The sequence below is a fragment of the Arthrobacter nitrophenolicus genome (assembly GCF_000332815.1).
GTDB classification, from domain to species: Bacteria; Actinomycetota; Actinomycetes; order Actinomycetales; family Micrococcaceae; genus Arthrobacter; species Arthrobacter nitrophenolicus.
This window is the reverse complement of the sequence record NZ_AOFD01000018.1, coordinates 1-57,671: the sequence shown is the minus strand read 5'-3', so window position 1 is coordinate 57,671 and position 57,671 is coordinate 1. Positions and strand designations below refer to the sequence as shown.

Annotated in this window: 42 protein-coding genes and 12 pseudogenes (1 of these 54 running past the window's edge); 14 read left to right on the top strand and 40 right to left on the bottom strand. The window is 67.1% G+C overall.

Annotation, left to right across the window (positions count from 1 at the left end):
- A protein-coding gene (locus G205_RS08655; protein WP_009357662.1) for a glucose-6-phosphate dehydrogenase assembly protein OpcA crosses the window boundary here: on the top strand, window positions 1-508 show its 3' portion. The gene continues 434 nt to the left of window position 1, outside the view; 508 of the gene's 942 nt are visible here — the last part of the coding sequence; its start codon lies off the left edge, out of view; the stop codon is at window positions 506-508.
- On the top strand, window positions 498-1,316 hold the full coding sequence (pgl, locus tag G205_RS08650) for a 6-phosphogluconolactonase (RefSeq protein WP_009357661.1): 819 nt from the start codon (window positions 498-500) through the stop codon (window positions 1,314-1,316). The genes G205_RS08655 and pgl overlap by 11 nt, the downstream gene beginning before the upstream one ends.
- Here pgl and G205_RS08645 read toward each other — a convergent pair.
- From G205_RS08645 to G205_RS08560, 17 genes and pseudogenes are all read right to left on the bottom strand, one after another.
- Window positions 1,269-1,664 carry an RNA polymerase-binding protein RbpA gene (locus tag G205_RS08645; protein ID WP_009357660.1) on the bottom strand — a complete coding sequence of 132 codons (396 nt, stop codon included), beginning with the start codon at window positions 1,662-1,664 and terminating at the stop codon, window positions 1,269-1,271. The genes pgl and G205_RS08645 overlap by 48 nt on opposite strands.
- Before the next feature lie 124 nt (window positions 1,665-1,788).
- The gene (gene secG / locus G205_RS08640) at window positions 1,789-2,043 is read right to left on the bottom strand and encodes a preprotein translocase subunit SecG (RefSeq protein WP_009357659.1); all 255 of its coding nucleotides are present in this window, start codon (window positions 2,041-2,043) and stop codon (window positions 1,789-1,791) included.
- 50 nt (window positions 2,044-2,093) lie between these two features.
- Window positions 2,094-2,907: pseudogene (gene tpiA, locus G205_RS21045) on the bottom strand (triose-phosphate isomerase).
- Between the two features lie 89 nt (window positions 2,908-2,996).
- Window positions 2,997-4,220, bottom strand: a pseudogene (locus G205_RS08625) (phosphoglycerate kinase).
- 10 nt (window positions 4,221-4,230) lie between these two features.
- Complete coding sequence (gene gap / locus G205_RS08620; RefSeq protein ID WP_009357656.1) at window positions 4,231-5,241, bottom strand: type I glyceraldehyde-3-phosphate dehydrogenase; 1,011 nt, start codon at window positions 5,239-5,241, stop codon at window positions 4,231-4,233.
- A 260-nt stretch (window positions 5,242-5,501) separates the two neighbouring features.
- A complete protein-coding gene (locus G205_RS08615; protein WP_009357655.1) occupies window positions 5,502-6,128 on the bottom strand; it encodes a superoxide dismutase in 627 nt (208 codons plus the stop codon).
- A 99-nt stretch (window positions 6,129-6,227) separates the two neighbouring features.
- Complete coding sequence (gene whiA, locus G205_RS08610; protein WP_009357654.1) at window positions 6,228-7,208, bottom strand: DNA-binding protein WhiA; 981 nt, start codon at window positions 7,206-7,208, stop codon at window positions 6,228-6,230.
- Between the two features lie 9 nt (window positions 7,209-7,217).
- Window positions 7,218-8,237, bottom strand: a complete 1,020-nt coding sequence (locus tag G205_RS08605; RefSeq protein WP_009357653.1) for a gluconeogenesis factor YvcK family protein — start codon at window positions 8,235-8,237, stop codon at window positions 7,218-7,220.
- Window positions 8,237-9,033 (bottom strand): annotated as a pseudogene (rapZ, locus tag G205_RS08600) (RNase adapter RapZ). Before rapZ ends, G205_RS08605 begins: the two are co-directional and overlap by 1 nt.
- 195 nt (window positions 9,034-9,228) lie before the next feature.
- Window positions 9,229-11,289, bottom strand: coding sequence for an excinuclease ABC subunit UvrC (gene uvrC, locus G205_RS08595; protein WP_009357652.1), 2,061 nt, complete (start codon window positions 11,287-11,289; stop codon window positions 9,229-9,231).
- 71 nt (window positions 11,290-11,360) lie between these two features.
- Complete coding sequence (locus G205_RS08590; protein ID WP_009357651.1) at window positions 11,361-12,029, bottom strand: lysophospholipid acyltransferase family protein; 669 nt, start codon at window positions 12,027-12,029, stop codon at window positions 11,361-11,363.
- Window positions 12,016-12,732: an HAD hydrolase-like protein gene (locus G205_RS08585; protein WP_035752539.1), complete on the bottom strand. Its 717-nt coding sequence runs from the start codon at window positions 12,730-12,732 to the stop codon at window positions 12,016-12,018. The genes G205_RS08590 and G205_RS08585 overlap by 14 nt, the downstream gene beginning before the upstream one ends.
- A 69-nt stretch (window positions 12,733-12,801) precedes the next feature.
- Window positions 12,802-15,726: an excinuclease ABC subunit UvrA gene (gene uvrA, locus G205_RS08580; protein WP_009357649.1), complete on the bottom strand. Its 2,925-nt coding sequence runs from the start codon at window positions 15,724-15,726 to the stop codon at window positions 12,802-12,804.
- A 49-nt stretch (window positions 15,727-15,775) separates the two neighbouring features.
- Window positions 15,776-16,156: a GntR family transcriptional regulator gene (locus G205_RS08575; RefSeq protein ID WP_009357648.1), complete on the bottom strand. Its 381-nt coding sequence runs from the start codon at window positions 16,154-16,156 to the stop codon at window positions 15,776-15,778.
- Window positions 16,153-17,872 (bottom strand): annotated as a pseudogene (locus G205_RS08570) (ABC transporter ATP-binding protein). Before G205_RS08570 ends, G205_RS08575 begins: the two are co-directional and overlap by 4 nt.
- 89 nt (window positions 17,873-17,961) lie before the next feature.
- Entirely contained in the window at window positions 17,962-19,719 is a 1,758-nt protein-coding gene (locus tag G205_RS08565) for an ABC transporter ATP-binding protein (RefSeq protein WP_009357646.1), read from the bottom strand.
- A 157-nt stretch (window positions 19,720-19,876) separates the two neighbouring features.
- Window positions 19,877-20,653, bottom strand: coding sequence for a trans-aconitate 2-methyltransferase (locus tag G205_RS08560; protein WP_009357645.1), 777 nt, complete (start codon window positions 20,651-20,653; stop codon window positions 19,877-19,879).
- A gap of 97 nt (window positions 20,654-20,750) precedes the next feature.
- Here G205_RS08560 and G205_RS08555 point away from each other — a divergent pair, with 97 nt between their 5' ends.
- The 3 genes and pseudogenes from G205_RS08555 to G205_RS08545 all read left to right on the top strand — a co-directional run bounded on the left by G205_RS08555 (window position 20,751) and on the right by G205_RS08545 (window position 25,163).
- Window positions 20,751-23,291 (top strand): DEAD/DEAH box helicase, encoded by a 2,541-nt coding sequence (locus G205_RS08555; RefSeq protein ID WP_009357644.1) that lies wholly within the window; start codon window positions 20,751-20,753, stop codon window positions 23,289-23,291.
- 51 nt (window positions 23,292-23,342) lie between these two features.
- Complete coding sequence (locus G205_RS08550) at window positions 23,343-23,858, top strand: GNAT family N-acetyltransferase (RefSeq protein ID WP_035752535.1); 516 nt, start codon at window positions 23,343-23,345, stop codon at window positions 23,856-23,858.
- A pseudogene (locus G205_RS08545) lies at window positions 23,851-25,163 on the top strand (alpha/beta fold hydrolase). The gene G205_RS08550 and the pseudogene G205_RS08545 overlap by 8 nt, the downstream one beginning before the upstream one ends.
- Here the strand turns inward: G205_RS08545 and G205_RS08540 are convergent.
- The 4 genes from G205_RS08540 to coaE all read right to left on the bottom strand — a co-directional run bounded on the left by G205_RS08540 (window position 25,149) and on the right by coaE (window position 31,276).
- Window positions 25,149-26,513: an MFS transporter gene (locus G205_RS08540; RefSeq protein ID WP_009357642.1), complete on the bottom strand. Its 1,365-nt coding sequence runs from the start codon at window positions 26,511-26,513 to the stop codon at window positions 25,149-25,151. The pseudogene G205_RS08545 and the gene G205_RS08540 overlap by 15 nt on opposite strands.
- A gap of 107 nt (window positions 26,514-26,620) precedes the next feature.
- Window positions 26,621-27,649 (bottom strand): TerC family protein, encoded by a 1,029-nt coding sequence (locus tag G205_RS08535; RefSeq protein ID WP_035752533.1) that lies wholly within the window; start codon window positions 27,647-27,649, stop codon window positions 26,621-26,623.
- Window positions 27,650-27,868: 219 nt separating this feature from the next.
- A complete protein-coding gene (uvrB, locus tag G205_RS08530; RefSeq protein ID WP_009357639.1) occupies window positions 27,869-29,968 on the bottom strand; it encodes an excinuclease ABC subunit UvrB in 2,100 nt (699 codons plus the stop codon).
- A gap of 78 nt (window positions 29,969-30,046) precedes the next feature.
- Window positions 30,047-31,276: a dephospho-CoA kinase gene (gene coaE / locus G205_RS08525; RefSeq protein ID WP_035752550.1), complete on the bottom strand. Its 1,230-nt coding sequence runs from the start codon at window positions 31,274-31,276 to the stop codon at window positions 30,047-30,049.
- A gap of 80 nt (window positions 31,277-31,356) precedes the next feature.
- Between coaE and G205_RS08520 the strand changes: the two are divergent.
- Together G205_RS08520 and G205_RS08515 are read left to right on the top strand one after the other, a co-directional pair.
- Window positions 31,357-32,063: pseudogene (locus G205_RS08520) on the top strand (IMPACT family protein).
- Entirely contained in the window at window positions 32,047-32,580 is a 534-nt protein-coding gene (locus tag G205_RS08515; RefSeq protein WP_009357637.1) for a GNAT family N-acetyltransferase, read from the top strand. The pseudogene G205_RS08520 and the gene G205_RS08515 overlap by 17 nt, the downstream one beginning before the upstream one ends.
- Before the next feature lie 66 nt (window positions 32,581-32,646).
- Here G205_RS08515 and rpsA read toward each other — a convergent pair whose 3' ends face one another.
- The 4 genes and pseudogenes from rpsA to polA all read right to left on the bottom strand — a co-directional run bounded on the left by rpsA (window position 32,647) and on the right by polA (window position 38,974).
- Complete coding sequence (gene rpsA, locus G205_RS08510; protein ID WP_009357636.1) at window positions 32,647-34,122, bottom strand: 30S ribosomal protein S1; 1,476 nt, start codon at window positions 34,120-34,122, stop codon at window positions 32,647-32,649.
- A gap of 208 nt (window positions 34,123-34,330) precedes the next feature.
- Window positions 34,331-35,628 (bottom strand): annotated as a pseudogene (locus G205_RS08505) (GNAT family N-acetyltransferase).
- 60 nt (window positions 35,629-35,688) lie between these two features.
- Entirely contained in the window at window positions 35,689-36,300 is a 612-nt protein-coding gene (locus tag G205_RS08500) for a GyrI-like domain-containing protein (RefSeq protein ID WP_009357634.1), read from the bottom strand.
- A 31-nt stretch (window positions 36,301-36,331) separates the two neighbouring features.
- Window positions 36,332-38,974, bottom strand: a complete 2,643-nt coding sequence (polA, locus tag G205_RS08495) for a DNA polymerase I (protein ID WP_035752548.1) — start codon at window positions 38,972-38,974, stop codon at window positions 36,332-36,334.
- Window positions 38,975-39,194: 220 nt separating this feature from the next.
- On the opposite strand from polA, the pseudogene G205_RS08490 reads away from it, so the two are divergent.
- Window positions 39,195-39,667 (top strand): annotated as a pseudogene (locus G205_RS08490) (hotdog fold thioesterase).
- A 34-nt stretch (window positions 39,668-39,701) separates the two neighbouring features.
- Here the strand turns inward: G205_RS08490 and G205_RS08485 are convergent.
- From G205_RS08485 to G205_RS08460, 6 genes and pseudogenes are all read right to left on the bottom strand, one after another.
- Window positions 39,702-40,253: a dihydrofolate reductase family protein gene (locus G205_RS08485; protein ID WP_009357631.1), complete on the bottom strand. Its 552-nt coding sequence runs from the start codon at window positions 40,251-40,253 to the stop codon at window positions 39,702-39,704.
- A gap of 57 nt (window positions 40,254-40,310) precedes the next feature.
- Window positions 40,311-40,532, bottom strand: coding sequence for a hypothetical protein (locus tag G205_RS08480; protein ID WP_009357630.1), 222 nt, complete (start codon window positions 40,530-40,532; stop codon window positions 40,311-40,313).
- Window positions 40,529-41,790 (bottom strand): annotated as a pseudogene (locus G205_RS08475) (inorganic phosphate transporter). The gene G205_RS08480 and the pseudogene G205_RS08475 overlap by 4 nt, the downstream one beginning before the upstream one ends.
- Window positions 41,791-41,945: 155 nt before the next feature.
- The gene (locus G205_RS08470) at window positions 41,946-42,452 is read right to left on the bottom strand and encodes an HAD domain-containing protein (protein WP_009357629.1); all 507 of its coding nucleotides are present in this window, start codon (window positions 42,450-42,452) and stop codon (window positions 41,946-41,948) included.
- A gap of 13 nt (window positions 42,453-42,465) precedes the next feature.
- Window positions 42,466-43,151 (bottom strand): annotated as a pseudogene (locus G205_RS08465) (hypothetical protein).
- 98 nt (window positions 43,152-43,249) lie between these two features.
- Window positions 43,250-43,684 (bottom strand): VOC family protein, encoded by a 435-nt coding sequence (locus G205_RS08460; protein ID WP_009357628.1) that lies wholly within the window; start codon window positions 43,682-43,684, stop codon window positions 43,250-43,252.
- Window positions 43,685-43,812: 128 nt separating this feature from the next.
- On the opposite strand from G205_RS08460, the gene G205_RS08455 reads away from it, so the two are divergent.
- From G205_RS08455 to G205_RS08445, 3 genes are all read left to right on the top strand, one after another.
- Complete coding sequence (locus tag G205_RS08455; RefSeq protein WP_009357627.1) at window positions 43,813-44,433, top strand: L-threonylcarbamoyladenylate synthase; 621 nt, start codon at window positions 43,813-43,815, stop codon at window positions 44,431-44,433.
- A 167-nt stretch (window positions 44,434-44,600) separates the two neighbouring features.
- The gene (locus G205_RS08450) at window positions 44,601-45,083 is read left to right on the top strand and encodes a hypothetical protein (RefSeq protein WP_009357626.1); all 483 of its coding nucleotides are present in this window, start codon (window positions 44,601-44,603) and stop codon (window positions 45,081-45,083) included.
- A gap of 268 nt (window positions 45,084-45,351) precedes the next feature.
- Window positions 45,352-46,569, top strand: a complete 1,218-nt coding sequence (locus G205_RS08445; RefSeq protein WP_009357625.1) for an HNH endonuclease — start codon at window positions 45,352-45,354, stop codon at window positions 46,567-46,569.
- Between the two features lie 175 nt (window positions 46,570-46,744).
- On the opposite strand, the pseudogene ligD reads toward G205_RS08445, so the two are convergent.
- Window positions 46,745-47,765 (bottom strand): annotated as a pseudogene (ligD, locus tag G205_RS08440) (non-homologous end-joining DNA ligase).
- 70 nt (window positions 47,766-47,835) lie between these two features.
- Between ligD and G205_RS08435 the strand changes: the two are divergent.
- Window positions 47,836-48,534 carry an alpha/beta hydrolase family protein gene (locus tag G205_RS08435; RefSeq protein ID WP_009357624.1) on the top strand — a complete coding sequence of 233 codons (699 nt, stop codon included), beginning with the start codon at window positions 47,836-47,838 and terminating at the stop codon, window positions 48,532-48,534.
- On the opposite strand, the gene G205_RS22080 is transcribed toward G205_RS08435, so the two are convergent.
- The 6 genes from G205_RS22080 to G205_RS08410 all read right to left on the bottom strand — a co-directional run bounded on the left by G205_RS22080 (window position 48,531) and on the right by G205_RS08410 (window position 54,196).
- Entirely contained in the window at window positions 48,531-48,683 is a 153-nt protein-coding gene (locus G205_RS22080) for a hypothetical protein (protein ID WP_009357623.1), read from the bottom strand. The two genes, G205_RS08435 and G205_RS22080, sit on opposite strands and share 4 nt — an antisense overlap.
- Window positions 48,684-48,837: 154 nt before the next feature.
- Window positions 48,838-51,453, bottom strand: a complete 2,616-nt coding sequence (hrpB, locus tag G205_RS08430) for an ATP-dependent helicase HrpB (protein ID WP_009357622.1) — start codon at window positions 51,451-51,453, stop codon at window positions 48,838-48,840.
- Window positions 51,454-51,482: 29 nt separating this feature from the next.
- The gene (locus G205_RS08425) at window positions 51,483-52,001 is read right to left on the bottom strand and encodes a hypothetical protein (protein ID WP_009357621.1); all 519 of its coding nucleotides are present in this window, start codon (window positions 51,999-52,001) and stop codon (window positions 51,483-51,485) included.
- A gap of 106 nt (window positions 52,002-52,107) precedes the next feature.
- A complete protein-coding gene (locus G205_RS08420) occupies window positions 52,108-52,455 on the bottom strand; it encodes a hypothetical protein (protein ID WP_009357620.1) in 348 nt (115 codons plus the stop codon).
- Window positions 52,456-52,572: 117 nt separating this feature from the next.
- Window positions 52,573-53,088, bottom strand: coding sequence for a flavin reductase family protein (locus G205_RS08415; protein ID WP_009357619.1), 516 nt, complete (start codon window positions 53,086-53,088; stop codon window positions 52,573-52,575).
- Window positions 53,089-53,257: 169 nt separating this feature from the next.
- A complete protein-coding gene (locus G205_RS08410; RefSeq protein ID WP_009357618.1) occupies window positions 53,258-54,196 on the bottom strand; it encodes a 5'-3' exonuclease in 939 nt (312 codons plus the stop codon).
- A gap of 120 nt (window positions 54,197-54,316) precedes the next feature.
- Here G205_RS08410 and G205_RS08405 point away from each other — a divergent pair, with 120 nt between their 5' ends.
- The gene (locus G205_RS08405) at window positions 54,317-55,630 is read left to right on the top strand and encodes an aspartate aminotransferase family protein (RefSeq protein ID WP_009357617.1); all 1,314 of its coding nucleotides are present in this window, start codon (window positions 54,317-54,319) and stop codon (window positions 55,628-55,630) included.
- 3 nt (window positions 55,631-55,633) lie between these two features.
- On the opposite strand, the pseudogene G205_RS08400 reads toward G205_RS08405, so the two are convergent.
- Together G205_RS08400 and G205_RS08395 are read right to left on the bottom strand one after the other, a co-directional pair.
- Window positions 55,634-56,007 (bottom strand): annotated as a pseudogene (locus G205_RS08400) (cupin domain-containing protein).
- A gap of 275 nt (window positions 56,008-56,282) precedes the next feature.
- Window positions 56,283-56,918 carry a dihydrofolate reductase family protein gene (locus G205_RS08395; RefSeq protein WP_009357616.1) on the bottom strand — a complete coding sequence of 212 codons (636 nt, stop codon included), beginning with the start codon at window positions 56,916-56,918 and terminating at the stop codon, window positions 56,283-56,285.
- Window positions 56,919-57,034: 116 nt separating this feature from the next.
- Between G205_RS08395 and G205_RS08390 the strand changes: the two genes are divergently transcribed.
- Window positions 57,035-57,671, top strand: a 637-nt coding sequence (locus G205_RS08390) for a glycogen debranching N-terminal domain-containing protein (RefSeq protein ID WP_009357615.1), incomplete at its 3' end; no start/stop codon positions are given.

Here is a 57,671-nt window from a genome sequence, read left to right as displayed (position 1 = left end):
CTCGGCGAACGAGCCCGACCCCCAGGCCGCGCTGGAGAACATCCGTTCCACCTACAAGGCAGGCGACACCGACCTCGCCTGGACCCGCCTGACCAACTGGCGGATCCAGCTCGCCGCGGCGCTGGACGAGGTGGACACCTCCCCGGTGACCGCGGTCGCCGTCGAGGGTGCCTCGGATTCACCCAGCACCATCCTGCTGGCCGCCTGGCTCACCCTCACCCTGGATGCCCCGGTCACCATCGTGGCCGACCCCGCGGGAACCGGGATCCGCCGGGTGCGCCTCAGCCGCCCCGGCGGCGATGTGCAGCTGTTCCGCCCCGGGCTTTCGGTCGCCGAGCTCACCCAGCCAGGCCAGCCCGCCCAACGGATCTCCCTGCCACGCCGCAGCCTCCGCGACTGCCTCGCCGAAGAACTCCGCCGGCTCGACCCCGACGAAGTGTTTGGCGAAGTGATTACTATTGGACTGCCACGTACCAATCTAAGGAGCGTCCGTCCCAGTGAGCGTTGAGCCCAGAGTAAGCGTCCATCCTGATTCATCCGTCCTGATGGCGGCCATTGCGGCCCGGCTCATCACCAAGCTCGTGGATGTGCAGGACAAACACGGTGAGGCCACCGTGGTGCTCACCGGAGGCACGGTGGGCATCGGCACGCTGAAGGCTGTAGCTGACTCTCCGGCGGCGCCCGCCGTCGACTGGTCCAGGGTGAACTTCTGGTGGGGCGACGAACGTTTCGTCGGTTCAGCGGATCCCGACCGGAACACGAAGCAGGCGTTTGACGCCCTGCTCTCGCGTATCCCGGTCGACCCGCAGCGCGTCCACCAGCCCGGTTCCTCCGACGACTTCGAGACACCCGAGGAGGCCGCAGAGGACTACGCACGGCGGCTGCGGGAGGCTGCGGCAGCCGAACATGCGGCTGACATGTCCGATGACCGGCCCGAACACCCGGCGGCGCTGCCCCGGCTCGACGTGGTGCTGCTCGGCGTGGGGCCTGACGCCCATGTAGCTTCGCTCTTCCCCGAGCAGGCAGGGATCCGGGAAAAGCAACGGACGGTTGTCGGAGTCCGCAACTCCCCCAAACCGCCGCCCCTGCGCGTGTCACTGACACTGCCGGCCATTAACACGGCAGCGGAGGTGTGGATGGTGGTCGCAGGCGAGGACAAGGCGGGTGCGGTCGGCCTGGCCCTCGCCGGGGCCAACCCCGTGCAGGTTCCCGCCGCAGGGCCGCGGGGAAGGTCCCGGACCCTCTGGCTTATCGACGAGAACGCCGCGTCACGTGTCCCGCAGCAGCTCGTCCGAAAGGATGCCGCGGGCGCGTAGCTTTTCCAGCGCTCCCGCCAGGACGTCTTCGGCGTCCTGGCCGGAGCGTCTTTCTTTAACGTACTCAAGATGGCTCTTGTAGCCATCGTCCAGCGCATCGGCCGCTGCCTCCGCATGGCCGTCCCGGGTGGCGGGCGCCCCGCACCTCCGGCAGTCCCACACCACCGGGATCTGGTCTTCCGGCAGCTTAAGGAAGACGGGCTGCGTTTCGTGGCCCTTGGCGCACCAGTAGGACACTTTGATCCGCGGCAGGGGGGCGCCGTGGTCCTCGCCGGACTGGAGGCTGGAACCGGATCCTGCGGTGACGCCTGCACGGGTACCGCGGAAGCCTGATGCTGGATGGACCACCGGAACTCCTGCCTCGAAATGCCTGGCTTAAACAAAACTGTGGCTGTCGGGAACCGACAGCCACAGTTTAGTAGGCAGATCCGCCGGACGGGAGTGCCCGCCGGTGCGCCTCAGCCGAAGAGAATCAGGAGTCGCCGCCGCTGAACCGCATGATCAGGCCTAGGGCGATGATGACGATGCCCCAGGTGACGCCCAGGATCACGGTGAACCTGTTCAGGTTCCGCTCGGCCACGCCGGAGGAGCTCAGGCCCGAACTCATTCCGCCGCCGAACATGTCCGACAGACCGCCGCCCCGTCCCTTGTGGAGAAGGATGAGCAGCGTCAGCAGGAGGCTGGTGATGCCCAGGAGGATCTGCAGGATGACATGAAGAACGTCCACGACGGCCTTTCAGGAAGTTGGGATTGCGGGAGCGTGCGCTGCGGGACGGACTAGTCCGCCACCAGGTGACTCTCGAACCTGACAATATTAGCAAACTCGGCAGGATCGAGGCTTGCGCCACCCACCAGCAGGCCGTCGACGTCGCGCTCCTTCAGGATGGCGGCGGCGTTGTTGGCCTTGACCGATCCGCCGTAGAGCAGGCGGGTCTTGGCAGCGACATCGGCATCGAACAGCGAGGCCAGCTCGGCGCGGATGGCGGCGCACATCTCCTGTGCGTCCTCCGGTCCGGCAACTTCACCGGTGCCAATGGCCCAGACGGCTCGTAGGCAACGACGAGCTCTGCTGCCTGCTCGCTGGTCAGGCCCGCGACGCCGGCGCGCAGCTGCTCCAGCGTGTGGTTCACGTGCGTGCCGGCCTGGCGGACCTCCAGGCCCTCCCCGACGCACAGGACGGGCGTGACGCCATGCTTGAAGGCGGCTTTGACCTTGGCGTTGAGGACGTCGTCGGATTCGTTGTGGATGGTACGCCGTTCGCTGTGGCCCACCAGCACGTACTTGCACCCGAGCTTGTTGAGGAACTGGCCGGAGATGTCCCCGGTGTAGGCGCCGGAATCGAACTGCGACAGGTCCTGGCCCCCGTAGGCGATGTCCAGGTCGTCGCCCTGGACCAGCGTCTGAACACCGCGGAGGTCGGTGAACGGCGGGAAGACAGCTACCTCGACGCGGCTGTAGTCGTGCTTGGCATCTGAAAGGTCCAGGCCAGCTTCTGCAGGAGGGTAATGCCCTGCACGTGGTCCATGTTCATTTTCCAGTTGCCCGCGATGAAGGGCTTGCGGTCGAAAGCGCCGTTCGTAGACGAAGTCACGTAATCTCCAAAAAGTCTTGATAAGTGATCGGCCGGCAGGCTGCCGCGCGGGCAACCTGCCGGCCTGAGGACTGGAAGGTGGGTACTGCCTAGCGGTCCAGGACGCTGAGGCCGGGAAGTTCCTTGCCTTCGAGGTACTCCAGCTGGCGCCGCCGCCGGTTGAGATGTGGCCGAACTGGTCATCTGCGAACCCGAGGGTGCGGACGGCAGCCGCGGAGTCGCCGCCGCCCACCACCGTGAACGCTTCGGTTTCGGTGAGGGCCTGGGCAATGGCGCGGGTTCCGGCGGAGAACGCTTCGAATTCGAAGACCCCCATCGGGCCGTTCCAGAAGACCGTCTTGGCTCCCTTGATCCGGCTGGCGAAGGCAGCGGCCGAGTCCGGGCCGATGTCCAGGCCAATGCCCTGGGCGCCGAAGCTGCTGTCCTCGATGGCGTCCGCGGCGACGGTCTCATGCGCAGCGTCAGCCGCGAACTTCTCCGCCACCACGACGTCGGTGGGCACCACGAATTCAGTTCCGGCGTCCGAGGCGCGCTTCAGGTAGTCCTGGACCACGGGAATCTGGTCCTCCTCGAGCAGGCTGGAAGCCACCTTGTGACCCGCCGCTGCGAGGAACGTGAACAGCATGCCGCCGCCCACCAGGATAGTGTCAGCCTTGCCGATCAGGTTGTCGATGACCGCAAGCTTGTCCGAGACCTTGGATCCGCCGAGCACCACAACGTAGGGACGCTGGGTGTCGGCCGTGAGCTTGCGCAGGACCTCCACCTCGGTGTGCACCAGGTCGCCCAGGTAGGACGGAAGCCGGGTGGCGACGTCGTAGACGCTGGCGTGCTTGCGGTGCACGGCGCCGAATGCGTCATCCACGTAGGCGCCGTTGTCACCGGTCAGGGCCACCAGCTCGTCAGCGAAGGCGCCGCGCTCGGCGTCGTCCTTGCTGGTTTCGCGGGCGTCGAACCGGACGTTCTCCAGGACCAGGGCTTCGCCGTCCTGCAGCGACGCCGCGGCTTCCTTGGCGGAACTGCCGACGGTGTCCCCTGCCAGGGTGACCTTGAAGCCGGCAAGTTCGGCCAGGCGGTCCACTGCGGGGCGGAGGGAGTACTTATCCTCGGGGGCGCTTGGGGCGGCCAAGGTGGGCTGTTACCAGCACGCGGGCACCGGCGTCCGTGAGCTTTGACAGCACTGGAAGTGAGGCCTTGATGCGGCCGTCGTCAGTGACTGTAGAGCCGTCGAGCGGCACATTCAGGTCACTACGAACCAGAATGTACCGCCCGCGGACACCTTCAGCGAGAAGTTCGTTGAGGGTGTGTGATGTCATGTGTCTAACCCTAGCCCAGCTTGGACGCGACAAGCTCCGTAAGGTCGACGAGGCGGTTCGAGTAGCCCCATTCGTTGTCATACCAGGAAACAACCTTGACCTGGTTGCCGATGACCTTGGTCAGTCCGGCGTCGAAGATGGACGATGCGGGGTCTCCGACGATGTCGGAGGACACGATGGGCTCCTCCGTGTAGGTCAGGAAGCCCTGCAGTTCCTCGGACTCCGCAGCGCGCTTGAGGGCGGCGTTGACTTCCTCCACGGTGGTCTCGCGGGAGACGGTGACGGTGAGGTCGGTGGCGGAACCGGTGGGCACGGGAACGCGGATGGCGTAGCCGTCCAGCTTGCCCTTCAGCTCCGGGAGGACCAGGCCGATGGCCTTGGCGGCACCGGTGGATGTGGGCACCATGTTGATGGCGGCGGCGCGGGCGCGGCGCAGGTCCTTGTGCGGGCCGTCCTGCAGGTTCTGGTCGGCGGTGTAGGCGTGGACCGTGGTCATGAGGCCACGCTCGATGCCGAATTCATCGTTGACCACCTTGGCCAGCGGGCCCAGGCAGTTGGTGGTGCAGGATGCGTTGGAAATGATGTTGTGGGTGGCGTTGTCGTACAGGTTGTGGTTGACACCCATGACGATGGTGATGTCCTCGTCCGAAGCCGGAGCGGAGATCAGGACCTTCTTGGCGCCGGCGTCGATGTGCTTCTGCGCGTCGGCGGCCTTGGTGAAGAATCCGGTGGACTCGATGACGATGTCCACGCCCAGCTCGCCCCAGGGAAGCTTGGCGGGATCGCGCTCTGCGAGGACCTTGACGACGTTGCCGTTGACGACGATGTTGCCGTCCTTGACCTCGATGGTTTCCTTCAGGCGGCCGCCCACGGAATCGTACTTGAACAGGTGCGCCAGGGCCTCGGGGCTGGTGAGGTCGTTGACGGCTACGATCTCGAGGTCCGCGCCCTGTGCAAGTGCTGCGCGGAAGTAGTTGCGGCCGATGCGGCCAAAGCCGTTAATACCAATACGGGTCGTCACTTTTTCAGTCTCCTTGGTGCTTTTAGAAGCACTACTAGTTGAGCGGGCGTTCAAGCCAACTAACAGATCCCGCACGCCATTGGGCAGAGATGATTTACATACGGAGGGCGACCAGCCTCATTGCTGAAGCTAACCGCCTTCCGTGACCTATCTTACGTTTAACTGGGTCCGCCCCCGCAAGTGCGGGGGCGGACGGTCCACATCGCGGCCCATTTAAGTCCGAATGTGAAGTTTGTAACAAGCGCGTGTAGCGCAGGTCACTACGGGAGGGTGATGAGTCCCGTGGCGTTCGTGCGTGCTGCTTCGAAGCGCTTGGCGACGTCGGCCCAGTTCACGATGTTCCAGAACGCCTTGACGTAGTCGGCCTTGACGTTGACGTAGTCCAGGTAGAAGGCGTGCTCCCACATGTCGAGCATCAGCAGCGGGGTGGTGCCCAGTGCCGTGTTGCCCTGCTGGTCGTAGAGCTGCTCGATGACCAGGTTGCCACCGATGGGCTCGTAGGCCAGGAAGCCCCAGCCCGAACCCTGCAGGCCGAGTGCGGCTGCGGAGAACTGGGCGCGGAAGGCGTCGAAGGAGCCGAAGGCGTCGTCGATGGCGGCAGCCAGCTCACCCTCGGGCTTGTCGCCGCCGTCCGGGGACAGGTTGTTCCAGAAGACGGAGTGGTTGATGTGCCCGCCGGTGTGGAACGCGAGGTCCTTGGAGAGCCTGTTGATGTTGGCGAAGTCGCCCTTCTCGCGGGCTTCGGCCAGCTGGGCCAGGGCGTTGTTGGCGCCAGCAACGTAGGCGGCGTGGTGCTTGCTGTGGTGCAGCTCCATGATCCGCGCGGAGATGTGCGGTTCAAGGGCGGCGTAGTCGTAGCTGAGTTCCGGCAATACGTACTCGGTCACAAAATCCTCCAATATCGTGGACGCTCGGTCCGGTTGGTAACTCTCGGATTGTGCATCCGGGCGGCTGGCGCCCGGAATCTTTTTGATTCTATGGGTCGGTCACTCGTCCAGCATTTCGGGCGTCACATTGGCGTCCGTACCGGGAATGCCGAGGTCAGCGGCGCGCTTGTCCGCCATGGCCAGGAGGCGGCGGATGCGTCCGGCGATCGCGTCCTTGGTCATGACCGGGTCGGCCAGGCGGCCCAGTTCATCCAGGCTGGCCTGTTTGTGGGCCACGCGCAGCTCACCGGCGTACTTCAGGTGCTCGGGGACGTCGTCGCCCAGGATCTCGAGGGCACGCTCCACACGGGCACCGGCGGCCACCGCAGCCTGGGCCGAGCGGCGCAGGTTGGCGTCGTCGAAGTTGGCAAGGCGGTTGGCGGTGGCGCGGACTTCCTTGCGCATGCGCCGCTCCTCCCAGACCATCAGCGCATCGTGGGCACCCATCCGGGTGAGGAGCGCGGCGATGGTATCGCCGTCGCGGATGACCACGCGGTCCACGCCGCGGACTTCCCGCGCCTTGGCCTGGATGTCCAGCCGGCGCGCAGCCCCCACCAGTGCCAGGGCGGATTCCGGGCCGGGGCAGGTGACCTCCAGCGAGGAGGACCGGCCGGGCTCGGTGAGCGAGCCGTGGGCAAGGAACGCGCCCCGCCACACCGCTTCGGCATCCGCGGCGGACCCGTTGACGACGGCGGAGGGCAGCCCGCGCACAGGCCGGCCGCGGCCGTCCAGGAGGCCGGTCTGCCGGGCCAGCGCTTCGCCGTCGCGCACCACGCGGACCACGTAGCGGCTGGCGCGGCGCAGTCCCCCGGCGGATACGACGATGATTTCGCTCTGGTGCCCGTAGACCTCGGCGATAGCGGCGCGCAGGCGCCGGGCCGTGGATGCCAGGTCCACTTCGGCTTCGATGACGATCCGGCCGGAGATGATGTGCAGCCCGCCGGCAAAGCGGAGCATTGCTGAGACTTCGGCCTTGCGCACCGATGACTTTTTGATGTCCAGACGGGACAGTTCTTCCTTGACCGATGCTGTCAGTGCCATGGCACCTTCCTAACTGTTCCCAAAAATGTCCTGGTACGCCGTCGCCAGACGCAGGGGATCGTGGACGGGCCGGCGTCCCGACGCCCCTACTTTACCCAAGACAACCTCGGCCCCGATCATCGCGGCGGCCTGCTCGAATTCCTGCCGGTCCGGCACCGACGCGGGATCGGCCAGGACAACGTCCACTGTGAACTCCGGGGCGTAGCGCCGCAGCACGTCGAGATGGTCTGCGGCCGTCATGCCCGACGTCTCCTTGGTGTCCGTGGCGAGGTTCATGGTGAGGCAGCGTTTGGCCGGGGTGCTGCAGAGCGCCTGGCGCATTTCCGGCAGCAGCAGGTGCGGCAGCACTGAGGTGTACCAGGAGCCCGGGCCCAGGATGACCCAGTCGGCCAGTTCGATCGCCGTGAGCGCTTCGGTGCAGGCAGGGGCAGCCTCAGGCAGGAGCCGGACGTGTTCCAGCGAGCCCGCCACGGCGCAGCGCGCCTGCCCGCGGATGGTCTGCAGGGCGGAGGCGCCGTCCGGCGCGGTGACCCGGACGTCCCCTTCGATGGTCAGTGGCTCGGTGGACATGGGAAGGACCTGGCCGCGTGCGCCCAGCAGCGCACCGGCCCACTTCAGCCCGGCCACCGTGTCCCCCAGCAGTTCCCACAGGGTGACGATCAGCAGGTTCCCCATGGCGTGCTCGTCCAGCGAACCGCCCGGGCCCTTGCCGGGGCGGAAGCGGTGCTGCATCACGTCGCGCCAGGTCCGGCCCCAGTCCGTGTCGTCGCAGAGCGCGGACAGGGCCATCCGCAGGTCCCCGGGCGGGAGGACGCCGTACTCTTCGCGCAGGCGCCCGGATGATCCGCCGTCGTCCGCCACCGTCACGACGGCGGTCAGTTCGGACGTGAGGAGGCGCAGCGCCGAAAGGGAGGCGGAGAGGCCGTGGCCGCCGCCGAGCGCGACAACGTTGGGACCTTTGTCGTGCTGGCTGGCTCCGGTTCCGGACGCAGGCGGAACCAGCGGCAGCGCGCCGGTGAACAGCGCCATTATTCGCGGCCCAGATCCCGGTGCGTGGTGGTCACGGTGACCCGGGGGTATTGGGCGAGTTTCTTGGACAGTTCGACGGCGACCGCAACCGAGCGGTGTTTCCCGCCGGTGCAGCCCACGGCAATGGTGGCGTAGTGCTTGTTTTCGCGGCGGTATCCGTCCAGGACGGGCTCCAGGGCCATAACGTACCGGTCGACGAAGTTCTTGACGCCTTCCGCCTCCAGCACATAGTCGCTGACGTCCTTGTCCAGCCGGTGTGCGGGCGCAGCTGCGGAACCCAGTGCGGGTTGGGGATGAACCGGACGTCTGCCACGTAGTTGGCGTCGACGGGCAGGCCGTACTTGAAGCCGAAGCTCATGATGTTCAGCCGGAGCGCCACCGGGCCGGTTTCGCTGAAGAGTTCCGTGATGGCTGTGGCCAGCCCGTGGACGTTGTACCCGGACGTGTCCAGGACGACGTCGGAGCTGTCGCGCAGTTCCTGCAGCAGCTCGCGTTCGGCGGCGATGCCGTCCAGGATGCGGCCGCCGCCCTGCAGCGGATGCGGCCGGCGTCCCTGTTCGAAGCGGCGGACCAGGACGTTGTCGCTGGCGTCCAGGAACAGGACCCGGAAAGTGACGCCGCTGGCGGCGAGGGCCCCGAGGGCGGCGCGGATATCAGCGAAGAGCCCCTTGCTGCGGACGTCGATCACGACGGCGAGCCGCGGGATGGACTGGGGGGCGTGGGAGACGAGCTCGGCCAGGGTGCCCAGCATCTGCGGCGGCAGGTTCTCCACCACGTACCAGCCGTGGTCCTCCAGCGCGTCGGCGGCGGTGCTCCGGCCGGCTCCGGACATTCCGGTGACCACCAGCAGCTCCGCTTCGAGCGGCTTGACGGGCTGCATCCCGTCCTGCCCGGCTCCGGATTCCGCCGTCGTGTCTGCCATTAAGTCCGCCCCGTTTCTGTTGTTGCCATTCAGGGACGCACCCGGCGCAAACCCCGCCCCTTACCCTAGCTAAGTTTCGATGATTTCGCCGGTGGACATGTTGATGGCGGGCACCGTTGCCGCCGCCCGGTCGCCCGTGGAGAAGTGGTTCACAATGGCGCTGGCCAGCGCGGGGCCAATGCCCTTGGCCTGCGAGAGCTCTTCGGCGGAGGCAGCCTTGACCCCCTTGACGGACCCGAAGTGGGCCAGCAGCGCCTTGCGCTTGGACGCGCCCAGCCCGGGAACTCCGTCCAGCGCCGATACCGTCATCGCCTTGCCGCGCTTCTGCCGGTGGAACGTGATGGCGAAGCGGTGGGCTTCGTCACGGATGCGCTGCAGCAGGTACAGCCCCTGTGACGTCCGGGGAAGGATCACGGGGAAGTCGCTGTCCGGCAGCCAGACCTCTTCGAGGCGCTTGGCGAGGCCCACCACGTACACATCGTCGATGCCGAGGTCCGCGAGGGCCCGGGCGGCGGCGTTGACCTGCGGCTTGCCGCCGTCGACCACCACCAGGTTGGGCGGATAGGCGAACTTGGCCCGCGGGGCGGGCGTGGTGGTGTCCTGCAAGGCACTGTCCTGGAGCGTGCTGTCCTGCACGGTGCTGTCCAGGGGCGCCTCTTGCTGCCCGGGCCCCGGCTGTTCCGCTTCTCCCGGATCGGGGGCCAGCAATGATTCGTCCACCTGGGCCGACTTGTCCTGCAGGTAGTGGCGGAACCGCCGGGTGAGGACGTCGTGCATGGCGGCGGTGTCATCGGCGGCCGCGGGCCCGGTGACGGAAAACTTCCGGTAGTCGGATTTCTTTGGCAGGCCGTCCTCCACCACCACCATGGAGGCCACCACATTGGTTCCCTGGACGTGGGAGACGTCGAAGCACTCGATCCGCAGCAGCGGCACCGGCAGGTCCAGCGCTTCCTGGAGTTCCTGAAGGGCCTGCGAACGGACCGTGAGGTCCCCCGCCCTGCGCGTCTTGTGCAGCTTCAGTGCATGTTCGGCGTTTTCACGGACGGTGGTCATGAGGGCGGCCTTGTCGCCGCGCTGCGGTACCCGGATGTCCACTTTGGCGCCCCGGATTCCGCCGAGCCATTCCGCCAGTTCCCCGGCGTTGCTGGGCTCCACGGGTACCAGCACCTCGCGGGGCAGCCTGCCGTGGCTGTCGCCGTCGTTGCCGTAGACCTGCTGCAGGAGGTGCTCCACGAGGTCCGGCGTGGTGAAGTCCTCCACCTTCTCGACCACCCAGCCGCGCTGGCCGCGGATCCTGCCGCCGCGGACGTGGAACACCTGTACCGCGGCCTCGAGCTCGTCTTCGTGGAGCGCGAAGATGTCCGCGTCGGTGTCCTCCGAGAGCACCACCGCATTGCGTTCGAAGACTTTGCGGAGGGCGGCAATGTCGTCCCGGATCCTGGCGGCATGCTCGTAGTCAAGCTCGCCGACGGCGTCCGCCATCTGCCTTTCCAGCTTGGCGATGAAGCGCTTGGCCTCGCCGCCCATGAAGGCGCAAAAGTCCTCGGCCAGGGAGCGGTGGTCCTCAGGCGAGATGCGGCTTACGCACGGGGCCGAGCATTTATCGATGTAGCCAAGGAGGCAGGGCCGGCCGGTGGCTTCGGCGCGCTTGAACACCCCTGCGCTGCAGCTGCGGACCGGGAACACCCGGAGCAGGGTGTCCATGGTTTCCCTGATGGCGCCCGCGGTGTACGGACCGAAGTAGCGGGTGCCCTTCTTCTTGTCGCCCCGCATGACCTGGACCCGCGGGTACTTCTCCCCCATGGTCACGGCAAGGTAGGGGTACGTTTTGTCATCCCGGAACACCACGTTGAACCGGGGCTTGAATTCCTTGATCCAGGTGTATTCCAGCTGCAGCGACTCCAGCTCACTGCCCACCACCGTCCACTCCACGCTGCTGGCCGCATGGACCATGGCGTAGGTCTTGGGCAGCAGCCCCGCCGGGTTGGCGAAGTAGGAGTTCAGCCGGGAACGGAGGCTTTTGGCCTTGCCGACGTAGATGACCCGGCCGTGGGGGTCGCGGAACCGGTACACCCCCGGGTTGGTGGGGATTTCACCCGTCCTGGGCCGGTAACTTGCTGGATTTGCCACTTATCCATTCTACTGAGCCATACCCGCTGGCATTGCCAGCTTCGGCAGAACCCGGCTGCCGTACCGTCGGACTAGTCGACCGCTTTGCTCTGGTTGTAGCTGGTGGACCGTTCCTGGCCGCTGAGTTCCGCGATGGCATCCATGATCCGGTCCGTGACCTCGCGCCGGGCCGGCAGCGAGTGGTCCGGGCCGGTCTTGTCGAAGTACAGCGGCTCCCCCACCTTCATGGTGAAGTGCTGGGGCCGCACGCCTTTCTCGCCGGCGCGCTGCAGGTTCTCCGTGCCGACCAGGCCCACGGGGATTACCGGCGCCCCGGTGGTCAGCGCAAGCCAGCCCACCCCGGTGCGTCCGCGGTAGAGGATGCCGTCCCGGGAGCGCGTGCCCTCGGGGTAGATGCCAATGCCGCGGCCGGACTCGAGGATATCCAGGAGGGTCTTGAGGGCCTGGACACTCGCTGCCTGCTCGCCGCGCTCCACGGGAATGGAGCCCACGGACTCGAAGAAGGCCTTCATGACCTTGCCTTTGATCCCGCCTGTGGTGAAGTACTCGGCCTTGGCGAAGAAAGCCACCGGCCGCGGCATCAGGGCCTGGACGATGACGCTGTCGAAGAAGGACAGGTGGTTGGGTGCCACGATGAAGGGGCCGTCGGTGGGGACGTTTTCAATGCCGACGACGGTAGGCCGGCAGGTGCCGGCGATCAGGCTCCGCGTGGTCCAGCGGACCGCTTCAAACATTTCCATCGTTTGTCACCTCGCTCATTGCTGCACTGTGGATGGCCTGCAGCCGGTCGATGACCTTCACCAGTTCTTCGGCCGTGTGCACGACCGCCACGGAACCGGCATTCTCCAGTTCGCCGTCGGGGGCGAATCCCCAGGCAACGCCGATGCAGTCGAGTCCGTTGGCAATGGCTCCGGAGACGTCCTGGGCGCGGTCCCCCACCATCAGGGCGTGCCGGGTGTCCAGGTCCTCGAGGGCGGCGGCGATGATTTCCGTCTTTCCCATCGGCACGCCTTCGATGGCCGTCTCGTCGTCGGCCGAGCCACGGATGGTGAGGAACAGCCCGTCAATACCGTGGTGCGCCAGGACCTTTCGGGCAAGGTTCTGCGGTTTCTGCGTGGCCACGGCCACCGGCTTCCCGGCGGCCGCGAAGGACTCCAAAACTTCGCGGACGCCCGGGTACAGCCGGCTTTGGGCGATGCCGGTGGCCACATAGTGCTCGCGGTACCGGCGGATGACCTCGTCCAGATGGCGGGCGGGCACCTGTGCCACGTTGAGCAGTGAATCGCTGAGCTTGGGGCCGATCATGGCTTCGAGCAGGTCCTGGCCGGGAACGGGAAGCCCCACCGCGGTGAGGGCCGCTGCAATTCCTTCTGTTATTCCACCGGCCGGATCGACAAGAGTGCCGTCCAGGTCAAAGATCACGGGCACTGTTGTTGAAGTCACCGGGTTAGTTTCTCACGTCAGCAGCAGTGCCTGAAACTCGCATTCCCGCAGCGGAATATTTCTCCCGCTCTAGCCCAGGATTTCGGCGAGGAACGTGGCCGTATGGCTGGTGGTGGACGTTGCCACCTGCTCCGGCGTGCCGGTGGCGACAATCTGCCCGCCGCCGGACCCGCCGTCCGGGCCGAGGTCCACGATCCAGTCCGCGCTTTTGATGACGTCCAGGTTGTGCTCGATGGTGATAACGGTGTTGCCCTTGTCCACCAGGCCCTGCAGGACCAGCAGCAGCTTGCGGATGTCCTCGAAGTGCAGGCCCGTGGTGGGTTCATCCAGCACGTACACGCTCCGGCCGTTGGACCGCTTCTGCAGCTCTGCCGCCAGCTTGACGCGCTGCGCCTCACCGCCGGAGAGGGTGGTGGCCGGCTGGCCGAGCCTGACGTAGCCCAGGCCCACGTCCACCAGGGTGTTCAGGTGCCGTGCGATGGGCGAGAACGCAGCGAAGAATTCCGCGGCCTCCTCGATGGGCATGTTGAGGACCTCGGCGATGGTCTTGCCCTTGTAGTGCACCTCCAGAGTTTCCCGGTTGTACCGGGCCCCGTGGCAGACCTCGCAGGGGACGTAGACGTCCGGCAGGAAGTTCATCTCGATCTTGAGTGTGCCGTCGCCGGAGCAGGCCTCGCAGCGCCCGCCCTTGACGTTGAAGGAGAACCGGCCGGGAAGGTAGCCGCGGACCTTGGCTTCAGTGGTCTCGGCGAAGAGCTTGCGGATGTTGTCGAAAACGCCCGTGTAGGTGGCGGGGTTGGAGCGCGGGGTGCGCCCGATGGGGCTCTGGTCCACGTGGACCACCTTGTCCAGGTGCTCAAGGCCCTGGACGGTCTTGTGGCGTCCTGCCACCTGCTTGGCGCCGTTGAGCTTGTTGGCCAGCACCTTGTACAGGATCTCGTTCACCAGGGTGGATTTGCCGGAACCGCTCACCCCGGTCACCGCGGTAAAGAGCCCCAGCGGGAATGCCGCGTCAACGTTGTTGAGGTTGTTCTCGCGGGCACCCACCACCTTGAGCTCGCGCTTCTTGTCGTATTTGCGCCGCTTCTTGGGAACATCGATGCTCTTGCGTCCGGACAGGTAGTCGCCGGTCAGGGACGCGGTGTTCTCCAGGAGCTCCTTGTAGGAACCGGAGTGCACCACCTGGCCGCCGTGCTCACCGGCGCCGGGTCCGATGTCGACGATCCAGTCGGCGACGTGGATGGTGTCCTCGTCGTGCTCCACCACGATCAGGGTGTTGCCCATGTCGCGGAGCCGGGTGAGGGTGTCGATGAGCCGCCGGTTGTCGCGCTGGTGCAGGCCGATGGACGGCTCGTCCAGGACATAGAGCACGCCCACCAGGCCGGAACCGATCTGGGTGGCCAGCCGGATGCGCTGCGCCTCGCCGCCCGACAGCGTGGCGGACGGGCGCTCGAGGTTCAGGTACTCCAGCCCAACGTCCAGGAGGAACGTCAGGCGCGCCTGGATTTCCTTGAGGACCTGGTGCGCGATCTGGGCTTCGCGGCCGGTCAGGACGAGGTTGTCCAGGAACGCGGCGCAGTCACGCATTGGAAGGGCAGCAACTTCGGCAATAGACTTGCCGTTGATGAGCACGGACAGGGACGCAGGATTCAGGCGCGCACCGTTGCAGGCAGGGCAGGGAATCTGCCGCATGTACTCCTCATACCGGTCGCGTGCCCAGTCGGAGTCGGTTTCGCCGTGCTTGCGGTGAACGTACTGGATGGCACCTTCGAATCCGGTGCTGTACTTGCGTTCCCGGCCGAAGCGGTTGCGGTACTGAACCACCACTTTGTGGTCCTTGCCGTGCAGGACGGTCTGGCGGACGTCCTTGCCCAGTTTCTCCCACGGGGTGTCCATCGAGAATCCGAGTTCCTTCGCCAGGCCCTCGAGGAGCCGGTTCCAGTATTCGGTGGTGGCAGTTCCCATCGACCAGGGGGCAATGGCGCCCTCGGACAGCGAGAGCTCCGGGTTCGGAACGATCAATTCCTCGTCCACTTCGAGCTTGGTGCCGATGCCGCTGCAGGCCGCGCACGCGCCGAAGGGGTTGTTGAAGGAGAAGGACCGGGGCTCGATCTCGTCGATGGCCAGCGGATGCTCATTTGGGCAGGCGAGGTTCTCGGAGAACGCGCGGATGCGTCCGGGATCATCTGCTTCAAGGTCCACGAACTCCGCCAGGACGCGGCCCTCAGCCAGCCCCAGCGCGGTTTCGATGGAGTCCGTGAGCCGCTGGCTGATGCCCTCCTTGACCACCAGCCGGTCCACCACCACCTCGATGGTGTGCTTGAACTGCTTGCCCAGCTTGGGCGGATCGCTCAGCTGGATGAGGTCGCCGTCCACCCGCGCCCGGGAGTAGCCCTTGGCGCTGAGTTCCTTGAAGAGGTCCACGAACTCGCCCTTGCGCCCGCGCACCACCGGGGCAAGGACCTGGAAGCGGGTGCCTTCGTCCAGCTCGAGCAGCTGGTCGACGATCTGCTGCGGTGTCTGCTTGGCAACGGGCTCGCCGCAGACTGGGCAGTGCGGCCGGCCCACGCGTGCCCAAAGAAGGCGCATGTAGTCGTAGATCTCGGTGATGGTGCCAACGGTGGAGCGCGGGTTCTTGCTGGTGGACTTCTGGTCGATGGAAACGGCCGGTGACAGGCCTTCGATGAAGTCGACGTCCGGCTTGTCCACCTGGCCGAGGAACTGGCGGGCGTACGCGGAGAGCGATTCAACGTAGCGGCGCTGGCCTTCGGCGAAGATCGTGTCGAACGCCAGCGAGGACTTGCCCGAGCCTGACAGGCCGGTGAAGACGATCATCGCATCGCGCGGCAGGTCCAGGTCCACGTTCCGCAGGTTGTGTTCGCGGGCGCCCTTCACCACCAGCCGTGACAGGTCGTGGCGCTGCACGATGCCGGTGGAGGGCTCGGTGACGGAGGTGGGTTCGATGGCGGTTTCTTCAGCTAAGGCTTTAGGCACCCAATAATGCTAATCGAAAACTTCTTCGAAGCCGCCACCCGCCAAGGCCCTAGCCGGCGTCGTAGGCTGCCGCCAGCAGCTTCACGGCTTCGGCAAACGTTGCCCCCTGCGACTTGGCGGCTTCGGCGTAGGCAGCGGCGGCCGCGGAGAGCCCGCTGAGACGTTCATCACGTGCGCTGACCACGGTCCCGTTCCGGCCGCGGGTTGCCACGACGCCGGCCGCCTCCAGCTCCTTGTACGCCCGCGCCACCGTGTGCGGGGCCACGTCGAGGCTTTCGGCCAGGACCCGGACGGCGGGGAGCCTCGTGCCCGGGGGCAGCGCACCGCTGTCGGCCAGGTGGATGATGCGGAGCCTTAGTTGCTCGTACAGCGCTACTGTGCTGGCGGTGTTGGGCTTCCAGGTCCCGGGGAAGTCGGGGACAGACCTCACCGGCCCGCCTCGAGTACCCCGGCGCGGCCTGGACGGGCAGCAAACTGGGCGTAGTAGAGCCGGGCGTAGTAGCTGTTGGCCGCCAGGAGGTTCTGGTGCGTGCCCTGCTCGACGATGCGTCCGTGGTCCATGACCAAAATTAGATCAGCGTTCCGTACGGTGGCCAAACGGTGGGCAATCACGAAACTGGTCCGGCCCTGCCTCAGCTGCTGTGTGGCCTGCCGGATCAGCAGTTCGGTCCTGGAGTCCACGGAGCTCGTTGCCTCGTCCAGGACCAGGACAGCGCGGCCTGCCAGCTGCGCCCGGGCAATGGTGACGAGCTGGCGCTGGCCCCGGCTGAGGGGTTCACCCCCGTCCTCGAGCACGGTGTCGTATCCGTCCGGCAGTGCCCGGACAAAACGGTCAACATGGCTGGCCTCTGCCGCGGCGAGGATGCCGGCCTCGGTGGCGCCCGGCAGGCCGTAGGCGATGTTCTCGCGGATGGTGCCCCCGAACAGCCAGGCGTCCTGGAGCACCACGCCGAACTGTGCACGCAGCCGGTCCCGGTCCATCAAGCGGTATCGGTTCCGCCGATGGTGATCCGGCCCGAGGTTGGGTCATAGAAACGCATCAGGAGGTTCACCACCGTGGTTTTCCCTGCTCCGGTGTGGCCCACGACGGCCACCGTCTGCCCGGGCTCCACCCTGAACGAAAGGTTGCGAACGGCCGGGGACGAGCCCGGGTAGCCGAACGTCACGTCGTCGAACTCGATCGGTCCGCCGGGCGCCGGCAGTCCTGCGGCGGCGTCAGGGGCGGCAGCCTCCTCCGCTGCGTCCAGCAGGTCAAAAACGCGGGCGGCGGACGCGGCGCAGGACTGTATGACATTAAGCAGGCCGCCGATCTGTCCCACCGGCTGGGTGAAGAGCCGGCTGAACTGGATGAATGCCTGGATTCCGCCGATGGTCATGGCACCTCCTATGACCTGGAGGGCCCCGATGACGGCCACCGCGATGTAGTTCAGGTTGGACATCAGCACCATGAGCGGCTGGACGATGCCGGCTGAAAACTGGGCTTTGGTGGACGCCCGGGCCAGTCGCGAGTTGCTGCCCGCAAAAACGCCGGCTGCCCGGGACTGGTATCCGAAAGCTTTGATGACTTCATGGCCCGTGATGAATTCCTCGGCGTGCGCATTGAGCTCACCGGTTTCCGTCCATTGCCGCGCGTAATGCATCTGGGACCTGCGGGCCATGAGAACGGTGATGCAGGTGGACAGCGGCACGGTGGCGAGGGCGATGGCAGCCAGCAGCGGCGAGATCCAGAGCATCATGGCGAGCGAACCGGACAGCATCAGGACGGACATGATCAGTTGTGTCAGGAGCTGGTTCAGCGCCTGGGAGATGTTGTCGATGTCGTTGGTGGCCCTGCTCAGGAGGTCCCCGCGGGAGCTGTCGCGGTAGTAGGCGGCGGGCAGCCGGTGCAGTTTGTCCTCCACGGCAGCCCTCATGTTGTACATCAGCCCCTGGACGGAACGTGCTGTCAATGCGCCCTGGATCCAGTTGAACAGCGACGCGAAGACGTACATCACCGCCACTGCCGCGAGCAGCAGAACCAGGCGGTCCTGGTCCATGCCGCCGCCGGAGACACCATCAACCACCACATCCGTGGCGTCGCCAGGTACTTGGGCGCGGCCACGTTCAGGCCGGCGAACGCGCAGGTGGCAGCCACGGCTCCGAACATCAGCCGCCGGAACGGCCGCAGCAGCCCCAGGAGCCGCCGGGCTGTGGGCCGGAAACCTGCGTCTGCCGCGCCGGCACCGGCAGGGACTGTCACCGCGGGCCGTCCAGGGCCAGCTGCGATTCCGCGATTTCCCGGTACGTGGACGACGTCTCCAGCAGCTCCCGGTGCGTGCCCTGCGCAACCACCTGGCCGCCGTCGAGCACCAGGATCAACTCCGCACCTTCGACGGTGGAGACGCGTTCGGCCACCACAAGGGTGCTGGCGGCCGCCAGTTCGGCGTCCAGCACCTGCCGCAGCCGCGTGTCCGTGTCGTAGTCGAGGGCCGAGAAGCTGTCGTCGAAAAGGTACAGGGATGATTTGCGGAGCAGTGCACGGGCTATGCAGAGCCGTTGGCGCTGGCCCCCGGACAGCTTGGTTCCGCCCTGCCCCACGGGCGTTTCGAGGCCAAGGGGCAATTCGCTCATGAAACGCATGGTCTGCGCCTTTTCAAGGACCTCCCACAGTTCCTCGTCCGAGGCGCCGGGTGCTGCCATCCGGAGGTTTGCTGCGATGCTGCCGGAAAACAGGTGTGAGTGCTGCGGCACTATGGACATGGCGCCGCGCAGCACTTCCAGGGGCATGTCCTTGATGTTGATGCCGTCGAGTGTAATGGCGCCTTCGGTGGTGTCGAGGAAGCGCGGGACCAGGTTCAGCAGGGTGGTCTTTCCGCTGCCCGTGGATCCCACGATGGCCGTGGTGGTGCCGGGCAGCGCTGTGAAGGTGACACCGGCGAGGACAGGTGCCTCGGCCCCGGGATAGGAAAAGCCGACGCCGGTGAACTCCACGGTGCCGCCCGGCGGGACGGACCTGCCGGGCCCGTCCTGGGGCAGCGCCGGAAGGACGCGGCCGGCACGTTCCCCGGGATCCGTCACCGAAGGCTCGGTGTCCAGCACCGCGCCGATCCGTTCGGCGCACACAGCTGCCCGCGGCGCCGTCATCAGGACGTACATCGACATCATGATGGCCAGCAGGATCTGCATGATGTAGGCGATGAACGCGGTGAGCGCACCGATGTTCATCTGGCCGGCCTGGATGCGCTGCCCGCCGAACCACACGATTGCCACCGAGGACAGGTTCACCACCAGCATGATCATCGGCAGCATGGCGGCCACGAGCAGGGCCGATTGGAGGTTGTTGGCAGTGAGGCCGCCGTTGACACGGGCGAAGCGGTCCTTCTCATGCTGCTGGCGCACGAAGGCCCGGATGGTGGTTACCCCCATGATCTGCTCCCGCAGGATGCCGCCGGCATGGTCCAGCAGGTCCTGCCCCTCGCGGTACAGCGGGATGAGGCGCCGCACGATGGCGGACATGATCAGCACGAGCAGCGGCACGATGACGATGATGACGCCGGACAGTCCCACGTCCTGCTGGAGGGCAAGGATGACCCCGCCCAGGCCCATGGCAGGCCCGGCGACCAGCATCGTGAGCACCAGGAGCGCGAACGCCTGGATTTGCTGGGTGTCATTCGTTGCCCGGGTGGTGAGGCTCTGGGTACCAAAGCGGGCCACCTCGCGCGAGGACAGGGACTGGATCTTCAGGAAGATCTCCGCCCGCAGTTGCTGGCCAAGCTTCATGGCAGTGGCTGCACCGAAGTAGCCTGCTCCGATGGCCGCGGCCGCCTGCACCGCGGCAATTCCCGCCATGACAAGGCCCAGGCGGTGGATGACCGGGGTGTTGCCTGGCACGATGCCATCGTCGATGATCGCCGCATTGATGGTGGGGAGCAGGAGGTTGGCGGCGGCCTGCACCAGTTGCAGGAGGACGACGGCGGCAGCGGAACCCTTGTGCGCCATGAGCAGCCGCCCCATGAGTCGGATCAGCAACGCACCTCCAGAAGGTCGGGAAACCTGCGGGGTGGCGGCAACCGTCCCCCACCAGCCACAACGCTCATTGTAAGGCAGATCACTTACTATTTTTGTCAAACGCGTGACCGCTTCAGTAGAGCCCGCCCTGCGAGTGGACGTGCTAGTTCTTGCGCCCCACCGCGAAGATCCGGCGGAAGGGGAAGACCGTGCCGTGCCGTCCCGGCGGGTAGGCGGTGCGGAGCGCCGCGGCATACTCTGCTTCGAATTCCCTGCCCCCGTCCAGTGACAAGACGGCAAGCGCGGGGCGCAGGGCCGTGCCGCGGACCCACTCAAGGACGGGGTCATCGCCCGGCAGGACCTGCTGGTACGTGGTTTCCCAGGCATCTGCGGTGCAGCCGGCGTCGAGCAGGATGTTAAGGTAGTCCGCCGGCTCCCCCACCGATTCCCCGCCCCGCAGCACGCCGTCGAGTTCCGGTGCCCAGCGTGCCGAGGCTGCAAGGTCCCGCAGCAATGTGTGGGAGGGCGCCCCGAAGTTCCCCGGCACCTGCATGCCGAACCACGCGCCGGGACGCAGGGCGGCCAGCCACTCCCGCATCAGGTCCTGGTGCCCGGGCACCCATTGGAGGGCGGCGTTACTGACCACCACATCGGTTTCCGCCGACGGCATCCAGCCCGCGATATCGATCCGCTCGAACCTCAGGCGCGGAAGCCGGGCGGCCACGGTGCCTGCCTTGTCCAGCATTTCCGCCGACGAGTCCACGCCCACCACCTCGGCTTCCGGCCACCGCCCGGCCAGCGTGGCTGTCAGGTTTCCCGGGCCGCAGCCCAGGTCCACCACCCGTTCCGGCCGGTCCGCCATGATCCTGCCGGTGAGGTCGAAAAACGGCCGGTTCCGGTAGTCGCCAAACTGGCCGTAGATCGCCGGATCCCATTTCATAAGCTTCCCCGCTGCCTGGTTGTGTCACAGATACCGCGAAGCCTAGCCGGGCATGCGGCGGATTTCCGGGAGCACCCTGGCACTAAGCTGGAAATCAATGAAACTCGTTGACCAGATGACCGATCTGCCCCGGAACTCCTCCGCCGCCGTCGATCCCGATGACCTGTACACCCGCTTTGTCGAATGGACGGAAAGCCGCGGCCTGGCGCTGTACCCGGCGCAGGACGAGGCCATCATGGAACTGGCCACCGGCGCCAACGTCATCCTGGCCACCCCCACCGGGTCCGGAAAATCGCTGGTTGCCATCGCCGCGCATTTCCAGGCCATGGCCCAGGGCCGGCGCAGCTACTACACGGCACCCATCAAGGCGCTGGTGTCAGAGAAGTTCTTTGCCCTGTGCGACATCTTCGGTGCCGAGAACGTCGGCATGATCACCGGCGACTCCGGAGTCAACCAGGACGCACCCATCATCTGCTGCACCGCCGAGATCCTGGCAAACACGGCCCTGCGGGAGGGCGCGGCAGCCGAGCTGGGCGCCGTCATCATGGACGAGTTCCATTTCTACTCGGATCCCCAGCGCGGCTGGGCCTGGCAGGTGCCGCTGCTGGAACTGCCGCAGGCCCAGTTCCTGCTCATGTCCGCCACCCTGGGCGACGTCACCCGGTTCGAGAAAGGCCTGACAGACCTCACCGGCCGCCCCACCACCACGGTGAGTTCGGCCGAGCGGCCCATCCCGCTGCACTTCTACTACCACGAGACACCGGTGCACGAGACGCTCGAAGAGCTGCTCACCACCAAACAGGTCCCCGTCTATGTGGTCCATTTCAGCCAGATCGAGGCGATCGACCGGGCCCAGACGCTAATGAGCATCAACGTCTGCACCCGTGAGGAAAAGGACAGGATCGCGGAGCTGATCGCGAACTTCCGGTTCGCCGCCGGCTTTGGCAAGACACTTAACCGGCTGGTCCGGCACGGCATTGGCGTGCACCACGCGGGCATGCTGCCCAAGTACCGGCGCCTGGTGGAACAGCTCGCCCAGGCCGGCCTGCTCAAGGTCATCTGCGGCACCGACACCCTGGGTGTGGGGATCAACGTTCCCATCCGCACCGTCCTGCTCACCGCTTTGAGCAAGTACGACGGCGTCCGCACCCGGCTGCTCAACTCACGCGAGTTCCACCAGATCGCGGGACGTGCCGGCCGCGCGGGCTACGACACCGCCGGGACCGTGGTGGTCCAGGCCCCCGAGCACGTGACGGAAAACGTCAAGGCGATGGCGAAGGCCGTGGCAAAGTTCGGCGACGACCAGAAGAAGCTGCGCCAGGTGGTCAAGAAGAAGCCCCCCGAAGGCTTCGTGTCCTGGGGTGAACCCACCTATAAGCGCCTGGTCGAATCCGTGCCGGATCCGCTCACGTCCAGTTTCACCGTCACCCACGCCATGCTCATGAACCTCATGGAGCGGCCCGGCGATCCCTTCGCGGCGGCGCGGCGGCTCCTGACCGAGAACCACGAGCCCCGCTCCTCGCAGCTGCAGCTGATGAAGAAGGCCCTCGGCATCTACCGCGAGCTGCTGGCTGCGGAGGTGGTGGAACGGATCCCGGCGGACCAGCAGGAAGCGGACGGCCGCAGCGTCCGCCTCACCGTCCACCTGCAGCCGAACTTCGCGCTCAACCAGCCGCTCTCCCCCTTCGCACTTGCTGCGCTGGAGCTCCTTGACCCGGAGTCGCCGTCGTACGCCCTGGACGTTGTGTCCGTGATCGAGGCGACGCTGGAAAAGCCCCGCCAGATCCTCTCCGCGCAGCAGAAGAAGGCGCGGGGCGAAGCCGTGGCCGCCATGAAGGCGGACGGCATCGACTACGACCAGCGGATGGCGATGCTGGAGGAGGTCACCTATCCGCAGCCGCTCGCGGACATCCTCGGGGAAGCCTTCGAGGTCTACCGGAAGGCGGCCCCCTGGGTGGGCGACTTTGAACTGGCGCCCAAGTCCGTGGTGCGGGACATGTACGAACGCGCCATGAACTTCGGTGAGTTCGTGCAGTTCTACGGGCTGGCCCGCTCGGAAGGCATCGTGCTGCGGTACCTTGCGGACGCCTTCAAGGCACTCCGGCAGACCGTGCCGCAGGACATGCTGCGGGAGGACCTCGAAGACCTCACCGCCTGGCTCGGCGAAATGGTGCGCCAGGTGGACTCGAGCCTCCTGGATGAATGGGAGGAACTGGCGTCCGGGGCCATGCCCACCCCGCACGACGCACCGCCGCCTCCCCCGCCGTCGCTCACCTCGAACATCCGGGCCTTCCGCGTGATGGTCCGCAACGAGATGTTCCGCCGCGTTGAACTGTTCGCTGACGAGGACGCGGCGGCCCTGGGCGAACTGGATGCTGGTTCGGGCTGGGACCGGGACCGGTGGGAAGACGCCCTGGACGACTACTTCGACGAGCATGACGACATTGGGACCGGTCCCGATGCCCGCGGCCCGGGGCTGCTCATCATCACGGAGGAAGCCGGCCTGTGGAAGGTGCGGCAAATCTTCGACGATCCTGCCCGGAACCATGACTGGGGCATCTCCGCCGAGGTGGACCTGGCCGCGTCGGACGAAACCGGAACCGCCGTGGTGCGGGTCACGGACGTCAACCGGCTCTGACGCAGGCATTGCCTACAGCAGGCAGAACGGGCCCGGCGGTAAGCTCGAACAATGAGTGTTATCCGCCCCGCAACCGAACACGACGTGCCCGCGATCCTTCGCATGATCCACGAACTGGCCCACTACGAGAAGGAACCGGACGCCGTCCGCAACACTCCGGAGATGCTGCGGCAGGTCCTCTTCGGTGAGAACCCGCGCGTCTTTGCCGCCATGGCCGAGAACGAGGCCGGAGACGTCCGGGGCTTCGCGCTCTGGTTCCTCAACTACTCCACCTGGGAAGGCGTGCACGGCATCTACCTGGAAGACCTGTACGTGAGCCCGGAGGCGCGCGGCGAGGGCCACGGCAAGGCCCTCCTGCAGCACCTTGCCGCCATAGCGGTGGAGAACGGCTACGCCCGGGTGGAGTGGAGCGTCCTGGACTGGAACGAGCCGTCCATCAACTTCTACCGCCGCCTGGGGGCCCGCCCGATGGACGGGTGGTCCACATTCAGGCTCACCGGTGACGCCCTCGAAAAGTTCGGCGGCGCCCCATCCGCCACCGCCGTCCCTGCAGCGGCCCATGGCTGAAGCAGGCCACGAAGTCCGTGCCCGGCACGAATTCCGGGGCATGCGCACGGTGGAGCACTACTTCACCGTGCCGCTTGACCACTCCGCACCGGACGGCGAGGCCATCACGGTCTTCGCCCGGGAGTATGTCTCGGCATCCCACAGCGCGGATTCGGCGCAGAACCTGCCCTGGCTGCTGTTCCTGCAGGGCGGCCCGGGCGGCCGCGGCAACAGGTTCGGCTCCCTCGGCGGTTGGGGCAAGGCTGCCGCGAAGGAGTTCCGGATCCTGATGCTGGACCAGCGCGGCACCGGGCTCTCCGCCCCCGTGGACCGCAACACCCTGCCGCTGCGCGGCACGGCGGCGGAGCAGGCTGCCTACCTGGAGCACTTCCGGCGGATGCCATCGTTGCCGACGCTGAACTGATCAGGAAGGCACTCGGTTCGGGACCCTGGACAGTGTTCGGCCAGAGTTACGGCGGTTTCTGTGCGCTGACCTACCTGTCCTTTGCCCCCGGCGGACTGAAGGAGGTCCTCATCACCGGCGGACTGGCGCCCCTGACCGGCCCCGCCGACGACGTCTACCGGGCCACCTTCCAGCGGGTGGCGGCGCGCAACGCCGAGTACTTCAGCTGGTACCCGGAAGACCGCACCATGCTGGAGCGGATCGCAGGCCACCTGCGGACCACGCCGGAGTTCCTGCCCGACGGCGGCCCCCTCACCGTGGAGCGTCTCCAGATGCTGGGCGCGTTCCTGGGCGGCAACACCAGGGTGGACAGCCTGCACTACCTGCTGGAGGACGCCTTCACCGAAACCGCCGCGGGGCCGAGGCTCTCCGACCCGTTCCTTGACCAGATGCAGGGCATCGTCTCGCGCCGGTCCAACCCGCTCTATGCCCTGATGCATGAATCCATCTACGCGCAGGGCCAGGCAACCGACTGGTCGGCATGGCGCGTCCTGGCGGAGTACCCGGAATTCCGCCCCCACGCGGACCCGCTGCTGCTCACCGGCGAGATGGTCTACCCCTGGTACTTCGAGCAGGATCCTGCCCTCCAGCCCCTCCGCGAGGTGGCCGGGCTGCTCGCCGCGAAACAGGACTGGCGCCCGCTCTACGATGTCCGGCAGCTTGCCGCCAACCGGGTGCCGGTGGCGGCGGCCGTCTATTCCGAGGACATCTACGTGGACCGGAAGCTGTCCCTGGAAACGGCCGCCGCGGTCCGCGGGCTCGAGGTCTGGGAAACCGGCGATTTCCACCACGACGGCATTGCCGATGACGGTGAAGGGATTTTCAGCCGCCTGCTGGGAATGGCGAGGTCAGGCCGCCGCTGACGCCCGGCGCCCCGCCAAGCGGGTCACGAAGGCTGCGGCCAGGACGAGGGCGCCCACCACTCCGCCCAGCATGTTCAGCCCCAGGTAGCCGGTCCAGCCGAGCACCAGGCCGGAGACCGCGCCCCCTACTGCCCCCGCCGCGCCCATCAGCATGTCCGAGACGCCCTGCACCACCACACGGGATTCCTGTCCGACGCTCTCGGCCAGCAGGGTGGACCCGGAGACGGTCGCGGCGGACCAGCCCATGCCCAGCAGCACCAGGCCGACGGCGACGGCGGCCGTGGATCCCTGTCCAAATCCCGCCACAAGGACAGCGGTGATCAGCAGCATGCAGCCGATCATCACGGTCTCGGTCCGGCCCGCCTTGTCCGTCAGCCAGCCCATGACCGGAGACAGTGCGAACATGCCGGCGATGTGCAGGGAAATAGTGAAGCCGATGATGACCAGCACATCGCCGGACGCCGTATGGCCGGCGTGGGATGCCGCGGGTCCTTCCACGAGGTGCTGCAGGTGCAGCGGAGTCATGGACATAACGCCCACCATGACGGCGTGGGCCCCGACGACGGCGGCGACAGCCAGGAGGGCCATGCGGGAGCCGCGGATTGCCTGCAGTCCGCGCTTGAGCGATCCCGGCGGCCTCGAGGTGCCAGGGTGCGCAGGCTGCTGCCCCGGCTGCCGGGTCGTCCCGGGTCCCGGTGCCGCCGCAGCGGCGGAGGCGAGGTCACGGGCAAGCAGGAGCGGGTCCGGCCGGAGCCCGGCAAGCACCAGTGCGCAGGCGATCAGGAGGCCGGCCCCGGAAATCACGAACGGCCCGGCGATGGGCGGCAGGCCCACGGCCTGGCCCACAACGGTGCCGGGCTGGATGAGGTTAGGCCCGGCAACGGCCCCTACGGTCACTGCCCAGACGACGGTGGACAGGGCCCTGCCCCGATGTTCGGCATCTGCGAGGTCCACGGCGGCGAACCTGGCCTGCAGGTTCGCGGCGGTCCCCACTCCAATGCCCGCGGCGCCCAGCACGAGCAGGACAAAGATCCCGGTGACCACGGCCAGGACCATCAGCACCGTGCCAGCCAGGGCGGCGGAGAGGCCGGCCAGCTGGCCCATCCGCCGGCCCCTGCGGTCCGCCAGCGAGGCGAGCGGCAGGGCGGCCAGTGCCGCCCCGAGGGTCATGACCGTCGCCACGGCGCCCGCCCACGCGCTGGAGCCGGACAGTTCAACGGCGAGGATCGAACCAATGGACACTGTTGCCCCCGTGCCGATTCCGCCAAAGACCTGGGCGGCGGCCAGCAGGGCGACGGTGCGCCGCTGCACCCGCCGCACATCGTCGTCGGTCATCACCGTGGGGGCCATGGACAGAGCATAGTCCCCGGCGGCGGCCTCCCAAAGGGGTAATTAAAGAGCAGCAGTCCCGGCCGCTCGCGTGGCCGGGACTGCTGCTGATATTGGGCTGGGAGACGTTAGTCGACGTCGCTGTGGCTCTTGCGGGCGTCTTCTTCCAGGCGCGGATCCAGGTGCGCCACCTTGGCCTTGGAGCTGACCAGGCTGGCGATCACCGCGATGATGATGGTGCCGACAATGACGGCCAGGGACACGAACGTGGGGATCTCGGGAGCCCATTCGATGTGCTGGCCGCCGTTGATGAACGGCAGCTCGTTGACGTGCATGGCGTGCAGCACGAGCTTGACGCCGATGAACGCCAGGATGAAGGACAGCGCGTGCTTCAGGTAGATCAGGCGGTTCATCAGGCCGCCCAGCAGGAAGTACAGCTGGCGAAGGCCCATGAGGGCGAACAGGTTGGCGGTGAACACGATGAACGGGCTCTGCGTCAGGCCGAAGATGGCCGGGATGGAGTCCACCGCGAACAGCAGGTCCGTGAGGCCGATGGTGATGAACACGATCAGCATGGGGGTGAAGACCTTCTTGCCGTTCACCGTGGTGCGGAGCTTGCCGCCGTCGAACTTCTCCGACATCGGGATGACCTTGCGGATCTTGGCAATGAGCGGGTTTTCCCGGTCTTCCTCGTCTTCGCCCTCGTCCTGGGCCTGCTTCCATGCGGTCCACAGCAGGAACGCGCCGAAGATGTAGAACACCCAGCTGAACTGCTCGATGACGATGGCGCCGAGCAGGATGAAGATGCCACGCAGGATGAGCGCGATGATGATGCCCACCATCAGCACTTCCTGCTGGTACTTCCGGGGCACCGAGAACCTGGCCATGATGATGATGAACACGAACAGGTTGTCGATGCTGAGGCTGTACTCCGTCACCCAGCCGGCAACGAACTGGCCGCCGTATTCAGGGCCGGTGAAGGCGAACATGGCCCCGGCGAAGACCAGGGCGAGGGTGACGTAGAAGGCCACCCACAATCCGGCTTCCTTCATGGAGGGCTCGTGGGGACGGCGGACCACCAGCAGGAGGTCGATGAGGAGGATCAGGCCGAGGACGACAAAGGAGCCGACCTCGAACCACACGGGCAATTCGAGCACAGGGTAGCCTTTCGCAGGGTACAGAGATGCAGTGTAAGTCTCTCCGGCCTGCCAGTGCACTTGGTGCTGATGCGGCGGCCCGCTACGCCCGGCGGGGCAACCATGCCCTGCGTGTTGACGATCGTAGCGCTCGGGATACTCCCCTACGTGACCTTAACTGTACATGAGCCGGGAGCGTTGCCGCTCCCGGCTTACGTTGGGTGTCGCCCGGGCGACGGGTCAGGCGTGCCCCGCCGCCTGCATCTGGCGCAGTTCCTTCTTCAGTTCGCTGACCTCGTCGCGGATCCGGGCGGCCACCTCGAACTGCAGTTCCGCAGCGGCCCCGTGCATCTGCTCGGTGAGCTGCTCGATGAGCCCCACCAGGTCCTCAGCAGGCGCAGCAGCCAGTCCGTCGGCGCGGACCTGCGCTGATGCCTTGGCTCCGGACTTGCTGCGCTTGGCACCCTTGGCCAGCCTGTTATTGTTCAGGAGTTCCTGGGTGTCGGCGTCTTCCCGGGCCAGTTGGTCGGTGATGTCCGCGATCTTCTTCCGCAGCGGCTGGGGGTCCACGCCGTGCTCGGTGTTGTAGGCCACCTGGATGGCGCGGCGCCGGTTGGTTTCATCGATGGCGCTGGCCATGGAATCGGTAATCCGGTCCGCGTACATGTGGACCTGGCCGGACACGTTACGCGCTGCGCGGCCGATGGTCTGGATCAGGGACGTGGAGGACCGCAGGAAGCCTTCCTTGTCCGCGTCCAGGATGCTCACCAGGGACACCTCCGGAAGGTCCAGGCCTTCCCGGAGCAGGTTGATGCCCACCAGGACATCGAAGCTGCCCAGCCGGAGCTCGCGCAGCAGCTCGACGCGCCGGAGCGTATCGACGTCGGAGTGCAGGTACTCCACCTTCACACCGTGGCTCAGGAGGTAATCCGTGAGGTCTTCCGCCATGCGCTTGGTCAGCGTGGTGACCAGGACGCGCTCGTCCTTCTCCACGCGTGTCCTGATCTCGCCCAGGAGGTCGTCGATCTGGCCCTTGGTGGGCTTGACGATGACCTCCGGATCCACCAAGCCGGTGGGCCGGATGATCTGCTGGACGAAGCCGTCCGCCTTGCCGAGCTCGTATTTACCGGGCGTGGCGGACAGGTAGACGGTCTGGCCGATCCGCTCCAGGAACTCGTCCCATTTCAGCGGCCGGTTGTCCATGGCGGAAGGCAACCGGAATCCGTGGTCCACCAGGGTCCGCTTGCGGGACATGTCGCCTTCGTACATAGCACCGATCTGCGGGATGGTCACGTGGGATTCGTCCACCACCAGCAGGAAGTCGTCCGGGAAGTAGTCCAGGAGGCAGTGCGGGGCGGATCCTCCGGCGCGGCCGTCGATGTGGCGGGAGTAGTTCTCGATGCCGTTGCAGAAGCCCATCTGCTGCATCATTTCGAGGTCGTAGGCTGTGCGCATCCGCAGGCGCTGCGCTTCCACCAGCTTGTTCTGCCCCTCCAGGACGGCCAGCCGTTCGGCCAGCTCGTCCTCGATGGACTTGATGGCGCGGCTCATGCGTTCCGGGCCGGCCACATAGTGCGACGCCGGAAAGACGTACATTTCCGTTTCCTCGCGGATGACTTCGCCGGTGACGGGGTGCAGGGTGTAGATGTTCTCCACTTCGTCCCCGAAGAACTCGATCCGGAGCGCGAGTTCCTCGTACATCGGGATGATTTCGACCGTGTCGCCGCGCACCCGGAACGTGCCGCGGTGGAAGTCCATGTCATTGCGCGCATACTGCATGGAGACGAACTTGCGCAGCAGCACATCCCGGTTCATCTCCTGTCCCTTGCGGAGCGTGACCATGCCGGCGATGTACTCTTCCGGCGTGCCCAGGCCGTAGATGCAGGAGACCGTGGCCACCACCACAACGTCCCGGCGGGTCAGCAGCGCATTGGTGGCGGAGTGCCGGAGGCGCTCCACTTCCTCATTGATGGACGAGTCCTTCTCGATGAAGGTGTCCGTCTGGGGAACGTACGCCTCAGGCTGGTAGTAGTCGTAGTAGGAGACGAAGTACTCCACCGCATTGTTGGGCAGCAGCTCCCGGAACTCGTTGGCCAGCTGCGCGGCGAGGGTCTTGTTCTGGACCATCACCAGGGTGGGGCGCTGGACCTGCTCGATGAGCCAAGCGGTGGTGGCGCTCTTGCCGGTGCCGGTGGCGCCGAGCAGCACCACGTCCTTCTCGCCGTTGTTGATGCGCTCCGTCAGCTCCGCGATGGCGGCCGGCTGGTCACCCGCAGGCTTGAACTCGCTGATGACCTCAAACGGCGCTACAACACGGTTAATATCCTGCGCAAGGCTCATGGATCTAATCTACAACCGGGCACCGACAGAACGGGCCGAGTCCGTTACGGGCGAACAGGGCAGCGGGTGGCGCAGGTTTCAGGACGCGTACGACGGCGGCTGCCACCCTGCGCTTTCGGCCCACCGTTCCATGGGTTCTTCGGCATTCCGGAACCACTCCTCCTTGGCCTCCGCGTAGCCTTCGGTGGTTGGGTCGCCTGCATGCTCTTCGGCCAGCCGCCGCTTGAGTGCCAGGTAACCGGCGGCGGCGTCCGGATCGGCGCGCAGCCAGTCCCGGAAGCACAGGGCGAACCGCCATCCGGGCGACCCCGCAGGCCGCACATGCAGGTTGACGTCGCGGCCGGGGTCGGCGCTGGCATGGAACCGCTTGTACCAGTCCTCCGGCCGCGGATGGCCCGGCTTGGGGGCATCTGCGGAACTGCCCGGAACGAAGGGGAACCCGGCGGCGGACAGGATCGGGGCCAGGGTGTCTGCTGCGGCAAGGTCAGGGACGGCGAGCTGGAGGTCGATGACGTCCTTGGCGTCGAGGCCCGGCACTGACGTCGAACCGATGTGCTCCAGGCTGAGGCCGTTGACGTCCACCTCCTCCTGGCGGGCAAGGGCGGCATGGATCCGGGCCACGATGCGCCGTGCCTCCTGCGGCCATTCCGGGCGGGACGGGAGCAGGACGGGTCCGCCTTGCCGGGCGGCGCGGACCCCTTGTGCGATGTTCAGCGCAAAGGGCTGCAGGCGTCCTTTCCAGAGCCGGTCCACCTGCTCCAGCAGTTCCGCGACGCTGCCCGAATTGTCCAGGACCACGTCCGCGGCGGCCAGCCTGTCATCCCGGGACGCCTGGGCCTGGATGCGGGAGCGGGCGGCCTCCGCGGTCATCCCCCGGTGCTCGAGCATCCGCTGCACGCGCACGTCCTCCGGGGCGTCCACCACCACGACCAGATGGAAGTCGCCCCCCTGGCCGGTCTCCACCAGCAAGGGGATGTCCTGCACCACCACGGCGTCGTCCGCGGCGGCGGCCACGATGGCCGCGGCGCGGGACCGGACAAGCGGGTGGACAATCCCGTTGAGGGCCGCAAGCCGTTCCGGCTGCCCGAAGACCAGCGCGCCGAGACGGGCACGGTCCAGCCGTCCGCCGTCGTCGAGCATCTCCGCGCCGAACTCGGCCACGATCCTGGCCAGCCCCTCGGTACCGGGCTCCACGACTTCACGGGCCAGCGCGTCCGCGTCCACCAGGACGGCGCCCAGCTCCTCCAGCCGCGCGGCCACCATTGATTTCCCTGAGGCGATTCCGCCGGTCAACCCGATCTTCAGCACGGTTCCCACCCTATCCCCCACCGCAGCCCTACCCTCGCTGCGCTCGGCCATGGATTCCGGGCGGCGTGGGCCCACCCACCATGGCTAGACTGGGCCGGGTGCATGAGCAAGAGAGCAGGGCGGCGTCCTACACCACCCTGGCCGCGGGTCCGGACTTCCGCCACGAGCTGGAGATCAAGCGTTCGCGGTTCATCACCGTCCTCCGGCGGGCCGGCAACGAAGAGGATGCCCGGGACCTGGTGTCAGGCCTCCGCCGGGAGTTCCACGACGCCCGGCACCATTGCTCCGCGTTCATCATCGGACCGGACCGGGACATCCAGCGGTCAAATGACGACGGCGAGCCTTCCGGGACGGCCGGAATACCGATGCTGGAAGCCCTGGCCAAGAGGGAAACCGCGCCCGGGGTGGCGGATCTCAGCGACGTCAGCGCCGTTGTCGTGCGCTATTTCGGCGGCGTGCTGCTGGGAGCGGGAGGCCTGGTCCGCGCCTACTCGGAATCGGTCTCCTCAGCGCTGTCGCTGGTGCCCTGGTGCGGCGCAGCCGGCTGCGCATTTGTTCCGCGGCGGTATCCCACGCCGCAGCAGGCAGGCTGGAAAACGACCTCCGGGCCGCCGGTTTCGTAATGGCCGGGACCAGCTACGGCGCCCGGGACACGGTCCTGCGCCTGGCTGTTGCCGATAACGCCGACGCGATCGCCGCTGCAGCGGAACGGCTGCAGGTGCTGACCGCCGGCAGCGTTGAGCTGGCCCCGGAGGGAACGGAGTGGGTGGATGCGGCCCTTGCCTGACGTGTCCCTGGTGGACGTGGACGACGCCGTCATGGAGTCGCTCCTGGCCCTCGCAAAGCGGGACGCGTCACCGGACGAGGTGGCTCCCCCGCTGGGCGGGCCCGGCTGGACCCCGGAACGCACCGCATGGTTCCGCAGCTACCACCGGGCCGCGGCTGAAGGCCTGGACGGGAAGGCCGCCGAGAAATCCTGGGGCATCCTCAGCGGCGTTGACCTGGCCGGCTCTATCCGGCTTCGCCGGCTCGAGCCGGGCCACGGCGTGGCAGGCCCTGAAGAACGTGCCGTGGCTGAGACGGGGATCTGGCTGGGCAGGAGCTTCCGGTCCCGGGGCATCGGGAGTGCCGCGCTCCGCCTGGTCCTGGCCGAGGCCCGGAAGGCAGGACTGGCGCGGGTGGTCGCACGCACCCTGGCAGGCAACGGAGCGGCGCAGCATCTGCTTGCGTCGGCCGGCGGGCACCTGCAGCCCCAGGACGACGGAACTGTCCTCGCCGTCGTCGAACTTTCATCCGGCAGTTAAACGCACAATGGGCCCCTGCTTCCGCAGGGGCCATTGTGTCAGCCCGGGAATCCGGGCCGGCGGCAATTAGTTGCCGGTCAGCTTCTCGCGCAGGGCGGCAAGAGCCTCATCCGAAGCCAGGGTGCCGGCGCCGGTGTCGGCGGCAGCAGGCTCGGAGGAGTAGCTGGTGGCGCCGGAGTCGCTGTCACCGGACGTTGCAGCTGCAGCGTCGTCGGCAGCGTGCTGGGCAACCTGCTTCTTGTGTGCTTCCCAGCGGGTCTGGGCGTCAGCGTACTGCTGCTCCCAGGCGGCGCGCTGGTTCTCGTAGCCCTCGAGCCATTCGTTCGACTCGGGGTCGAAGCCCTCGGGGTACTTGTAGTTGCCCTCTTCGTCGTACTCTGCGGCCATGCCGTACAGAGCGGGATCGAATTCGGTGCTGTCGGCGTCGACGCCCTCGTTGGCCTGCTTGAGGGACAGCGAGATGCGGCGGCGCTCGAGGTCGATGTCGATGACCTTGACGAACAGCTCGTCGCCAACGGAGACAACCTGCTCGGCCAGCTCCACGTGGCGGACGGCCAGCTCGGAGATGTGGACCAGGCCTTCGATGCCGTCTTCGACGCGGACGAACGCACCGAACGGAACGAGCTTGGTGACCTTACCCGGAACAACCTGGCCCAGGGCGTGGGTGCGGGCGAAGGTCTGCCACGGGTCTTCCTGCGTAGCCTTGAGCGACAGGGAGACGCGCTCGCGGTCCAGGTCGACCTCGAGAACCTCGACGGTGACTTCCTGGCCAACCTCGACAACCTCGGACGGGTGGTCGATGTGCTTCCAGGACAGCTCGGAAACGTGAACCAGGCCGTCTACGCCGCCCAGGTCCACGAAGGCACCGAAGTTGACGATGGAGGAAACGACGCCGGGACGGACCTGGCCCTTTTCCAGCTTGTTGAGGAAGGTGGAGCGGACCTCGGACTGGGTCTGCTCGAGCCAGGCGCGGCGGGACAGCACAACGTTGTTGCGGTTCTTGTCCAGCTCGATGATCTTGGCTTCGATCTGCTGGCCGATGTACGGAGCCAGGTCGCGCACGCGGCGCATCTCGACGAGGGATGCGGGCAGGAAGCCGCGCAGGCCGATGTCGAGGATAAGACCACCCTTGACAACCTCGATGACGGTACCGGTGACAACACCGTCTTCTTCCTTGACCTTCTCGATGTCGCCCCAGGCACGCTCGTACTGAGCACGCTTCTTGGAGAGGATCAGACGGCCTTCTTTGTCTTCCTTGGTGAGCACCAGGGCTTCGACCTGATCGCCGACGGAGACAACTTCTCCGGGATCAACGTCGTGCTTGATGGACAGCTCGCGGGAGGGGATGACACCTTCGGTCTTGTAACCGATGTCGAGCAGGACTTCATCGCGGTCGACCTTGACGACGGTACCTTCGACGAGGTCTCCGTCGTTGAAGTACTTGATGGTGGCGTCGACTGCTGCGAGGAAGTCCTCAGCGGTACCGATGTCGTTAATCGCGACTACGGGGGTACCGGGCTTCTCGGTGGAGGTGATGGTCATGTAGTAGGGGCTCCGTTGTGGATAGTTAGTCGGTCAGGCAAACCGGCGCGCCCGCGCTATGGAACGCAGGCGCGATTCGCGGTGAATCCGACGGATCCTCCGGGTCATCCTGATTTTGTGGATTTTACAGAACGTGCACGTGGTACACGCCCGTTTATTCTAGTCGCAGCCGCCAACAAGGGCAAAAGCGGGCAGGTACCCCTCCCCCTCAGAAGTGGGTAAGGCAGTGCGTGGCCCGCTCCACCGCGAACATCTGGCGGGCCTGCAGCGCCGCGCCGGCACTGCTTTCGCGGATTTTCCCTGCCGCCGCCAAAGTCACCGGGCAGACACCGCCGAGGTAGATGGAGGAAAGCGCTGAGACATCCAGTGCCAGGTCCGCAGGGGTGCTTCCGGAAGGCGTTCGACGGCGGCCCGGCCGCCCTCCACTGCCAGGGCCCAGGTTCCCGCCGTGAGCCCGAGCGGGTCGTGGAGGTCCAATACCAGCCTGCCGTCCGCCGGGTAGTGCCGGGCCTCAAGGGCCGCGGCGGCGTCCAGGATCCGGAGCCAGAGCATGTCCCTGCTGTCCGAGGAGTCGATGCAGCGCGGGTCGGTGAGGGCCCAGGGCAGGGGGTCGTCAAGTGGAGCTTCGCCCCAGGTGATGCGTTCCACCAGGTCGATGGCCGCCAGGAACTGCCAGAGTTCGAGGTAGGCGTCATTCGTGGCGGCAAGCAGGTCCACCACTTCCACCGTGTAGGGCTTGGTGTCCCAGCCGAGGAACTTGTACGAGACGTAGCCGTCCACGTCGCCGCCGGGGCCGTAATGGAGCGCCACCTTGACGGCGGGGTCCTCTTTGCCTTCGTGTCCGAGTGACCCGGATGCCAGCTGCCGGTACCACTCCTGCCGTCCGATGGATCCCGGGGTAAGCCGGTGCACACGGTCGAACACCACCGGGGCCAGCTCCAGCAGGGCCTTGGGGTCGGCAACCTCCACGGAGCCGGTGGGCTGGTGCTGCAGGGTGAACCGGGTGGTGGTGTCAACCTTCACGGAACGCTCGAAGCTTGCCACCCCGTAGCCGAACCGTCCGTAGATGGACCCCTCGGAGGCCGTAAGCGCCGCCATCGCCACGCCGTCCTCCTTCGCGAGCCTGAGGTCCTCGCTCATCATCCGCCGCAGCAGGCCCCGCCTGCGGTGCGAGGTGCGCACCGTCACCGACGTGACCAGCTGCGTCTCCAGTGTCCTTCCGAAGCCGATGTTCAGGGTCTTCCGGAGAGTCGCGAACGTGGCCACGGGAACCTCGGCGGGCAGCGATCCGGGAGCCACGCTTCCGGTCTGGTAGGCGCCCGTCAGGACCCGGCCATCCACCGCGTAGGTGGCAAGGGCCTTTTCCACGTGCTCGGGCGTGCGGGTGGATTCGTGGAATCCGAAGGACACCGCCCGGGACCACGTGGCGGCTTCCTCGTAGCCGTCGTTACCTTTCGGGACCGCGCCGAAGCGCCGGATTTCATAGTTGCCGCTCAGATCGCCCATTCGTCCGAGCCTAGCCAATCCATCCGGCGTCTGACCAGCGCAAACTAAGGGCAGCCAGGGTCAGAGGAGGCGTACGGGCTGGCGCAGGATGGTCCGGAGTTTCTCCGGCGCCACCTTCCGGGGGTCGCTGAGGTAGATCTCATGGTGCGGCCCGGCGAATCCGTACCCGTGGGCGGGCATGAATTCACTGTGCAGCCGGTGCAGCACCGGCCCTTCGTCGTCATAGCTGCCGAGGTGCAGGATTTGGACCGACAGCCCCTCGTCCAGGGTCTCCAGCCGCAGCGCATCCAGCCCGGGAATCCCCTTGGCAGCCGCCTTGGCCACACCGGCCTGCAGTTCGTTGGAGCCGATCCAGCCGGGCTGCGGAACCATCATGGTCCACTTCCAGCTGTCCTTGTCGCGGGCGGTGAAGGCCCGGGGGTCGTCAGCGGTCCACAGACCTTCCAGCGGGCCCACCGCGTAGTCCCTGCCGGCGTTCTTGCTGGCGAACTTGATGGCGTAGGACACCGAGTACAGCGCTTCGAGCGCGGCGGCGTAGGCGGGGGCGGTGCCCGGGTTTCCCTGCCCGTCCACCATCAGGTACTGGAACGGCGGGACGGTGACCACCTCGAAGTCACGGGTGCGGGGCGCGTACAGCTCCTTGAACTGCTTCCGGACGTCGTATTTGTCCATCGCCCCGCCCCCGTTCGTTTCGTGCTGCCGGTCAGTGCCCGGCGTCGTACCAGCTGGGACCGACGCCGATCTGGACTTCCAGGGGCACGCTGAGGTCCGCGGCGGCGGCCATCTGTTCCGTGACCAGCTGCTCCACGGCTTCGCGTTCCCCGGTGGCGACTTCGAGGACCAGTTCGTCGTGGACCTGCAGCAGCATGCGGGATTTCAGTCCCTGGGACTGCAGCCCGGCGTGGACTCCCAGCATGGCGCGCTTGATGATGTCCGCGGCCGAGCCCTGGATGGGGCTGTTGAGGGCGATGCGTTCGGCGTTTTCCCGCAGCTGCCGGTCGGTGCTGGTGAGGTCCGGCAGGTAGCGGCGGCGGCCTTCGATGGTAGCGGTGTACCCGTCCACGCGTGCCTGGTCCACCACGCCGCGGAGGTAGTCGCGGACCGCGCCGAACCGGTCGAAGTAGTCCTTCATCAGGGTGCGGGCCTCGTCCACGGAGATCTCCAGCTGCTTGGACAGGCCGAAGGAGGTCAGCCCGTACGCGAGTCCGTAGGACATGGCCTTGACCTTCGAGCGCATGGCGCTGGTGACCTCGCTGGTGGGCACATGGAAGATGTTCGAACCCACGAACCGGTGCAGGTCCTCGCCGTCGCGGTACGCCTGGATCAGGCCCTCGTCGCCGGACAGGTGCGCCATGATCCGCATCTCGATCTGCGAGTAGTCTGCGGACAGCAGGCATTCATAGCCATCGCTGACCACGAAGATCCCGCGGACCCGGCGGCCCTCCTCGCTGCGGATGGGGATGTTCTGCAGGTTGGGGTTGTTCGAAGAGATGCGGCCGGTGGCGGCCACGTTCTGGGCGTAGGTGGTGTGGATGCGCCCGTCCTCTGCCACCGACTTCTTCAGCGACTCGAGCATCTGCCGGAGCTTGGCCGCCTCCCGGTGCGCCATGAGCTGGACCAGGAACTCGTGCCCGGTCTTCTCCAGCAGGTTCTTCAGCGACGCGGCGTCGGTGGTGTACCCGGACTTGATCTTCTTCGTCTTGGGCAGCTGCAGTTCGTCGAACAGGACCGTCTGCAGCTGTTTGGGCGAACCGAGGTTGACCTCATGCCCGATGGCCGCGAACGCCTGCTCCTGGGCCTGGTCGATGACCCGGGCGAGGTCGGCGAGCTGTTCGTCCATGCGGTCCATGTCGATCCGGATGCCGGCAAGCTCCATGTCCGCCAGGACACGGCTGACGGGCAGCTCCAGGGTGGACAGCAGCTCCTCCGCCTTGCGCTCCTTGAGCTCGGTTTCGAAGTACCGGCTCAGGGAAAGTACGACGGCGGCTGCCTGGACGAGTGCGTCGGCGGCGGCGGTATCGTCCCCGTCAAACGACAGTTCCAGCTGGCCCGCTTTGGCAGTGGCTGCGGGAATTCCGACGTTCAGGTGGTGCTGGGCGAGTTCGTCCAGCTCGTAGGAGCGGCGGTCCGGCTGGATGAGGTACCCGGAAATCGAGGTGTCGTCCACCACGCCTTCCAGCTCCAGCCCGCGGGCTGTCAGGGCCTTCAGGGCGGCCTTGAAGCCGTGCATCACCTTGGGCGCTTCGGGGTCGCGCAGCCAGCCGGCCAGCACGTTCTCCGTTCCGGCGTCCTGGCCTGAGAGGTCGATGTAGGCAGCCGCGCCGTCTCGGACGATCGCCACGGCGGCGGCGTCCTCGCCGATCCGTCCCGGGACCAGGTCCACGGCGAGGGCGGAACGCTGCCCTGCCCCGGCGGCCAGGAACGTCTCCAGCTCGGCGGCGGTTGCGGGGGTGGTGTACTCCGGGGCGTCGATGCTTTCGCGCTCCGCGGCGGGCGTGTCCTCTTCGCTGTAGAGGGCGAAGAGCCGGCTGCGGATGGTCTTGAACTCGAGCTGGTCGAACAGGTCTTCCAGGGCTGCCTGGTCCGGGCGGGGCTGGTACAGTTCGTCAAGCGTGACGGGCAGCTCCAGGTCCGTGTGGAGCTGGTTGAGCATGCGGTTGCGCTTCACGTTTTCGACGTTCTCGCGAAGGGCGTCGCCCACCTTCCCGCCGATGGAGTCCAGGTGTTCCAGGACACCTTCCAGTCCGCCGTAGAGGTTGATCCACTTGGCTGCGGTCTTCGGGCCGACGCCGGGCACGCCGGGAAGGTTGTCCGCCGTCTCCCCCACCAGCGCTGCAAGGTCGGAATAGCGGGACGGGCTGACGAAGTATTTGGCCTCGATGGCAGCGGCGTCCATCCGGGGGATGTCGCTGACGCCCTTCTTGGGGTAGAGGACGAACACGTTGTCTGTGATGAGCTGGAACGCGTCCCGGTCGCCGGAGACCAGCAGCACCTCGAAGCCTGCCTTCTCCCCCATGGCGGCGAGGGTGGCCAGGATGTCGTCCGCCTCGTAGCCGGGCAGTTTGATGGTCTTGATCCCCCACGCCTCCACCACCTGCGCGATCAGGTCGATCTGGCCGCTCATTTCGCGGGGGGTCTCGTTCCGGCCGCCCTTGTATTCGCTGTACTGGGCCTTGCGGTGGGTGGTCTCGTCGGAGACGTCGAAGGCCACGGCGATGTGCGTGGGCTGCTGCTCCTTGATCAGGTTGATCAGCATGGAGGTAAAGCCGTGGATGGCGTTGGTGTGCTGCCCGTTCATGGTGGAGAACTTGTCCGCGGGCAGGGCGAAGAAGGCACGGAAAGCCATGGAGTGGCCGTCCAGGACCAGGAGCCGCGGCTGGCCTGTCATGGGCACCACGGGGGCTGCGGCAGCTGAAACCGACTCACCGGCGGGAGCAGGAACCTTGTCCTTGACGGCGGTGCCGCCCAGGGCACTTCCGCCTTCGAGGGCAGGGTCCTGCGGAAGAACTTCAGACGGGAAAGGGGCCGGTTTGGTTGTTTCACTCACAGGTGCCAGCCTAGTTGGCATGATGGACAATTTCACGCCCGGTCCCTTCGCGGAGGAGCTGGCGGCCGCCGGCGTTCCGGACCACTTGCACGCCTGGCTGGGCCGGTACGGGATCGGCGCCCTGGTGGTGAAGATGGGCATTCGGTTCCTTGAGATGAGTCCCGAGAGAACCGTGGCCACCATGCCGGTGGCGGGCAATACCCAGGTGGCCGGCATCCTGCACGGTGGCGCTCATGTTGTGCTGGCCGAGACGCTGGGCTCGTTTGCAGCGTCCATGCATGCCGGGGAGAGCCGGCATGCTGTGGGCATTGAAGTCAGTGCCGCCCATCACCGTTCCATCGCAGCGGGCATGGTGACCGGGACATGCACCGCCATCCACCTGGGCGGAACCCTGGCAACGCACGAAATCGTCATGACGGACGATCAGGCCGGCGCCTTTCGACCGCCCGAATCACGAACCTGATCAGGAAGAACGCGCCGGGAGGGCAATAGCCGGCGCCAAGCCGGTTCCGGCACCCGGGCGCCGCTAGGTACTATTGCGGCTGAAAAGGTAGCGCAACTCAACCACGCCCCTGCCCAGGGTGCGCGAGGCAGTCAACTCAAGGGGCGGCGTCGGGCCAGCCAGCGGCAACAGGCGCTTGCCCTCGCCAAGGACCACCGGGATGACCGAAAGGATGATTTCGTCCAGCAGCCCGGCGTCGGCGAACTGGGCGGCCAGGTTTCCGCCGCCCACCACCCAGACGTTCCTGCCGGCAGCCGCGCGCCGGAAATCCTCCACGAACTCGCCCACGTCGCCCCGCACGAAAGTGATGTCCGCCCCTGCGGGCGCGGAATACTCGTGCCTGGTGAACACGTAGCTCGGCGTCCCGGAATAGGGCCACTTGTCCGGCTCGTGCGCCATCAGCCAGGCGTAGGTTTCTCCGCCCATGACGATGCAGCCCACCTCGGCCATGAACGCGTCGTAGCTTTCGGATCCGCCCTCGAAGCCGTCAAACTGCAGGAGCCAGCCGAGGTCGTCGGTGGAGGTGGCGATGAAGCCGTCCAGCGAGGCAGCGACGAAGTACTGGAAGCGTGGCATGCGCCCAGCCTAGCCAAAGCCGCCGGGCGTGGACAGTGGTCCGAACCGCAGTCCTGGCTAGCCGGAGAAGTACGGGATGATCAGGTACAGCCCGAAGAGCACGGCCAGGCCGCACAGGCCGAAGCACACGTAGGCGAACGACTTCTTGATGCCCGGCGAGGCCTGCTGGGAATCTGCAGCGATGGCGGTGAGCCGGACACCCAGCGAGTACAGGGTGACCACGGTAACGGCCGCAATCAGGGTGGCACCGGCCACGGTCACGAGTTCCAGCCACTTCATCGCCGGGGCTCCTTCGGGTTGGTCGCGTCGGCGTCGGTCTGTGCCTGGGCCTCTTGCTGTGCTTTATGTGCCTGCGCCCTGGCGCGGGCCATGGCCTTCTTCTTCCTGAAGCGGACAGCCTGGCCGGCCTCCTCCACTTCAATGGCGTTGTGGTGGCCAACAGCCGATTTGCGGGAGTAGAAGAACATGAAGAGTACGGCGGCGGTGCCGGCGACAGCCGCGATCAGGACGCCCACCACGCCGGTCTTGACCAGCAGGGCGGTGAGGGCACCCACGATGCCCGCGGCGGGCAGAGTGAAGAGCCAGCCGAGGGCGATCTTCCCCACCATGCTCCAGCGGACGCTGGTGCCCTTGCGGCCCATTCCGGAGCCGATCACGGAACCGGAGGCCACCTGGGTGGTGGACAGGGCGAAGCCCAGGTGGGAGGACGCCAGGATGGCGGACGCGGTGCTGGTTTCGGCGGCGAAGCCTGGGCGGGCTTGACCTCGGTCAGCCCGGCGCCCATGGTCCGGATGATGCGCCAGCCGCCGGCATAGGTGCCGATGGCGATGGCGAACGCGCAGGCGGCGATGACCCAGAACACGGGGCCGGAACCGGGCTCCTGGGTGCCGGCTGCAATCAGGACAAGCGTGATGATGCCCATGGTCTTCTGGGCGTCGTTGGTGCCGTGGGCCAGGGCCACCAGGCTGGAGGTGAAGATCTGTCCCGTGCGGAAGCCGCCGCGCTTCTGCGTGAGCTTGCTGCCCGTTTCAGGATCGTGGCGGGACGTGAGGGCGTAGGCGAGGCGGGTGCACACATACGCCACGATGCCGGCGATGAGGGGTGCGAAAATCGCGGGGAGGATGACCTTCTGCAGGAGGCCCTCAAGGTTGATGGAGTGGATCCCGATGCCGGCTATCGCAGCGCCGATCAGGCCGCCGAACAGTGCGTGGGATGAACTGGACGGCAGGCCCTTGAGCCACGTGATCATGTTCCAGAGGATGGCGCCCATCAGGCCGGCAAAAATAATGTCCGGCGTGATCTGGATGCCGTCCGAGCCCTCACGGATGATGCCGCCGGAAACCGTTTTGGCCACCTCGGTGGACAGGAAGGCGCCCACCAGGTTCAGGATGGCAGCCAGGGTTACCGCGGTCTTCGGCTTGATGGCACCGGTCGCAATGGGGGTGGCCATGGCGTTTGCGGTGTCGTGGAAGCCGTTCGTGAAGTCGAAAAATAGTGCCAGCGCAATGACCAGCGCCACCATGAAGGTGATATCCACCTGTTGCCCAATCTGCAGAGACGACGTTCGGCAGTTTCTATCCCCCGGCTGCTGCCTTGGACAGCATAATTCACCGACTGTTCGTGTGGAATGACTTGCGGCGTTTGCAAAACCGGCGGGAAACCTTATCGATCGTACGCGTCCGGGCCATCAGGTCAAAACATCGGTTGGGTCAGGAACGTGCTGACCGCCGCCAGTTCAGCCGGGGTAATCCCCCGGCGCGGATGCGGCGAAACAAGGCGGATCCGCCGGCCCAGCAGCCGCGCCCACGCTTGTGCCTCCGCCTCGAAATCCAACTGGTCGTCGATCCAGGCCACGGCGTCCGGGCCGGTCGTTTCCACATCGTCCTGGATGGCGCGGAGTTTCCACCATCCGGTGCCGCCGGGCGGCCCCGCCGAGGAGAGATAGGGCCAGGTGCCGCCGTCGAGGCCGATGGCGGGGCACAAGTACTGCGGGGCAAGTTCCTCCCAGCTGGTGAGCCAAACACAGCGGACCCCGTCGGCCCGTGCCAGCGAATTCAGCCCCTCCACCAACTCCCTTGCATAGGCAACGGGCAGGAGGCCGGCGTCCACGTGGCACCACGCTGAACCCCAACCGGTGGTTCCCTCCGGGCCGAAAGGGCAGATGACGCCGTCGACGTCGATATAAAGCGTGCGGCCCACGCTGCCCTGCCTTTCAGTTCCGGCGGAACTCCGAAGGCTCCCGTCCCGATTCCAGCCCGGGAGCAATGCGCTCCTCCAGTGCGGCGACAGTCACGTCCGGCAGGACGATAAGGCCGTCCAGTTCCCGCCGAGCCCGTTTGTATGCTGCCTGGCGCTCGGCGGGGGTGGCGGCATGGTTCTCGGCGATCATCAGCAGCTTCCGGGCAGTGGCCAGCCGTTCACGCTCGGGTCCGGTGAACTTGCTGTCCCTGATGCGCCGGGCTTCCCGCTCCGCCACATCCAGCGCGACGGCGAAACTGTTGACGGCCTGCCGGTAGGCCTCCAGCCGGGCTGGAGACGTGATGTCCGCAGCAGTGTTGGGCCGCTGGCCATCGGCCTCCCGCTTCGCGCGGAGGAATGCCACGGTCAAGGTTCCCGGACGTCCGTCATCAGCGGAAAATCGATGAGTTTGCCGACGTCCAGTTCATAGTCCAGCCAGCGCCGGGTGGTGGCGTCATGGGTCGCCATCAGGGCTTCCACTTCCGCCGTTGACGCCTGCTCCGCTGCCAGGTGCTGGTTACGCAGTTTGTACAGTTCCATCCTGCGCTGGTGCCGGCGCTCGCTGGCCTTGCGCCAGCTGTTGGCCCAGTGTCCGGTAAAGGCGGCAAGCGGGAAGACCAGCCACCATTTATCGGACAGGAACTCGAAAAGGGATTCCACCCGTCCATCGTCGCAGGCGGTGCCGCGCGCCTCAAGGAGGATTCCGGGCGATGTGCTTCCCGGGGGATGATCCCCCCGGGAAGACAGTCACGCCAGGATCAGGGTGCGCCCGTGGTGCCTTGGGCGGCGTTGACGTTAACCAGCCAGCCGATGCCGTAACGGTCTTTGCACATGCCGAAGACATCTCCCCACGGGGACTTCTCCATCGGCACGGTGACTGAACCGCCGTCGCCGCTGAGCTTGTCGTAGTAGCCCCGAAGCTCTGCCTCGTCCTCGCCGCTGAGCGAGATGGAGATGGCTGACCCCTCACGGTATTCCATGCTGTTCGGGGTGTCGGCGCCCATGAGGACCAGACCCTGGGGGGTGGTCAGCATGCCATGCATGATCTTGTCCGCCTCCGCGGGATCCTCGCTGGCCTGGTAATCACCGAACGTACTGACGCGGAGGTCGCCGCCGAACACGGACTGGTAGAAGTTCAGGGCCTCGCGGGCGTTGTCACGGAAATTGAGGTAAGGGTTGAGGATGGTCGGCATGGCTGAATCTCCTTAGTGGGGACTGACACGGTGAAACCAGACAACATCCTGCCCCAAAGAGGGGCGCGCTGGTAAGGGGGTTTGGGAACGTTGGTGCAGGCGGGGCGGGGTGCCACTAGGCTCGGGGCATGGCCAGATACTTCGATGTTCATCCACAGGATCCCCAGCCCCGGGCCATCACCCAGGCTGTCCGCATCATCCTCGACGGCGGGCTGATCGCCTATCCCACCGACTCCTGCTATGCGCTGGGCGCGCAGATGGGCAACAGGGAGGCCCTGGACCGGATCCGCAGCATCCGGCAGCTGGATGACAAGCACCATTTCACCCTCGTCTGCCGTGACTTCGCGCAGCTGGGGCAGTTCGTGAACATCGGCAACGACGTGTTCCGGAGCATCAAGTCCGTCACGCCGGGAAGCTACACCTTCATCCTGCCTGCCACCCGGGAGGTTCCCAAGCGGCTGCTGCATCCCAAAAAGAAGACTGTCGGCGTCAGGATTCCGGACAACCGGGTGGTCCAGGCGCTGCTGGCCGAGCTGGGTGAGCCCCTGCTGTCCAGCACCCTCCTGCTGCCGGATGAGGAAGACCCGCTGACCCAGGGCTGGGACATCAAGGAGCGGCTGGACCACCAGGTGGATGCAGTGATCGATGCCGGCGACTGCGGAGCCGAGCCCACCACTGTCGTTGACTTCTCCAGCGGCGTCGCGGAGGTCGTCCGGCACGGCGCAGGAGACGCGTCCCGGTTCGAGTAGGTTCCGGTCCGGGTTCGAGTGGCGTACGACGGCGGCCCGGCAGCTGTGCCGGGCGGCACTTCTACCGGTGGTTGGCATGGCCAATGCAACCGCGGGGGGCATCAAGGCTGATAGGCTCCACGAGCGGCCGCTGGGGCCGCCAATTTCAATGTGGGGGAATCCGTTTCATGCGCACCAAAAACCTGCTCCGCCTGTCAGCATATGGGGCAGCCGTCGCTGCCCTGGCAGTCGCCGCAGCAGTGCCGGCCCATGCGGCCAGCACCGAGGGCACGACGATGTCCACCACAAGCGACTGCACCGAACTGGCGCCGGGTGTGACCACGTGCCTCACGATGGAGCAGCGCCGGATCGAAGTGGTGACGCCGTCCGGCACAGCGATCCTCCAGGGGTACCGGGAGTACTCGGATGCCACGACTTACCCTGGGGGCTCGCGGTCAAGTGACGGGACACGCGGATATGTTGCGGTTTTCGGATCGTCGATAATCGTTCCGGACGGAACCATTTACTTCGACCCGAAGGTGACCAGGATCGATGGTTGGGACGTTCTGTCTTACTCGGATGGCCTGACGTGTGTACTGGACACAAATTTCGTCGAAGCCAACGGCACAAACGGCTACAACCACAGCAGCGGGACTTGCACCACCAGCTAATCCCGGTTTCCTGAAGGCCCGGTCCGCTCGGAGCGGGCCTTCAGCGTGCTGCCATAACAAGCAACGTGGCGGTCACGGCTGGTTTTCCACATAGGCGCTGGTCATGGCGGGAATTGTCAGACCGTGCTGGAAGACTCTGTTCATGGAAGCAGTTGGGACGGCGGCAGACCCAGGGTACAGGACGGTTCCGGGGCTTTATGGTGTCCCGACTGTTTCGGACGTGCTTGCCCTGCTCGCCCGCGTGCCCGTCGCTTCTGATGGTGCGGGGATGATTGACCAGTTGCGGCAGCTGGAGGATGTGAAGTCCCTGGCCGGTGCCCGGCAGGCCGACATCACTGTCGCCTTTGATGTGTTCCAGCGGCGGGTTCAGGCCGCGGCGGGTGTCCCGGCCGCGGAGCAGGGCGCCGGTGTGGCTGCCCAGATTGCGCTGGCACGCCGGGAATCCCCCGCCAAGGGCGGACGGCTCCTGGGTTTGGCGAAAGCGCTGACGGGGATGCCGCGGACGTTCGCCGCGTTCCGGTCCGGGCAGCTGAACGAGTGGCGCACCACTTTGGTCGTGAAGGAGACAGCCTGCCTGACTGTGGAGGACCGGGCGGCGGTGGACGAGGAACTCGCCGCTGACACCGGCGCCCTGGACGGTGCCGGGGACCGCGCCATTGTTAGCGCCGTCCGCACCGCCGCGTACCGGCGCGACCCGCGGTCTGTCGCAGGCAGGGCGGCGCATGCGGTGACGGAGCGGACGGTGTCGTTGCGGCCGGCGCCGGATGCGATGACGTACCTGACCGCGCTGATGCCCGTCGCCCAGGGTGTGGCCGCCTACGCCGTGCTGGTCCGGGAGGCCGATGGCGCCCGGTCGGGAGGGGATGAGCGGTCCCGGGGGCAGGTCATGGCCGACACCCTGGTCGAACGCGTCACCGGCACCCGGGGCGGGATCACGGGTATCGACCTCCAGGTCGTGATGACGGACCGGGCGTTGTTCCAGGGCGACAGCGAACCGGCCAGGATCCCCGGCTACGGCATCATCCCCGCCGAAACCGCCCGCATTCTCCTCTTCAACACCGAACGCATCGGTACCGGAGCGCAGGACAGGCAAGACCTGGCACTCTGGATCCACCGGCTCTACACCACACCCGGCACGGGCGAGCTGGTCGCGATGGACTCCCGGGCGCGGCTCTTCCCCGCCGGGCTCAAACGCTTCCTCCAGGTCCGGGACGACACCTGCCGCACGCCGTACTGCGACGCGCCGATCCGCCACCACGACCACATTCTGGGCTGGGCCGAAGGAGGCACCACCACCGCAGGCAACGGCCAAGGGCTTTGCGAAGCCTGCAACCACACGAAAGAAACCCCCGGCTGGTCGGCAAGACCGCTGCCGGGGCCCGGCCTCCGGCACACCGTCCAGACCCGCACCCCAACAGGCCACACCTACCACTCCACCGCACCCCCACTGCCGGGCAACGGCTGGCAGCAGCCGCCGCTCCCATGAGCGGCCGGTTGCGTAGAATCACTGCCAAACGTGGCACTACTACTCGATCAGGAGCACCGCCCCTGGAACATGCTGCTGTGACAAATCAGGTCCGGGTGTTGGGCAGGGCAGGTCCCGCGGGATAGTGCGGATTGGGCTGCCCCAAGCCCTGCGCGGGAGAGGAACGGCTTCCGGATTAGTCCTGCTTCTTGGCCCGGCTGGGCTGTACCCGGGGCGGCTCGCCAGGCATCTTCGGGTAGTCCGGCGGGAAGGGCAGCTCACCGAGGCCGTCTTTGACGTCGCGCTCCCACCACTCCAACAGGGTGTCAATGCTGCCGGGATTCCGGTGGAAATCGGCCCAGGTCGCCGGTGGTCCGCAGGCGCTCCGGAACGGTAAGGATGGTGAAGTTCTTCGGATCGGCATTCCCCAACTCATCCCACGTGATGGGGCAGGAGACCGGGGCATGCGGCAAGGCACGCGGGCTGTAGGCGCCGGCAATGGTGCGGTCCCGGTTGGCCTGGTTGAAATCAAGGAAAATCCGCTGGCCCCGCTCCTCCTTCCACCAGGCCGTCGTGACCTGGTCCGGCATCCGGCGCTCCACTTCCCGGGCCGCGGCGATCACGGCGTGCCTGACATCCAGGAACTCGCGGACGGGGGCGATGGGCGCGTAGACGTGGAGGCCCCGGTTTCCCGACGTCTTAATGAAGCAGTCCAGGCCCGCTTCCGCCAGCACTTCCTTGAGCACCAGTGCGGCCGGGACGGCGTCGTCGAAATCCGTTCCCGGCTGCGGGTCGAGGTCGATCCGCAACTGGTCCGGGTTGTCGGTGTTTTCCGTCCGCGACGGCCAGGGATGGAACACCACCGTGTTCATCTGGACTGCCCAGACAGCCGCCGCGGGCTCATCCAGCACCAGTTGCGGATGGGAGCGTGCGCTGGGGTAAACCACCTTGACCGAGCGGACGAAGTCCGGGGTCCCTTTCGGCGGGTTTTTGGAGAAGAACATTTCCCCGTTGATGTTGTCCGAGTATCTCTGCAGGGACACAGGCCGGTCGCCGTTCGCGGCAATGAAGGCCTCCCCCACGTCGCAGATATAGCGGGCCAGGTCCAGTTTGGTCAGTCCCAGGTCCGGCCACAGCACCCGGCTGGGGCTGGAAATGCGCATCTCGCGTTCGCCGTGGGGACCCTGGACCGTAATGGTGGTCTGTTCGCTCGCCATGGGGACAACGTACACCCCGCCGTCCTGAAGCCGGCACATTTCACCCACCGCGGTCAGGCATGATGGAGTCATGCCCGATGCCGAAACACAGCTCTCCCTTGACGTGGACGGGACCAAAGTCTCCGCAGCCTATGCCCGCCCCGAAGCGCCCTGGGCTACGGTGGTTGTCGCCCACGGTGCCGGAGCCGGCATGGAGCATCCCTTCCTGCGGGGCTTCACCCAGGCCCTCAACGCCCTCGGACTGGCTACCCTGCGTTTCAACTTCCCGTACCGTGAAGCCGGCCGACGGTTCCCTGACCGGCCTCCTGCGGCCATCGCCACCTGGCGGGCCGCCATGGCGGAGGCCGCCGGACAGGCTGCCGAGCATGGTGGATCGGGTCCGGTCTGGGCTGCCGGGAAGTCTTTTGGCGGCCGGATGGCCTCAATGGCCGTAGCGGACGGAATGCCGGCCGACGGGCTCATCTACCTGGGGTATCCCCTGCACCCGCCGGGAAAACCGGAGAAGCTTCGCGACGAGCACCTCTACGGGCTCACCACCCCCATGCTGTTCCTGCAGGGCACCCGCGACACCTTCGCCACACCCGAAATTCTTGAGGGCGTCATCTCCCGCATTGGGCCCTCAGCTGTCCTTCAGTGGATGGAGGGCGGCGACCATTCCTTCGCCGTCGCCGGCCAGAAACGCCAGGCCGACGAGGTAGGGGCCTCGCTGGCAGCCCCCGTGGCCGAATTCATCCGCGCCAGCAGCAACCAGGCGCCCGGCATCCGCTAGGCGGCTTCCTCGTGCCACCAGCCCTCCCAGGCGGTGGAGGTGAGCCGGCCCTCGGGAAACTCCGTCTTTCCGTTGCTCCCGCTGGAAGACCAGGCATCGTCGCCGCGCCGGCCGTCGAGCAAAAGGTTAAGGCTGTTCAAGAGAAACATCTTTACGTCCTTCCATAAGTTGAATGGACCACGCTGTCCATGTACCTGAGAGCCTAGCCACAGCATGTTTCAGCACGTCGACGCAACGTTTCGATCTTGTATCGGAGTTATCACCCGGCCTCACCAGCGCCGACAGGAAGCACCCGGAAGCGGCTTACCTGCGCTGCTTGGTCCGGGCCGTGGCAGGGGCGCTCCAGGGGTCCTCCGGCCATGGATGCTTGGGGTAGCGGCCCCTCATCTCCGCCCGGACCTGGGCGTAGGGGCCGGACCAGAAGGAAGTGAGGTCGTCAGTCACTGCCAGCGGACGGCGGGCCGGGGACAGCAGGTGGAAAAGCACAGGCACGGTACCGTCGAGCAGCCGCGGTGACTCGGCGAGGCCGAAGCATTCCTGCAGCTTCACGGCCACCACCGGCCGGGCGCTCTCGTCATCGTGGCCCGGATAGTCGATGCTGATCCTTGAACCGCTGGGAACCTCCAGCCATTCCGGGGCAAGCTCGTCGAGCCTGGCGGCCTCGGGCCAAGGCAGCAGCCGGCGCAGCGGCTGGGTGAGGTCCACGGACCCGACGGCGGCGCCTGCGGCAAGCTGTTCAAGTTCAGGTCCCATCCACTCGTCGAGGCGCAGCAGGAGGGCCGGGTCCGAGACGTCCGACCACGGTTCCCCCAGTTCCCGCCTCAGGAAGGCAAGACGGCGGCGCAGGGCCGCGGCCGCCGTCGACCATTCCAGGACAGCCAGCCCCTCCGTGCGCAGCGCTCCGGTCACCGCGGCCCTGCCCTCCTCCGGTCCGGGGCGGACGGGAGTGTCGGCAAGCACGATCGCGCCGAGGCGGCGGACCTTCCGTGCCGTGACCCGGCCCTGGCTGAACTGTGCCTCGACAGTCTCGGTGATAAGGCCGGACGCGGCTGCCTGGGCGAGTTCGACCGTCAGCGGTGCCGCCGCCCGGATGACGGCGCCGGTGCCGGCTGAGTCCCGTCCGTCGGCCCGGGCCACCTCGGCCACGGCCAGCCACTCCTGCCCGGACAGGGCGCTCCCGGCGGGCAGTCCCGCCCGCGTCCCGGACGAAAGCAGGTAGCGGGCTGGCCCGTCACCGGGTACCAGGCGGGCCACCCGGTCGGGAAAGGCGAGGGCGACGACGGCCCCCACCGCGGTGCCGCCCGCGCCGTCGATGGAAAGGGCCGGTTGCGGGGCGGAGGACGAATTCCGGGTCAGACGTTCCAGCCGGCGGGCTTCCTCGGCCCAGCGCCGCCCGGCGGGGCCGGAGTCACCGCGGAGCCTGGACAGAAGGCCGGGCAGGTCGGCGCCCGGGGCCCGCTGGTCGCCTGCCACGGCCGCCACCACTTCGGCGGCTTCCCGGGCTCCGAGGGCCGCAGCGCCGTCAAGGAGGGCACGGGCGAGTCGTGGGTCAGCCGGGATCCCGGCCAGGAGCCTGCCCGCGGATGTGGCATGGCCGTCGGCGGAGACGGCGCCGAGTTCCCGCAGCACCTCCACGGCATCGTCCAGGGCCTGCCGCGGCGGACTGTCCGGCAGGGCCAGTCCCTTGCCGCCGGGGGATCCCCAGCAGGCAAGCATCAGGGCGGCGCCCGTTAAGTCCGCAACCTTGATCTCAGGTGTCACATGTGCCGGCGACGCCCCGTACGCCTGCTGGCTGTAGCAGCGCACCACTCTTCCCGGGCCCTGGCGGGCGGCCCGGCCGGCGCGCTGGTCTGCCGATGCGCGGGAGCAGGAGACCGTCACCAGGCCACTCATCCCGCGGCCCGAGTCCCTGCGCGGCTCACGGGCCAGGCCGGAATCGACCACCAGCCGCACTCCCGGCACGGTCAGGGAAGACTCGGCCAGGTCGGTCGACACAATGATCCGCGGGCTCTCTCCCGGCCCGCGTCCGGACACTGCCCGGTCCTGCTCGGCGGCGCCCGCCTGGCCGTGCAGCTCCAGCACGTCCACGGCCGGCCCCAGCCTCCGCCGCAGCCCTGCCGCCACCTCGGAGACTTCCCTGGCGCCGGGGACGAAGACCAGCGCGTCCACGGTGCTGTCCCCGGCCAGTGCTTCCGAGTGCGCCCGCGCCGCCGTTACCGCCAGGTGGTCCAGGAAACCCTGTGTCACTCCCCTGCCATCCAGCCGCGGGCCGCCGCCCGGAACCCATTCCACCGCCAGGGGATGGAGCACGGAGGGGCAGTCGACCACGGGAGCCGCGGATCCGCCGTCGCGATCCCCCAGCAGGGAAGCGAAACGCGGCGCATCCAGGGTCGCGGACATTGCGACGACGGTAAGGTCACCGCGGAGCTGCCGGACTTCGGCCAGCATGCCGACCAGCAGGTCCGTCTCAAGGCCGCGCTCATGCACTTCGTCCAGGACGACGGCGGCGGTGTCCTCAAGGCCGGGGTCGACGAGCAGGCGGCGCAGGAGAATGCCAGGGGTTACGAATTCAACGAGCGTTTCTGCTCCCGCCTGCCGTTCCCCGCGGACGGTGTAACCCACCCGGCTGCCAAGCCGGGTTCCGTCCAGGGAGGCGAGCCGCCGTGCCGCGGCACGCACGGCCACCCGCCGCGGCTGGGTCACCACCACCCGTCCGGCGGGATGCACGTGGTTGGCAAGCAGGGGCGGAACAAGCGTGGTCTTGCCGGTGCCCGGCGGCGCCTGCACGACCGCCGCGCCGTTGCCAAGCGCGGCATTCAGCGCGTCAAGTGACGCTGCGAATGCCAGCCCGGTACCGATCGCGTCGAGGTCGAACGCCCCCGGATCAAGGGGCCGCTCCTGCCGGCTGGGAAAAGTCATCCGTCCATTGTGCCCCGCCGCCGGGCCGTCTACTGCTTGCCCGGCGCTTTGCCCTTCCCCCTGCCCTCCTTGGCCGCATCCGGGACCGCTGCGGGCGGCTCGCCCTGGCCGGACCCAGGCAGGGGCGCGATAACAGGCTCTGCCGGTATCTGCTGGACCGGTTGGGACTGCGTGTCCGGCGCTTCGGACGGGACGGTTTCCGTAGTACCCGGCGCGGCCGCTGCGCCTGCCAGGGACGATTGGAATGCCAGGTGCCCGGCAATGTCCGCGCGGACGGTCTCCAATGCCGTTTCAATGCTCCGGAGCCGCGGCGCGGAAATGCGTCCGTCCCGGGCCGCTGCGTCCAGGTCGCTTTCGAGTGCCTGAAGGGCTGCCAGGGCTCCGTCCATCCTGTTCTCGGCCGCGGCCTGGCTGATGCTCAGGACCCTGATCTGGAAGCCCCGAAGCGTTGCCGTGTCCGAATCCGAGGTCCGGATCCCGGTGATGGCAGCGAAGACAATGGCCGCCAAGGCCAACGCGGCCGCCAGCGCCGCCGCTGCTGTCCGCATCCGCCGCGCAGGAACCGGCTGTACTGTTACTGACCGGCTCTTTGCTGGCCCGGCTTTGACTGGCCGCGCCGTTGCCGGCAGAACATGCTGCCCGGCCGGCTGGAGGTCAGGCGGCATGCCGGCCCCGGAGGGGTGAAACGGCTGCGGGCCTGGCCGGCAGGACTGAGACAGTGGCGAGCCGAACGCCGGCGGCCTCGGGTGCCTGGACTGTGGAAGCGGGCACCGTCTCGGCCGGGACCGAAGCGGCGCGGGCGCGGACCCGGCGGACAAGCCTGCGGAGGCCGGAGCGCACCAGCATCGCCGCCAGGTGGCCGAGCCCCACGCCCAGCAGGACGTGCCCGGCCAGGTACTGGCCGCCCAGGCCTGCTGCGCCGCCGAAAGGGGCGCCCGCTGCCACCGCGGCTCCCCCGGCCGTCAGCGTGATTGACAAGGCAACCGCAAACACTGTGCCCATTACTCCTGCTTCCGTCATCCGATTCATCAGCAAGCTTACTAGTAATGCTCAGCAAGCTTACTACCTGATGCGGGAGGTGCAAGAAGGGCCAGGCAGCTTTCTTTCCCTCCGGGAACTTCAGCCGGCAGCCTCGAGGAGCTGCCCTGCCGGCACCAGTCCCGCATACCGCCCCTTGAAGAACAGCAGCGGCTCGGCATCCTGGCGGGCGCTGAGGTGCCGCACGGCGGCCACGACGATGGTGTGGTCGCCGCCGTCGTATTCGGCGTGCAGCTCGCAGTCGATCCACGCCAGGGCGTCATCGAGGACAGGGTTGCCCAGCGGCGAGGTGGTGTGGCTGACTCCGGCGAATTTGTCTGAGCCGGACCGGGCGAACTGCCCGGCCAGGTGCTGGTGCTCCGCGGGAAGGATATTGACGGTGAAGGAGCCGGCCTCCCGCAGCACCGGCCAGGTGCTCGATGTCCTCGCGGGGCTGAACGTCACCAAAGCAGGTTCCAGGGACAGGGAGGCGAAGGACTGGCAGGTGAACCCGGCAGGCCCATTCCCCGTGGAGCCTGTGATGACCGTCAGTCCTGTGGCAAAGGTGCCAAAAATGTCGCGCAGCCGGCGGGGTGCCAGGTCGGAGGTGAATGTCATGGGCGTGCCCTCTCACTTGGATCGTCACCTCACCAAACCAAAGGCCCGGCGCCCTGATCAAGCGCCCCCGCAATGCTCCGACGCCTCCCGCAACGCGCCGTCACGGCGGGTCATTGCACGACACCGGCCGTCACACGCCGGCCAGTGTTACACCCCGAATGTGGCGCTTTTACGCCCTCCGGTCCAGCGCATCGAGGAGGCGCCGCACCGAACCGCCCAGGTTCCAGTCCGTCGCCAGCCGCTCGAGTTCCGCACGCTGGTTCCCGGTCACCGGCCGCAGGCGCGCGCCGGTCTCCTCAAGGCCTGGCAGTTCCAGGTTCCGAACCAGCCTTACGACGGCGGGGGCTACTTTGAGGTAGTCGGCGGCAGCGGCGAGCTTGGCCCGGACCGGGCCGGCCAGTCCGCTGGCATCGTCCTCCGCCGCCTCCAGCAGCCCCTCGAGGGTGCCGTACTTCAGGAGCAGGGACGCCGCCGTCTTCTCCCCGATTCCGGCGACGCCAGGCAACCCGTCGGAAGCGTCACCGCGCAGGGTGGCGTAGTCGGCGTACTGCTGCGGCAGCACCCGGTATTTGGCCACCACCGTTTCCTCGGTGACCACCTCGAGGTTCCGCATCCCGCGGGCGGTGTAGATGACGCGGACCTGCCGCCCGTCGTCGCACACCTGGAAGAGGTCGCGGTCGCCGGTGACGACGTCCACCGGGAAGGCTGCATGGCTCGCGTACGTCCCCACCACGTCATCGGCCTCATGCCCGGCGGCACCCACGATCGCGAGGCCGGCAAGGCCGAGCACGTCGCGGATCAAGGGCAGCTGGGCCTCGAGCGCGTCCGGGACCACTTCGATGTCCGGGGCGTCAGCCATGACCTCGGCCACCCGGTGCGACTTGTAGGTCGGGATGAGGTCCACGCGCCACTGGGGACGCCAGTCGTCATCCCAGCAGGCCACAAGGTGGGTGGGCCGGTAGTCGGTGGCCAGCCTGGAGATCATGTCGAGCAACCCGCGGACAGCGTTGACAGGTGTTCCGTCGGGCCGGCGGACCGTGTCCGGCATGCCGAAGAAGGCACGGAAATACAGGGAGGCAGTGTCCAGCAGCATGAGACGGTCCGGCATACCTGCATCCTGCCACGGATCTGCCGGGGATTGCAGTTGCCTGCGCCGGTCTGCTGTTGGCAGGCATAGGATGCAAGCAAGGTGGGTACGGGACCTGATGCGAGCGCAACGGAGGGTGGCATGAATCTCGACGACCTGGTGTTCCATCCCTGGGCAATGCAGGGGCCGCGTGACGTGCCGACGCTGGTCGGGGGTTCCGGAAGCCACGTCGTCGACGACGGCGGACGGCGGTACCTGGACTTCGGCTCGCAGCTGGTGTTCACCAACCTCGGCCACCAGCATCCGCGCATCGTAGCGGCGATCAGGGAGCAGGCGGACCGGCTCTGCACGCTGGCACCCGGCTGGGCGTCCGATGTCCGGGGCGAAGCGGCGCGCCTGATCGTGGAGGTGGCCCCGGAGGGCCTGGGCCATGTCCTTTTCACCAGCAGCGGCACGGAGGCCATCGAGCACGCGGTGCGGATGGCGCGGCTCTTCACCGGGCGGCCCAAAGTGCTCGCCGCCTACCGCTCGTACCACGGCTCGACGACAACCTCGATCCACCTTACGGGCGACCCCCGCCGCTGGGCCTCGGATACCGGGGCGGCCGGCGCTGTGCACTTCTTTGGACCATTCCTGTACCGGTCGGCCTTTGGATCGGCGACGCAGGAGGAAGAATGTGAGCGCGCCCTGGCCCATCTGGAACAGGTGATCCTCCTCGAGGGCCCGGGCACCATTGCCGCACTGGTCCTGGAATCGGTGACGGGCAGCTCTGGCGTCATCGTGCCCCCGCCCGGATACCTGCGCGGGCTCCGCGAGCTCTGTGACCGGCACGGCATTATCTACATTGCGGACGAGGTGATGGCCGGTTTCGGCCGCACGGGAGCCTGGTTCGGCGTGGATCATGCCGGCGTGGCGCCGGACCTGATGGCGTTCGCGAAGGGAGTCAACTCCGGATACGTGCCCTTGGGCGGCGTCCTGGTCTCCGATGCCGTTTACGAGCTGTTCACCACCCGCCCCTACCCGGCAGGACTGACATACAGCGGACACCCGCTGGCCTGCGCGGCTGCCGTGGGCGCCATCTCCGCGATGCGGGACGAGGACACCATCGCGGCCGCTGCCCGCCTCGGTTCCGAGGTGCTGGGGCCCGGCCTAGGGGAGCTCGCCGACAGGCACCGGGTTGTCGGGGACGTGCGCGGCATCGGCGGGCTCTGGAGCCTGGAGCTGGTGCGTGACCGGGTGACCCGGGAACCGCTGGTGCCGCCGGGCGCCACCGGCGCGGCGACTGCGCCGATGGCCGCCGTGGTGAAGGCGTGCCTGGAGCGGGGCCTGCTGCCGCTGGTCCTGGGCAACAGGCTGCACGTCGCTCCCCCGCTGAATATCGACGACGGCGACGCCGCGGCGGGCCTGGCCATCCTGGATGAGGTCCTGTCCGCCGCGGATGCGCACGCAGCCTGATGTTCAGGCAGGCTTGGCGTAGGTGGCTGCGCTCATGAGCTCGTAGCCCACGAACGTCTCGTCGCCCTCCACCCAGGCATCATGGCCGGCAGGGATCGAATAGGCGCCCCCGGCCGTGACAGTGGCCCGGGTGCCGTCCTCCATTTCCACTGTCAGGGTCCCCGCCGTGCAAAAGCCAGATGGTTGACCTGGCAGCTGTCGGTGTGGACCACCGTCTTTACCGTTTCCGACCAGCGCCAGCCGGGTTCGAAGGTCATCCTCGCCAGAGTGGTGTCTCCAAGGGTGACCACATCAACCTGGGTCTTGGGCGGCCGGCGCTTTTCGTCGGGCTCGTCGAAGGACTTTGATTCAAGGGCTTTGACGGTTACTGCGGTCATTTTCTGTTCCTCCTGGCGGAGAGTGTGCTGCTGTTCGTCCGGAAACCGGGGCGGGGTCCGGGTTGCGGGACGCGGCAGGACGGTGCGGCATGGACGCCGCCGCCCGCCGCACCCCATCGACTGCGCTTCCAGCGTGCGCCTGGCAGCATGCCCTGTCAATGCTTCTGACCTGCGGAAACAGACGCATCCCGCCGCGATCGAACGCCGATGATGCCAGCGAGTGGGCAGGCTCCCACGACACCCCCGCCAGCCAACCGGATTGACCGCCGCTCCCGTCACGTCCGGCTGGCGCCCGGCGGGCCGTCCAGAACGGTGGGAATGTATTCGAGAAGCTGGAGCCGGCCGTCGAAGGTCCTGCTGTGCACCAGCTGGAGTGCGACGTCGGGATAGCCGTCGTAGATGCGTTCCCGCCCTGTACGCCCGGTGATCACCGGGAACACCACCAGCCGGAAGCGGTCCACCAGGCCCGCCGCCAGTAGCGACCGGCAGAGGCTGAGGCTGCCCAGCGTGCTCATCGGCCGATCACCTGACAGCTTCATCGTCCGGACCGCCTCAACCGCGTCACCGCGGACCAGTTCGGAGTTCGGCCAGGTCAGCGGCTCCTGGAGCGTGGAGGAAAAGACCACCTTGGGAACCGCGGCAAGCCCTGTCAGCGAGGCACCCTCCTCTTCCGAGAATCCGGAGCCGCCGGCCGCTGCCTCGTCCGACATGCCGGACATCAGCCGGTACGTGTTGGCCCCGAGGAGGAAGGTGTAGTTCCGCTCCGCTTCCTGGTCCAGCCACGCGAGGTACTCCGGGCCCTCCAGCCCCCACCACCCGGGCCACCCCTCTGCCGAGGCATAACCGTCCAGCGAGATAATCAGGTCCACCATCACGCTTGCCTGCGGCGTCTCCGCCGGTGTTCCGCCCATGGCCGCCTCCCCGATCCGATCGGCATCTGCCGTGCGGGGACAGGCTATGCCCGGGCGGGTTGAGGTTCAAGGCCAAACCCCTTTTATCCGGGCCGCGCGAGGCGTAGCGTCATCCCATGGCCGGATGGAATGCGGACACAGCTGCCGGGCCTGTGGGGGCAGGAACCGTCACCCTGGTTGAGGGTTCATCATTTTGTATCTCTTCCGCCAACGGGGATATCCACCCGGAGCATCCCCACGGCGCCTTCCACGAGGACACCCGCATCCTGTCCCGCTGGAACCTGACGGTGAACGGGCAGCCGCTCGAGCCGCTGACGGCCGAGACGAAGGAACCGTACCGCGCCCTCTTCATCGGCCGTGTCCCCCGGTCCGACGGCTATGCGGACAGCCCCCTCATCGTCGAGCGGCTCCGGGAGGTGGCCGCCGGCATCGTCGAGGAAATCACTATCAGGAACTACTCATCGGACCCGTCGGAGTGCAGCGTGTCCGTGGAGGTGGAATCGGACTTCGCGGACCTGTTCGAGGTCAAGGAGGCACGGGTCCAGCGCCGGTGGGAGGAATCCCGCGCCCCGGAGGGAGAATGCCTGACGGTCAGCTCCTCGTGGAACGACGTCCGGAAAACTGTCCTCATCAGCGGGCACGGTGCCGCCGCCACTGCACGGGCCCTCACCTTCACGGCGGTGGTCCCGGCGCGCGGCCAGTGGAACACGCTGCTCAGCGTCACCCCGGCCGGTGCCGACGGCGCGCCCTCGG

What these genes read in the sequence shown, in the direction of transcription:
- G205_RS08480 (WP_009357630.1), bottom strand. Translation starts at nt 40,532, where the DNA reads ATGAAGTGGCTGGAACTCGTGACCGTGGCCGGTGCCACCCTGATTGCG.
- G205_RS08550 (WP_035752535.1), top strand. Translation starts at nt 23,343, where the DNA reads ATGAGTGTTATCCGCCCCGCAACCGAACACGACGTGCCCGCGATCCTT.
- G205_RS08445 (WP_009357625.1), top strand. Translation starts at nt 45,352, where the DNA reads ATGATTGACCAGTTGCGGCAGCTGGAGGATGTGAAGTCCCTGGCCGGT.
- G205_RS08415 (WP_009357619.1), bottom strand. Translation starts at nt 53,088, where the DNA reads ATGACATTCACCTCCGACCTGGCACCCCGCCGGCTGCGCGACATTTTT.
- rpsA (WP_009357636.1), bottom strand. Translation starts at nt 34,122, where the DNA reads ATGACCATCACCTCCACCGAGAAGCCCGGTACCCCCGTAGTCGCGATT.
- whiA (WP_009357654.1), bottom strand. Translation starts at nt 7,208, where the DNA reads ATGGCACTGACAGCATCGGTCAAGGAAGAACTGTCCCGTCTGGACATC.
- G205_RS08540 (WP_009357642.1), bottom strand. Translation starts at nt 26,513, where the DNA reads ATGGCCCCCACGGTGATGACCGACGACGATGTGCGGCGGGTGCAGCGG.
- G205_RS08450 (WP_009357626.1), top strand. Translation starts at nt 44,601, where the DNA reads ATGCGCACCAAAAACCTGCTCCGCCTGTCAGCATATGGGGCAGCCGTC.
- G205_RS08405 (WP_009357617.1), top strand. Translation starts at nt 54,317, where the DNA reads ATGAATCTCGACGACCTGGTGTTCCATCCCTGGGCAATGCAGGGGCCG.
- G205_RS08500 (WP_009357634.1), bottom strand. Translation starts at nt 36,300, where the DNA reads ATGGACAAATACGACGTCCGGAAGCAGTTCAAGGAGCTGTACGCGCCC.
- G205_RS08410 (WP_009357618.1), bottom strand. Translation starts at nt 54,196, where the DNA reads ATGCCGGACCGTCTCATGCTGCTGGACACTGCCTCCCTGTATTTCCGT.
- G205_RS08425 (WP_009357621.1), bottom strand. Translation starts at nt 52,001, where the DNA reads ATGCGGACAGCAGCGGCGGCGCTGGCGGCCGCGTTGGCCTTGGCGGCC.
- G205_RS08515 (WP_009357637.1), top strand. Translation starts at nt 32,047, where the DNA reads ATGCGGCCCTTGCCTGACGTGTCCCTGGTGGACGTGGACGACGCCGTC.
- G205_RS08565 (WP_009357646.1), bottom strand. Translation starts at nt 19,719, where the DNA reads ATGGGGCGGCTGCTCATGGCGCACAAGGGTTCCGCTGCCGCCGTCGTC.
- G205_RS08605 (WP_009357653.1), bottom strand. Translation starts at nt 8,237, where the DNA reads ATGGCGCTGTTCACCGGCGCGCTGCCGCTGGTTCCGCCTGCGTCCGGA.
- G205_RS08460 (WP_009357628.1), bottom strand. Translation starts at nt 43,684, where the DNA reads ATGCCGACCATCCTCAACCCTTACCTCAATTTCCGTGACAACGCCCGC.
- G205_RS08590 (WP_009357651.1), bottom strand. Translation starts at nt 12,029, where the DNA reads ATGGAAATGTTTGAAGCGGTCCGCTGGACCACGCGGAGCCTGATCGCC.
- polA (WP_035752548.1), bottom strand. Translation starts at nt 38,974, where the DNA reads ATGGCTTTCCGTGCCTTCTTCGCCCTGCCCGCGGACAAGTTCTCCACC.
- G205_RS22080 (WP_009357623.1), bottom strand. Translation starts at nt 48,683, where the DNA reads ATGTTTCTCTTGAACAGCCTTAACCTTTTGCTCGACGGCCGGCGCGGC.
- G205_RS08485 (WP_009357631.1), bottom strand. Translation starts at nt 40,253, where the DNA reads ATGCCACGCTTCCAGTACTTCGTCGCTGCCTCGCTGGACGGCTTCATC.
- G205_RS08560 (WP_009357645.1), bottom strand. Translation starts at nt 20,653, where the DNA reads ATGAAATGGGATCCGGCGATCTACGGCCAGTTTGGCGACTACCGGAAC.
- G205_RS08420 (WP_009357620.1), bottom strand. Translation starts at nt 52,455, where the DNA reads ATGGGCACAGTGTTTGCGGTTGCCTTGTCAATCACGCTGACGGCCGGG.
- G205_RS08455 (WP_009357627.1), top strand. Translation starts at nt 43,813, where the DNA reads ATGGCCAGATACTTCGATGTTCATCCACAGGATCCCCAGCCCCGGGCC.
- G205_RS08435 (WP_009357624.1), top strand. Translation starts at nt 47,836, where the DNA reads ATGCCCGATGCCGAAACACAGCTCTCCCTTGACGTGGACGGGACCAAA.
- G205_RS08395 (WP_009357616.1), bottom strand. Translation starts at nt 56,918, where the DNA reads ATGGGCGGAACACCGGCGGAGACGCCGCAGGCAAGCGTGATGGTGGAC.
- hrpB (WP_009357622.1), bottom strand. Translation starts at nt 51,453, where the DNA reads ATGACTTTTCCCAGCCGGCAGGAGCGGCCCCTTGATCCGGGGGCGTTC.
- uvrB (WP_009357639.1), bottom strand. Translation starts at nt 29,968, where the DNA reads ATGAGCCTTGCGCAGGATATTAACCGTGTTGTAGCGCCGTTTGAGGTC.
- G205_RS08555 (WP_009357644.1), top strand. Translation starts at nt 20,751, where the DNA reads ATGAAACTCGTTGACCAGATGACCGATCTGCCCCGGAACTCCTCCGCC.